The 56,529-nt window shown below is 65.1% G+C and carries 51 protein-coding genes, 2 pseudogenes and 1 riboswitch (1 of these 54 only partly in view); of the genes and pseudogenes, 21 read left to right on the forward strand and 32 right to left on the reverse strand.

All coding sequences use genetic code 11. The features are described 5' to 3' along the window. Window positions 1-514: 514 nt before the first annotated feature. Window positions 515-645, forward strand: a riboswitch (FMN riboswitch). A gap of 71 nt (window positions 646-716) precedes the next feature. Next, a complete protein-coding gene (locus IEX41_RS17960) occupies window positions 717-1,190 on the forward strand; it encodes a 6,7-dimethyl-8-ribityllumazine synthase (RefSeq protein ID WP_188791704.1) in 474 nt (157 codons plus the stop codon). Between the two features lie 1,059 nt (window positions 1,191-2,249). Next, window positions 2,250-3,914 (forward strand): BCCT family transporter, encoded by a 1,665-nt coding sequence (locus tag IEX41_RS17965; RefSeq protein WP_188791705.1) that lies wholly within the window; start codon window positions 2,250-2,252, stop codon window positions 3,912-3,914. Here IEX41_RS17965 and IEX41_RS21950 read toward each other — a convergent pair. Together IEX41_RS21950 and IEX41_RS21955 are read right to left on the reverse strand one after the other, a co-directional pair. After that, window positions 3,845-4,141 (reverse strand): hypothetical protein, encoded by a 297-nt coding sequence (locus IEX41_RS21950; RefSeq protein WP_373285661.1) that lies wholly within the window; start codon window positions 4,139-4,141, stop codon window positions 3,845-3,847. The two genes, IEX41_RS17965 and IEX41_RS21950, sit on opposite strands and share 70 nt — an antisense overlap. 5 nt (window positions 4,142-4,146) lie before the next feature. Beyond that, window positions 4,147-4,438, reverse strand: a pseudogene (locus IEX41_RS21955) (thiamine pyrophosphate-binding protein); the annotation flags it as partial. A gap of 146 nt (window positions 4,439-4,584) precedes the next feature. Between IEX41_RS21955 and IEX41_RS17980 the strand changes: the two are divergent. The 4 genes from IEX41_RS17980 (at window position 4,585) to fba (ending at window position 7,977) form a co-directional block, all read left to right on the forward strand. Next, the gene (locus tag IEX41_RS17980) at window positions 4,585-5,349 is read left to right on the forward strand and encodes a triose-phosphate isomerase (RefSeq protein ID WP_188791707.1); all 765 of its coding nucleotides are present in this window, start codon (window positions 4,585-4,587) and stop codon (window positions 5,347-5,349) included. A 15-nt stretch (window positions 5,350-5,364) separates the two neighbouring features. Beyond that, window positions 5,365-5,826: a D-erythrulose-4-phosphate isomerase gene (derI, locus tag IEX41_RS17985; RefSeq protein ID WP_188791708.1), complete on the forward strand. Its 462-nt coding sequence runs from the start codon at window positions 5,365-5,367 to the stop codon at window positions 5,824-5,826. Window positions 5,827-5,970: 144 nt separating this feature from the next. Beyond that, a complete protein-coding gene (locus IEX41_RS17990; protein WP_188791709.1) occupies window positions 5,971-6,939 on the forward strand; it encodes a class 1 fructose-bisphosphatase in 969 nt (322 codons plus the stop codon). Window positions 6,940-6,942: 3 nt separating this feature from the next. Continuing rightward, window positions 6,943-7,977 (forward strand): class II fructose-bisphosphate aldolase, encoded by a 1,035-nt coding sequence (gene fba, locus IEX41_RS17995; protein ID WP_188791710.1) that lies wholly within the window; start codon window positions 6,943-6,945, stop codon window positions 7,975-7,977. A gap of 200 nt (window positions 7,978-8,177) precedes the next feature. On the opposite strand, the gene IEX41_RS18000 is transcribed toward fba, so the two are convergent. From IEX41_RS18000 to IEX41_RS18035, 8 genes are all read right to left on the reverse strand, one after another. Beyond that, window positions 8,178-8,345, reverse strand: a complete 168-nt coding sequence (locus tag IEX41_RS18000) for a hypothetical protein (RefSeq protein ID WP_188791711.1) — start codon at window positions 8,343-8,345, stop codon at window positions 8,178-8,180. A gap of 504 nt (window positions 8,346-8,849) precedes the next feature. Continuing rightward, the gene (locus IEX41_RS18005; protein WP_188791712.1) at window positions 8,850-9,464 is read right to left on the reverse strand and encodes a glutathione S-transferase family protein; all 615 of its coding nucleotides are present in this window, start codon (window positions 9,462-9,464) and stop codon (window positions 8,850-8,852) included. Between the two features lie 317 nt (window positions 9,465-9,781). Beyond that, window positions 9,782-9,961 carry a Txe/YoeB family addiction module toxin gene (locus tag IEX41_RS18010; RefSeq protein ID WP_308421518.1) on the reverse strand — a complete coding sequence of 60 codons (180 nt, stop codon included), beginning with the start codon at window positions 9,959-9,961 and terminating at the stop codon, window positions 9,782-9,784. 43 nt (window positions 9,962-10,004) lie between these two features. Then, window positions 10,005-10,238, reverse strand: a complete 234-nt coding sequence (locus tag IEX41_RS18015; protein WP_229673350.1) for a type II toxin-antitoxin system Phd/YefM family antitoxin — start codon at window positions 10,236-10,238, stop codon at window positions 10,005-10,007. Between the two features lie 128 nt (window positions 10,239-10,366). Continuing rightward, window positions 10,367-11,317 carry a D-ribose ABC transporter substrate-binding protein gene (locus IEX41_RS18020; RefSeq protein WP_188791713.1) on the reverse strand — a complete coding sequence of 317 codons (951 nt, stop codon included), beginning with the start codon at window positions 11,315-11,317 and terminating at the stop codon, window positions 10,367-10,369. 99 nt (window positions 11,318-11,416) lie between these two features. Continuing rightward, window positions 11,417-12,451: an ABC transporter permease gene (locus IEX41_RS18025; protein ID WP_188791714.1), complete on the reverse strand. Its 1,035-nt coding sequence runs from the start codon at window positions 12,449-12,451 to the stop codon at window positions 11,417-11,419. 11 nt (window positions 12,452-12,462) lie between these two features. Further along, the gene (locus IEX41_RS18030; protein WP_188791715.1) at window positions 12,463-14,001 is read right to left on the reverse strand and encodes a sugar ABC transporter ATP-binding protein; all 1,539 of its coding nucleotides are present in this window, start codon (window positions 13,999-14,001) and stop codon (window positions 12,463-12,465) included. Further along, window positions 13,998-14,639: a DUF2291 family protein gene (locus tag IEX41_RS18035; protein WP_188791716.1), complete on the reverse strand. Its 642-nt coding sequence runs from the start codon at window positions 14,637-14,639 to the stop codon at window positions 13,998-14,000. The genes IEX41_RS18030 and IEX41_RS18035 overlap by 4 nt, the downstream gene beginning before the upstream one ends. A 475-nt stretch (window positions 14,640-15,114) precedes the next feature. Between IEX41_RS18035 and IEX41_RS18040 the strand changes: the two genes are divergently transcribed. The 5 genes from IEX41_RS18040 to IEX41_RS18060 all read left to right on the forward strand — a co-directional run bounded on the left by IEX41_RS18040 (window position 15,115) and on the right by IEX41_RS18060 (window position 20,956). Then, a complete protein-coding gene (locus IEX41_RS18040) occupies window positions 15,115-16,710 on the forward strand; it encodes an FGGY-family carbohydrate kinase (protein WP_188791717.1) in 1,596 nt (531 codons plus the stop codon). A gap of 1 nt (window position 16,711) precedes the next feature. After that, window positions 16,712-18,217, forward strand: coding sequence for a glycerol-3-phosphate dehydrogenase (locus IEX41_RS18045; protein WP_188791718.1), 1,506 nt, complete (start codon window positions 16,712-16,714; stop codon window positions 18,215-18,217). A 1-nt stretch (window position 18,218) separates the two neighbouring features. Then, window positions 18,219-19,151 (forward strand): TIM barrel protein, encoded by a 933-nt coding sequence (locus IEX41_RS18050; protein WP_188791719.1) that lies wholly within the window; start codon window positions 18,219-18,221, stop codon window positions 19,149-19,151. Between the two features lie 89 nt (window positions 19,152-19,240). Then, window positions 19,241-20,176 carry a sugar-binding transcriptional regulator gene (locus IEX41_RS18055; RefSeq protein ID WP_188791720.1) on the forward strand — a complete coding sequence of 312 codons (936 nt, stop codon included), beginning with the start codon at window positions 19,241-19,243 and terminating at the stop codon, window positions 20,174-20,176. Between the two features lie 15 nt (window positions 20,177-20,191). Further along, on the forward strand, window positions 20,192-20,956 hold the full coding sequence (locus tag IEX41_RS18060; protein WP_188791721.1) for a DeoR/GlpR family DNA-binding transcription regulator: 765 nt from the start codon (window positions 20,192-20,194) through the stop codon (window positions 20,954-20,956). Between the two features lie 83 nt (window positions 20,957-21,039). Here the strand turns inward: IEX41_RS18060 and repC are convergent, their stop codons facing one another. The 3 genes from repC to repA all read right to left on the reverse strand — a co-directional run bounded on the left by repC (window position 21,040) and on the right by repA (window position 24,818). After that, complete coding sequence (repC, locus tag IEX41_RS18065) at window positions 21,040-22,422, reverse strand: plasmid replication protein RepC (RefSeq protein WP_277874190.1); 1,383 nt, start codon at window positions 22,420-22,422, stop codon at window positions 21,040-21,042. A 177-nt stretch (window positions 22,423-22,599) separates the two neighbouring features. Then, complete coding sequence (gene repB / locus IEX41_RS18070) at window positions 22,600-23,616, reverse strand: plasmid partitioning protein RepB (RefSeq protein ID WP_188791723.1); 1,017 nt, start codon at window positions 23,614-23,616, stop codon at window positions 22,600-22,602. Next, window positions 23,613-24,818, reverse strand: a complete 1,206-nt coding sequence (gene repA, locus IEX41_RS18075; RefSeq protein ID WP_188791724.1) for a plasmid partitioning protein RepA — start codon at window positions 24,816-24,818, stop codon at window positions 23,613-23,615. Before repA ends, repB begins: the two co-directional genes overlap by 4 nt. A gap of 266 nt (window positions 24,819-25,084) precedes the next feature. Between repA and IEX41_RS18080 the strand changes: the two genes are divergently transcribed. After that, complete coding sequence (locus IEX41_RS18080) at window positions 25,085-26,074, forward strand: LysR substrate-binding domain-containing protein (RefSeq protein WP_188791725.1); 990 nt, start codon at window positions 25,085-25,087, stop codon at window positions 26,072-26,074. 216 nt (window positions 26,075-26,290) lie between these two features. Here the strand turns inward: IEX41_RS18080 and IEX41_RS18085 are convergent, their stop codons facing one another. From IEX41_RS18085 to IEX41_RS18100, 4 genes are all read right to left on the reverse strand, one after another. Then, window positions 26,291-27,547 (reverse strand): TRAP transporter large permease, encoded by a 1,257-nt coding sequence (locus tag IEX41_RS18085; RefSeq protein ID WP_188791726.1) that lies wholly within the window; start codon window positions 27,545-27,547, stop codon window positions 26,291-26,293. Window positions 27,548-27,563: 16 nt separating this feature from the next. Then, the gene (locus IEX41_RS18090; RefSeq protein WP_188791727.1) at window positions 27,564-28,127 is read right to left on the reverse strand and encodes a TRAP transporter small permease; all 564 of its coding nucleotides are present in this window, start codon (window positions 28,125-28,127) and stop codon (window positions 27,564-27,566) included. After that, complete coding sequence (locus tag IEX41_RS18095) at window positions 28,124-29,095, reverse strand: TRAP transporter substrate-binding protein (RefSeq protein ID WP_188791728.1); 972 nt, start codon at window positions 29,093-29,095, stop codon at window positions 28,124-28,126. Before IEX41_RS18095 ends, IEX41_RS18090 begins: the two co-directional genes overlap by 4 nt. Before the next feature lie 150 nt (window positions 29,096-29,245). Next, entirely contained in the window at window positions 29,246-30,001 is a 756-nt protein-coding gene (locus tag IEX41_RS18100) for an SDR family NAD(P)-dependent oxidoreductase (RefSeq protein WP_188791729.1), read from the reverse strand. Between the two features lie 400 nt (window positions 30,002-30,401). Here IEX41_RS18100 and IEX41_RS18105 point away from each other — a divergent pair, with 400 nt between their 5' ends. The 4 genes from IEX41_RS18105 to IEX41_RS18120 all read left to right on the forward strand — a co-directional run bounded on the left by IEX41_RS18105 (window position 30,402) and on the right by IEX41_RS18120 (window position 35,027). Beyond that, window positions 30,402-31,214 carry a sugar phosphate isomerase/epimerase family protein gene (locus IEX41_RS18105; protein ID WP_188791730.1) on the forward strand — a complete coding sequence of 271 codons (813 nt, stop codon included), beginning with the start codon at window positions 30,402-30,404 and terminating at the stop codon, window positions 31,212-31,214. A 14-nt stretch (window positions 31,215-31,228) separates the two neighbouring features. Further along, window positions 31,229-32,971, forward strand: a complete 1,743-nt coding sequence (dhaL, locus tag IEX41_RS18110; RefSeq protein WP_188791731.1) for a dihydroxyacetone kinase subunit DhaL — start codon at window positions 31,229-31,231, stop codon at window positions 32,969-32,971. Window positions 32,972-33,144: 173 nt separating this feature from the next. Beyond that, a complete protein-coding gene (locus tag IEX41_RS18115) occupies window positions 33,145-33,996 on the forward strand; it encodes a transketolase (RefSeq protein ID WP_188791732.1) in 852 nt (283 codons plus the stop codon). After that, window positions 33,993-35,027 (forward strand): transketolase family protein, encoded by a 1,035-nt coding sequence (locus IEX41_RS18120; protein WP_188791733.1) that lies wholly within the window; start codon window positions 33,993-33,995, stop codon window positions 35,025-35,027. The genes IEX41_RS18115 and IEX41_RS18120 overlap by 4 nt, the downstream gene beginning before the upstream one ends. A gap of 4 nt (window positions 35,028-35,031) precedes the next feature. Here the strand turns inward: IEX41_RS18120 and IEX41_RS18125 are convergent, their stop codons facing one another. The 5 genes from IEX41_RS18125 to IEX41_RS18145 all read right to left on the reverse strand — a co-directional run bounded on the left by IEX41_RS18125 (window position 35,032) and on the right by IEX41_RS18145 (window position 40,948). Beyond that, complete coding sequence (locus IEX41_RS18125; protein ID WP_188791734.1) at window positions 35,032-36,006, reverse strand: LysR substrate-binding domain-containing protein; 975 nt, start codon at window positions 36,004-36,006, stop codon at window positions 35,032-35,034. Between the two features lie 198 nt (window positions 36,007-36,204). After that, entirely contained in the window at window positions 36,205-37,158 is a 954-nt protein-coding gene (locus IEX41_RS18130) for a hypothetical protein (protein ID WP_188791735.1), read from the reverse strand. Between the two features lie 12 nt (window positions 37,159-37,170). After that, entirely contained in the window at window positions 37,171-38,829 is a 1,659-nt protein-coding gene (locus tag IEX41_RS18135) for an ABC transporter permease (RefSeq protein ID WP_188791736.1), read from the reverse strand. Continuing rightward, on the reverse strand, window positions 38,826-39,887 hold the full coding sequence (locus IEX41_RS18140; protein WP_188791737.1) for an ABC transporter ATP-binding protein: 1,062 nt from the start codon (window positions 39,885-39,887) through the stop codon (window positions 38,826-38,828). The genes IEX41_RS18135 and IEX41_RS18140 overlap by 4 nt, the downstream gene beginning before the upstream one ends. Window positions 39,888-39,964: 77 nt before the next feature. Further along, complete coding sequence (locus IEX41_RS18145) at window positions 39,965-40,948, reverse strand: extracellular solute-binding protein (protein ID WP_188791738.1); 984 nt, start codon at window positions 40,946-40,948, stop codon at window positions 39,965-39,967. 173 nt (window positions 40,949-41,121) lie between these two features. On the opposite strand from IEX41_RS18145, the gene IEX41_RS18150 reads away from it, so the two are divergent. Continuing rightward, window positions 41,122-42,258, forward strand: coding sequence for an ROK family transcriptional regulator (locus IEX41_RS18150; RefSeq protein WP_188791739.1), 1,137 nt, complete (start codon window positions 41,122-41,124; stop codon window positions 42,256-42,258). Here the strand turns inward: IEX41_RS18150 and IEX41_RS18155 are convergent. Genes IEX41_RS18155 through IEX41_RS18175 form a run of 5 tightly spaced genes read right to left on the reverse strand, consistent with a single transcriptional unit; the run spans window position 42,255 to window position 47,517 of the window. Next, on the reverse strand, window positions 42,255-43,337 hold the full coding sequence (locus tag IEX41_RS18155) for an N-acetylglucosamine-6-phosphate deacetylase (protein WP_188791740.1): 1,083 nt from the start codon (window positions 43,335-43,337) through the stop codon (window positions 42,255-42,257). The two genes, IEX41_RS18150 and IEX41_RS18155, sit on opposite strands and share 4 nt — an antisense overlap. Further along, entirely contained in the window at window positions 43,334-44,608 is a 1,275-nt protein-coding gene (locus IEX41_RS18160; RefSeq protein ID WP_188791741.1) for a class II D-tagatose-bisphosphate aldolase non-catalytic subunit, read from the reverse strand. Before IEX41_RS18160 ends, IEX41_RS18155 begins: the two co-directional genes overlap by 4 nt. Further along, complete coding sequence (locus tag IEX41_RS18165; RefSeq protein WP_188791742.1) at window positions 44,605-45,516, reverse strand: ROK family protein; 912 nt, start codon at window positions 45,514-45,516, stop codon at window positions 44,605-44,607. The genes IEX41_RS18160 and IEX41_RS18165 overlap by 4 nt, the downstream gene beginning before the upstream one ends. Next, entirely contained in the window at window positions 45,513-46,595 is a 1,083-nt protein-coding gene (locus tag IEX41_RS18170) for an SIS domain-containing protein (protein WP_188791743.1), read from the reverse strand. The genes IEX41_RS18165 and IEX41_RS18170 overlap by 4 nt, the downstream gene beginning before the upstream one ends. 58 nt (window positions 46,596-46,653) lie before the next feature. Then, window positions 46,654-47,517: a DeoR/GlpR family DNA-binding transcription regulator gene (locus IEX41_RS18175; protein ID WP_188791744.1), complete on the reverse strand. Its 864-nt coding sequence runs from the start codon at window positions 47,515-47,517 to the stop codon at window positions 46,654-46,656. A gap of 106 nt (window positions 47,518-47,623) precedes the next feature. On the opposite strand from IEX41_RS18175, the gene nagB reads away from it, so the two are divergent. Continuing rightward, on the forward strand, window positions 47,624-48,409 hold the full coding sequence (nagB, locus tag IEX41_RS18180; RefSeq protein WP_188791745.1) for a glucosamine-6-phosphate deaminase: 786 nt from the start codon (window positions 47,624-47,626) through the stop codon (window positions 48,407-48,409). 160 nt (window positions 48,410-48,569) lie between these two features. Here nagB and IEX41_RS18185 read toward each other — a convergent pair whose 3' ends face one another. Then, window positions 48,570-48,785 (reverse strand): hypothetical protein, encoded by a 216-nt coding sequence (locus IEX41_RS18185; RefSeq protein ID WP_188791746.1) that lies wholly within the window; start codon window positions 48,783-48,785, stop codon window positions 48,570-48,572. On the opposite strand from IEX41_RS18185, the gene IEX41_RS18190 reads away from it, so the two are divergent. From IEX41_RS18190 to IEX41_RS18200, 3 genes are all read left to right on the forward strand, one after another. Further along, window positions 48,784-49,755, forward strand: coding sequence for an ABC transporter substrate-binding protein (locus IEX41_RS18190; RefSeq protein WP_188791747.1), 972 nt, complete (start codon window positions 48,784-48,786; stop codon window positions 49,753-49,755). The two genes, IEX41_RS18185 and IEX41_RS18190, sit on opposite strands and share 2 nt — an antisense overlap. An 86-nt stretch (window positions 49,756-49,841) precedes the next feature. Then, on the forward strand, window positions 49,842-50,873 hold the full coding sequence (locus IEX41_RS18195) for an ABC transporter permease (protein ID WP_188791748.1): 1,032 nt from the start codon (window positions 49,842-49,844) through the stop codon (window positions 50,871-50,873). Between the two features lie 11 nt (window positions 50,874-50,884). Continuing rightward, on the forward strand, window positions 50,885-51,925 hold the full coding sequence (locus tag IEX41_RS18200) for a quaternary amine ABC transporter ATP-binding protein (protein WP_188791749.1): 1,041 nt from the start codon (window positions 50,885-50,887) through the stop codon (window positions 51,923-51,925). Between the two features lie 32 nt (window positions 51,926-51,957). On the opposite strand, the gene IEX41_RS18205 is transcribed toward IEX41_RS18200, so the two are convergent. The 4 genes and pseudogenes from IEX41_RS18205 to IEX41_RS18215 all read right to left on the reverse strand — a co-directional run. Further along, window positions 51,958-53,739 (reverse strand): SLC13 family permease, encoded by a 1,782-nt coding sequence (locus tag IEX41_RS18205; RefSeq protein WP_188791750.1) that lies wholly within the window; start codon window positions 53,737-53,739, stop codon window positions 51,958-51,960. 327 nt (window positions 53,740-54,066) lie between these two features. Beyond that, window positions 54,067-54,185: pseudogene (locus tag IEX41_RS21960) on the reverse strand (IS5/IS1182 family transposase); the annotation flags it as partial. A gap of 397 nt (window positions 54,186-54,582) precedes the next feature. Beyond that, a complete protein-coding gene (locus tag IEX41_RS18210; RefSeq protein ID WP_188791751.1) occupies window positions 54,583-56,118 on the reverse strand; it encodes a tripartite tricarboxylate transporter permease in 1,536 nt (511 codons plus the stop codon). Between the two features lie 9 nt (window positions 56,119-56,127). Then, on the reverse strand, window positions 56,128-56,529 hold the 3' portion of the coding sequence (locus IEX41_RS18215; protein ID WP_188791752.1) for a tripartite tricarboxylate transporter TctB family protein. Its footprint extends 30 nt past the window's final position; only the last 402 of its 432 coding nucleotides appear in the window; its start codon lies beyond the right edge, outside the window — the gene reads right to left on this strand; the stop codon is at window positions 56,128-56,130.

Below are 56,529 nucleotides of genomic sequence, written 5' to 3' on the forward strand. Positions count from 1 at the left end.
ACAATGCTAACCTTCTCCATGGACGCTTCCTCCTCGTAGCGAATTTCGACACCGCTACCTTGGCACAGCGATGCCGTGAGGGGGCGTCCACACCATCAAGAGGGGAACAACAGGTTCAGTGGCTGCCCGGAGATCGTGGCTCAAATACCGACTGGTTCAGGGAAGCCTCGCGAGACAAGAAGATATGCCCATGCAACCCGGGCCGAACGAGACGGAAAACGCCCATACGGTACGCCAGGCACAGCCCCGGACGCCGCAACCGGATCGAGATCATGTTCAGCGCGCTCATGGACTGGAGCAGAGTTGCGACCCGTTCTGACCGCGGCCCACAAACCTGCTTGCCAGCAATCACACTCATCGAGAGCGTAACCTTCTGGCTTTGAGCGAGAATAAGGCATGATCATAAGTCACTAAACTAAATGAACATTTCCCATATGCACATACATAACCTCAAGGCTGCACAACCGCACCGAACGGTTTTGCTTGCGGGACGGGCCATGGCTCTTATAACTGGGGCTGTTCTCAGGGCGGGGTGAAATTCCCCACCGGCGGTGATAGCCCGCGAGCGCCTTCCGCAAGGAAGGGTCAAGCAGATCCGGTGGAACTCCGGGGCCGACGGTTAAAGTCCGGATGGAAGAGACGCACCGTGCCACCGGCCGTCCGGGGGTGCGTGGCGAAAGCTCTGGGACCTTTTGTTGCAAACGGAGGGTTCCGAAATGACCGACCACAAAAACACCCGCATCGCCTTCATCCGTGCCCGCTGGCACGCCGACATCGTCGACCGCGCCTACGACGGCTTCATCGCCGAGGCGGACAACCTGCTGCCGGGTGCCACCACCGACGCCTACGATGTTCCCGGCGCCTTCGAGATGCCGCTGCTGGCCAAACGGCTTGCCGCCACGGGCCGCTATGACGCCGTTGTCGCCTGCGCCTTCGTCGTGGATGGTGGCATCTACCGCCATGATTTCGTCGCCGCCGCCGTGGTCGATGGTCTGATGGAAGCGCAGATGACCACCGATGTTCCGGTGTTCTCGGTCTCGCTGACGCCGCACCACTACCAGGAGACCGAAGTGCACAACGCCTTCTTCTCCGAACATTTTGTCAAGAAGGGCGCCGAGGCCGCGAACGCCGTCAAGGGCGTGCTCGAGATCGCCATGCCCAAAGCTGAGCTTTCGGTGGTCAACGGCTGATCGCCCTGCCCTGACACGTTGAAGGGGCCGGGATGCTGCGCGTATCCCGGCCCCTTTTCGTTGATCGTGCCAAGATCCAGCGCGCAGCCCGCCTGGCGGCGCAAATCCGGGAGGTTGCCCCGCCAGTTGCATTCCTGCCCTCGGAAGGTGAACGAAGTCTCGTAGCCGGCGACAGCGACGTATATGCGGTTTTCCAGATTGCAGACCTTCTGGTGCAGGGCACGCCGGGCGTCACGGTTGTGATCGCCCCGCAGGGCCAGCGCGATGGCGATGTCACAGGCGTTGAACACCATGTCCGACAGGTATTCGAAGGTGGCGCAGGTCCATTCAAGCACATGGCGGCTGAGGACCGCGGCGGGGCTCGTGGCAAGGACGATGCCCGCCAGAAGCCCCCGTTGAGAGTGCTGCAGCGCGCCCGCGTCCACCCAGCGGGCAAAGGCGCCCCAGAAGATCAGCGCCATTATCAGCCCGAACAGTGCCAGCCTCAGGCGCATCGCGATGGCACGGCGCAGGCCCGGGTGCGGCTCGTGGCGGCGCATGTCGAGGCCTGGATACTGGATGGGCGCAAGCTCGTAAGCCGCGAAGGTCAGCATCCCCCCGATGCTCACGGTGATCGCGACGGTCAGGGCAGCGCCCGAGTTCGGCCAGATCAGCCACGCCCCAAGGGGGATCCCGCGAAAACAAGGGCGCAGACCCCATAAAGCAGTATTCTATACGTTTTTCTCGAGACCTGGATGTTGCGCCAGTCCCGCAGGGTTTGCCAGTTCATCGAACCTGTCCTCGTCTGCGCCTGAGCGGCCATGAGACCTGCCGATCCAGGCAGGAATTTGGAGTGCTGCGGACATTTTTCGGACGCACGATCGGCATATCCAACGCGCTAAACGGGTATGTGCAGCGGGCGGCGAAACCGGTTTCGCCCCCCGCCTGCTTCAGGGACCCGATCGCGCCCATTTCTGCAAAGTCGCGATCTGCAACTGTCAAAGCGTCCGGGCCGCCCTAACTCCGGCTCAATCCCCAAAGAATCGAAGAACCGGGGCAATCAAAGAGATAGGGACGGTTATGCATGACAAGATGCCGCAGACGCGGCTATTCATATTCCCGAAGGTGCACAGGACGGTCTTTCTCGTCTCGTCGCTGCTGATCATCGGGTTCATCATCTTCGGGGCGTTCTTCAGCGAAACCGCCGGCGACCTGTTCACCGGGATCCAGACATGGTTCGCGGACACGCTGGGCTGGGCGCTCATCATCGAGGTAAACCTGTTCCTGATTGCAACCGTCTACCTGGCCTTCGGACCCTTCGCGGACATCCGGCTGGGCCGGATGAACGACAAGCCCGCCTATGATCTGTTCTCGTGGACGGCTATGCTGTTCTCAGCGGGGATCGGGATCGGGCTGATCTACTGGGGCGTGGCAGAGCCACTCTACCACTATTTCGCACCGCCCATCGGCGAGGCCGAAACCGCCGAGGCGGCGCGGCAGGCGATGGTCATCTCGTTCATGCACTGGGGCTTTCAGGCCTGGGCACTCTACGCCGTGATCGCGCTGGCGCTGGCCTATTTCCACTTCCGCAAGGGGCTGCCCCTGACCGTCCGCTCGGCGCTTTATCCGCTGCTGGGGGAAAAGATCTACGGGCCTTGGGGCAGTGCTGTCGATATTCTGGCCGTGTTCGGCACCATGTTCGGCATTGTCACCTCGCTGGGGCTTGGGGCAATGCAGATCAACTCCGGGCTGGGCGAAGTGTTTGGGATCGAGCAATCGACCCTGACGCAAATCATCATCATCGCCTGCATCACCGCCGTGGCGACATTGTCGGTGGTGGCGGGACTTGATGGCGGCATCAAGCGGCTCTCGAACCTCAACATCGGTCTGAGCATGCTGTTCCTGCTGTTCATCCTGATCGCGGGGCCGACGGTCTACATCTTTGATCTCTTCGTGCAGAGCTACGGCGATTACGTGGCGCAGCTGGTGTCCTGGGCCTTCTGGACCGAAGCCTGGCAGCCTGACGGCAGCTGGCAAAACAGCTGGACCATCTTCTATTGGGCGTGGTGGATTTCCTGGTCCCCGTTCGTGGGTGTCTTCGTGGCGCGGATTTCCAAAGGCCGGACGATCCGGGAGTTCGTGCTGGGCGTGATGCTGCTGCCGACCTCGATCATGTTCTTCTGGTTCTGCGCCTTCGGGGGCACGGCGCTCAAGATCTCGCTGGATGGCGACCGGTCGCTGGTGGAGGCAACGCAGAACTCCTACGGCGACGCGATGTTTGCGCTGCTCGACCAGTTCCCGGGATCGACGCTGATGTCGGGCTTTGCCGTGGTGCTGATCGTGCTGTGGTTCGTGACCTCGTCGGATTCGGGGTCCTTCGTGATCGACATGCTGACTGCGGGTGGCGATGCGGATCCGCCCAAGGTGCAGCGCATCTTCTGGGCCATCACCGAGGGCGCCGTGGCGTCGGTGCTGCTGCTGGCAGGCGGGCTGAACGCGCTGCAGGCGGCGGCTGTGGTCGCGGGCTTCCCCTTCGCGGTGGTGTGCTTCTTCATCCTGATCGGGCTGTTCAAAGCGCTCAGGTGGGACACGCTGATGGTCTACCGCCACAACCAGCGCTATCGCAGCGACGAGGAGGCGGACCATGCCATGCCGTCAGAGCTGCCGGGGGATCTCTACGGGGCTGAACCGACACCGCCTCCGGGAGTCTCTCCAGCGGCATCGCCGACGAAGCCGGCGGAATGAGTGGTGCGGGCCGGAGGGAGACCTCCGGCCCGTTCGCCTTTCGGTGACGAAGGAGGGGGGTGTAGAACGACGTCCCACACCTCAAGGGTTTCCACCAAGCCGGTCGGGTGGAAGACAGTTAGGTTCAGGATCACACGCAGCGAGGCAAGGTGTGCGACCGGTCGGTGAATGGTGCCGGAACCGCCAGGGCCGATGCTGTCCTCGCTCATCGCGTAGGTGACACCCACGCGCTTTGGCGGAAATTGCGGACCTGCTCGACGGTCATCTCCTCGTAACCCGTGAGATGCAGAAGACCTTAAGGCAGCATCGCGGCGTGGCCGCTCGACAGGATGAACCGGTCACGGTCGGGCCGGTCGGTATTGGCGGCGCCGGACTCGAGGTGCTTTGCGAACAGCACCGTTGCCCCGTCGACCGTGCCCATGCGAGCCTCGGGCTGGCTGATGATCGGTGCCCTAAGTCAGTTGGCAAGGGCGTAATGCGGGGACGATTGCAGCCTTGGCCGCGCTTAGGGTCTGGTCGCGCATACGAGGCCTCTGATTTTGTCTGGCGCTAACACACAACATCACAAACTAACACACAAAAATAACACTATAACACATATTGTGTTGCATTTTGTGGATGTAACGTTAAATACATTGGCGAAAGACACGCACTTCTGAAGGGGGAATCCATGCCCAAGGCCTGGATCGGCACGAGCTGGAAAATGAACAAGACGCTGGCCGAAGGGCTGGAGTGGGCGAACGGCCTTGCCGCAGCAGACCTGTCAGACAGCATACAGAGCTTCGTCATCCCGCCCTTCACCGCCACCCGGCAGGTGAAGGAGGCGCTGTCGGATGCGCCCGTCCTCGTAGGGGCGCAGAACATGCACTGGGCCGACAAGGGCGCCTGGACCGGCGAAATCTCGGCCCCGATGCTGGTGGATTGCGGTCTCGACATCGTGGAATTGGGACATTCGGAACGCCGCGCGCATTTCGGCGAAACCGATGAGACCGTCGGCCTCAAGACTGAAAGCGCGGTGCGTCACGGACTCATCCCGCTGATCTGCATCGGCGAGACGCTGGAAGATCGTGAAAGCGGCCGTGCCGCCGAGGTGCTGGAACGCGAGGTGCGCGGTGCTCTGTCGAAGCTCGAAGGCGATCAGAAGAACGCCGAGATCTGGCTGGCCTACGAGCCGGTCTGGGCCATCGGCGAGAACGGCATCCCCGCCACCTCCGATTACGCGGATGCGCGGCAGGCCGAGATCATCGCCGTGGCCGAGGACGTGCTGGGCCGCCGCATCCCCTGCCTCTATGGCGGGTCGGTGAACCCCGGCAATTGCGAAGAGCTCATCGCCTGCCCACATATCGACGGCCTGTTCATCGGCCGCTCGGCGTGGGATGTGGCAGGCTACCTTGATATTCTCGCGCGCTGCCACGCAGTGCTCGAACAGAACTGAACGGAGGATTTCCCCATGAAAATCGCAATCGCAGGTGACAGCGCGGGTGAACCGCTTGCCAAGGTCCTGGCCGAGTACCTGAGCCAGAACGCCAACTACGAGGTGTCCGACATCTCGCGCGTGGATGCCGAACTCGACCCCTTCTACGCCAACTTGTCCGACCGCGTCGCGTCGCAGGTGCTGGATGGCACCTATGACAAGGCAATCCTGTGCTGCGGAACCGGCATCGGCGTGTGCCTTGCGGCCAACAAGGTCCCCGGCATCCGTGCCGCGCAGACCCACGACACCTATTCCGCCGGCAAGGCCGCGACCTCGAACAACGCGCATATCATCACCATGGGTGCGCGGGTGATCGGCGGCGAGCTGGCCAAGGACATCGCGGATGCGTTCCTCACCTCGTCGTTCGATCCGAACGGCAAGTCGGCAGGCAACGTGAACGCCATCGACGAGGTTGACGCCAAGTACAACAAGGCGTGATGCCTTCGGCCCGGCGTCTTCCGGCGCCGGGCCACTCCCCTGCCCTGCCGGGGTTCGGGCCGCCCCTGCGGGGGCACCTCATTCTCCACCTCTTCATTCTGCCCCTCCAAGGGCACGTCATTTCGCCCCCGAGGTATTCCCCACATGCTGACGCTTCCCGGCGACCGTCTTCCGACGGCCGAGATCCTGCCTGCCTGCCTTCCCGAAGACGGGCTGGGCCGCATCATCAACGCTCTTGCCCATGCCATGCCCGCCATCGCCGCGCGGCTTGCGGCGGGCAAGCTCATGGGCGATCCGGCGGCGCTGGTGGGCAACAACGAAAGCGGTGATGCGCAAAAGGCGCTGGACGTCGGCGCGCATGACCACGTGACTGCCGAGCTGCGCGGCTGCGGCGTGCGCTTCATGCTGTCCGAAGAGGCCGAAGAGGTCGAGGTCCTCGACCCGAACGGCAGCTTTGACATTGCCATCGACCCCATCGACGGCTCCGGTTCCATCGGGATCGGCGCGCCTTTGGGGATGCTTTTCGTGATCTATCCCACGGGCCCGAAGGATTTGGCCCGTCCAGGGTCCGAGGCCGCCGCCTCGGGCTATGCCTCCTTCGGGCACAGCCTTGATTTCGGCTATGTCATCAAGGGCGCAGGGGTGAACCTCTTTACCTTCGACGGACAGGATTTCCGCATCACCAACCGCGATGTGAAGATCAAACCCACCACCTCGACCATCGCCTACAACGCTTCCAACGAACGCCACTGGGCACCGGGGCTCAAGCAATGGGCCGCGGATTTGCGCGCCGGGTCCGATGGCCCGAGGGGCCGCGATTTCAACATGCGCTGGCTGGCTGCCGCCGTGGGCGAACTGCACCGCATTCTGCTCAAGGGCGGCGCGTTCCTTTACCCCGCCGACAGCCGCCCCGGCTACGAGGGCGGCCGCCTGCGCCTTGCCTACGAGGCCGTGCCGATGGCCATGCTCATCGAGGCCGCCGGGGGCAAGGCGACCGACGGCATCAACCGCATTCTCGACCTCGTGCCGAGCACCCCGCACCAGAACATCGCCCTGGTCTTCGGCGCCTCGGAAGAGGTCGAGACCGTCGCCCGCCACCTTTCGGAGACCTGACCCATGGCCCGCATCACCCTTCGCCAGCTTCTCGACCATGCCGCCGAGAACAGCTACGCGGTTCCCGCCTTCAACATCTCGAACATGGAGATGGGCCTTGCCATCATGACCGCCGCCCGCGAAGCCAATGCGCCGGTGATCCTTGCCGCCTCGCGCGGGGCGCGGTCCTACGCCGGGGATCTGCTGCTGGCGCGGCTGATCGACGGGCTGGTGGAAACCTTCCCCGAGGTGCCGGTCTGCATGCATCTCGACCATGGCAACAACCTTGCCACCTGCGCCACGGCAATCCAGAACGGCTTTACCTCCGTGATGATGGACGGCTCGCTCAAGGCCGACGGCAAGACCCCCGCCGAGTACGCCTACAACATGGACATCACGGCCCGCGTGACCGAGATGGCCCATGCCTGCGGTGTCTCCGTCGAGGGCGAGCTTGGGGTCCTGGGATCGCTCGAGACCGGCATGGGCGACCAGGAAGACGGCCACGGCGCCACCGAGAAGCTGTCCGAAGAGCAGCTTCTGACCGATCCCGCCGAGGCCGAGCAGTTCGTCAAGGACACCGGCGTCGATGCGCTGGCCGTGGCCATGGGCACGTCGCACGGCGCCTACAAGTTCACCCGCCAACCCGACGGCGACATCCTTGCGATGACCGTCATCGAAGAGATCAACCGACGCCTGCCGAACACGCATCTGGTGATGCATGGCTCGTCGAGCGTCCCCGAGGATCTGCAGCAGATCATCAACAGCTACGGCGGCGACATCCGCCCCACCTGGGGCGTGCCGGTGGAAGAGATCCAGCGCGGTATCCGGTCGGGCGTGCGCAAGGTCAACATCGACACCGACAACCGCATGGCGATGACCGCCGGCGTGCGCCGGGTGCTGTCCGAGACCCCCGGCGAGTTCGATCCGCGCAAGTACCTGAAAGAGGGCTCGAAGCTGATGAAAGAGCTGTGCGTGGCGCGGTTCGAGGCCTTCGGCACGGCAGGAAATGCGGACAAGATCATGCCCCTGCCGCTCGAAGCGATGGCGGCGAAGTACTGAACGCCTCCGGCGGGCGTATTTTTAAAGAGAAGAGAAAAGGGGGGCGCGATCCGGTGGGGCACGCCCCCCCTTGTCATTTTAAGCACGGTTTTTCGGGGCGCGAGCAGCTCGGTCTGGTCGCCGCTCGTGATCGCTGCGCCGGTCTGTCGGGCCGGTCTGTAGGGCCGGTCTGTCGAGGGCCGCGCCCGGGACATGCCTGCTCAGGCGCGCGGCAGGCGGGTGCTCTGTCGCCCATGTTCGTCGAGCGTCGCGGGCTGAGGCCACGCAACAAGGGCGGCGCGGCGGGCGGGCCAGTCGGCGCGCAGGATCAAGAACCAGGCGATGTGGCGCTGGTGCCCCTTGCCCACGGCAGTGCAGAGTTGCGCCACGTCCCCTCCTGGGTGAAGCCGAGGGTCTCGGCGGCGCGTTAAGGGCGGGAGTTCTGGGCGTGGCAGCGCCGGATAGCCCGCTCGTAGGCCAGCCAATCCAGTGCCCCGCATATCAGCTGGACGTTCGCCTCACGCCTAGCGGCGCTGCGTCGAAGGGGGACAAACCAGAAGCTGCCCATCTCGACGCTGCCGCCCCGCCGGTAGATGGCGCACAGGGACAGCCCCGCGCGCAGGTGCTTGCCTGCGTCCACGGCCCGGAAGGGCTGGCCGGATCAGGCGGGAAGGCCTTGGCGCAGCAGTCGCAGCGCCCCGAGCTGCGCGAAGGGGCCGTGGCGCAGGCAGTCGAAGCTGTCAGGCGCGGCGCTGGCAGTGGGCCAGAGCGCAGCGGTCTGGCTGTCGCTCTGACGGCAGGATCGTGCAATGGCGAGCCTGTTTTGGTCCGTGGTTAGGCCCGTGGTTAGGCATGGTCCAATGGATGCGCGGTTGGCGTGCCAAGATCACGGGTCATTGCGCAAAAAAGACTTCAGGCGCTTTCATCCCGGGCAAGACGCGCATCCGGTCCGCCCAATGGGCCATGACGTCCGAGGGGGCGACGCCTGCGTCGTCCAGCCATTGGACATAGCCCCACACGGCGCAATCTCCGATCCCCGGGGCGCGTCCGTGCAGGAAGGGTTCATCGCCGATCAGCCGGTCGAAATTGGCGCGATCCACCTCGTAGCGCGCCATCAGCCAAGCCACCACATCACCGGACAGCCCCGCCGAGCCGCTGCGTCGCGCTTCCTTAAGTTGCGGCAGGCACATGCCGATGCGGTTGGCTTCCCACATCAGGATCTCACGGCCGCGCCGGAGCCCCTCGGGCGTGTCTCCGCCCAGCAGGGCAAAGCGCTGTGCCAGTTCCATAAGGATTGCGCCGGACTGGAACACCGCCGCGCCATCCAGCAACAGCACCGGCACTTCGGCGAAGGGGCTGACCTTGAGGAATGTGGCAAGGCGGGTTTCGGGGGCGGCCCAAATGTCGATGACGGTGGTCGCATGGGGCAGGTCCGCAAGCGACAGGGCGAGCGCCACTTTGCAGGCGTGGCCGCTGTCGGGGTGGCCGTAGAGGTGCAGGTCAGGCATGGGACGTCTCCGCGCATTTCGACAGACCGTCTCGCGCTTGCACGCGCCGGTCAAGCTGTAGCCGCTGCGCACGAGGGTTAAGCTCCAGCCCCTGAACGCGGGGAAGCACGATACGCGTTTCCTGGCAGGATCACTGCAGATGCGCAACGGCAGAGCGCACCAGTGCTTCAAAGTTCAGGCAGGCGAGAGCAGGTCCAGTTCTGGGGCCAAGGATGCCCCGGTCGGGGACGCGCCCCCTTTCTATCCCCCGGGAGCCTTGCCGGAAGGAAGGGCGCCCTTCCCTCGGGCCATCCATGACAAGCGCGGGCCTAGGGGTGCTAACGGCATTGCGCGATTTCAAGCTGTTGGGTCGGCCCCTCCCCCTGCTCGCGATAGACCAGCCGGTGCTCGGCGGTGATGCGGCGAGGCCAGAAGCCGGACAGATTGCCCTTGAGCGGTTCGGGCTTGCCTGTGCCTTCGTAAGGGTGGCGCAGGCATTCCTCGATCAGACGGCTCAGCCGCTTGAACTGCTGACGGTCCTTTTCCTGCCAGTAGCGGTGATCAGCCCACCCGCGGTTCTAGAACACCGGTTTCACTGTCGAGGTCCACTTCGATGCCGCCATCGGCATCCAGTTCGGCAACCGCATCGCGCAGCCGGGCGGCGTTCTTCGGCGAGGACAGCAGGTGCAGCATGGTCTGGATCTCATCCCATTCCTCCTGCGCGACCATCGCCACGCCTTCACAGCCAGTGCGCGGGATTACCAGTTCCTCGCGATCCTCGACGACCTTGTCCATCGCCTTGGCCAGCCGTTGCGGGCCTCGGTATAGGTCATGACCTTCATGGCAAGCTTCACCCGCGTGATCGCTTCAACAGAAAAGGGGGGCCGTGATGGCCCCCCTTCCCTTTGCCGGTTCGCACCAGATCAGGAGGACGTGTCCAGAACGAACGGGCCGGTGTAGTTGTCGACGTTGGAGCTGTCGATCAGCAGGCAGTCGAAGAGCTGCTTTTCCTCGGCCACGGCCAGCTCGCCATTCTTGATGAAGTGGTCTGCCTGGCGGACGGCTTCTTCGGCGAAGACGGCGACCGGCTGCAGGACGGTATAGCTCAGTTCGCCTGCGCGCACCGCGTCCACCGCATCGGGAGAGCCGTCAAAGCCGCCGACGATCTTGCCCTCGAGCGCGCCGGCCTCTTTTAGGGCGGCGATGGCCCCCAGCGCCATTTCGTCATTGCCCGAGATCACGCCCGAGATGTCGGGGTTGGCCTGCAGCATGGACTGCATCTTGGAGTACCCTTGGGTGCGGTCCCAGTTGGCCACTTCCTGTGCCTTCTTCTCGAGATCGGGGTACTGGCTCAGCACGGTTTCGAAGCCGTTCGACCGGGTCTGGGCGTTGTTGTCCGACGGCGCGCCGAAGAGTTCCACGTAGGTACCTTCGCCGCCGATGGCCTCGACCCATGCCATGGCGCCAAGCGCCGCGCCCTGGGCGTTGTTCGACACCAGCTGCGCCTTGGCGAGACCGGCTTCGTTGATCTCGGCGTTGACGAGGAAGACCGGAATGCCCGCGTCCACGGCCTTGCGCACCGCGCCGACCGAACCGTCCGCGTTGGCCGGGTCGAGGATGATGGCGACCGCTTCGTTGGTGATCGCGGTGTCGATGAGGTTGCTTTCGGTGTTGGTGTCACCGGTGTGCGCCGACACGTTCGCGGTGTAGCCCAGTTCCTCGGCGGTGGCCTTGGCGACTTCGCCTTCGGTGAACCAGTAGGGGTTCGACGGATCGTTGACGATGATCGAGATCAGGCCGTCCGCCATGGCGGCATTGGCCATGAGCGGGAATGCGGCGACGGATGCGAGGATCAGGCGACGGGTGAGTTTCATGGTGAAGTTCCTCCCAATTGGGTTTGGTATGTGCCGGAGAGGCTCCGGCGAGGGTTCGGGTGCGGGGTCTCCCTGCCCCGCATCCGCGAATTTCTGGTCTCAGCGGCCCTTGGAGCCGTACTGCAGGCTGTTGAGCAGCACCGCGAGCACGATCACCGCGCCGGTGAAGACGGTCTGCCAGTAGGCCGAGACGCCGATGATCACGAGCCCGTCCGACAGAAAGCCGATGACGAAGGCCCCCAGCATGGTGCCGCGCACGTTGCCGCGTCCACCGGTCAGGGCCGCGCCGCCGATCACCACCGCCGCGATGGCGGTCAGTTCATAGGTGGTGCCTGCGGTGGGCCCGGCGGAGGTCAGCTGCGAGCTCAGGACCAGCCCGGCGATGGCGGCGCAGATGCCCGACAGCACGTAGACCGAGATCTTGACGCTGCGGGTCGGCACACCGGACAGCTCGGCTGCACGTTCATTGCCGCCCGAGGCATATAGCCAGCGGCCAAAGGCGGTGCGGGCCAGCACGAGGCCGATCACCAGCGCCACGATGGCCAGCACGATGACCCCGATGGGCACGCCGCCGATGCGGTTGAAACCCAGCCAGTCAAAGCCGGTGTTCCCCAGCGCATCGGAGCCGCCGAGGTTGTTGTACGTCAGGCCATTGGTCATCAGCAGCGCCACGCCGCGCGCCACGTAGAGCATGCCCAGGGTGGCGACGAAGGCCGGCACCTTGAAGAAGGCGATGAGCACGCCGTTGATCGCGCCCACGAAGGCCCCGAGGCAGATGGTCAGCACCACCACCGCCCAGACCGGCGGATAAAGAATGATGCCCGCGCTGGGGATCTCGACCCCCTGCATCAGGTAGCCCGCGATGACCCCCGACAGGCCCAGCGTGGACCCGACGGACAGGTCGATCCCCCCGTTGAGGATAACCAGCAGCATGCCGATGGCCAGCAGGCCGAAGATCGCCACGTGGCTGGACATGATCAGGAAGTTGCCGACCGAGAAATAGACCGGCGACAGGATGGAAAAGACGATGATGATCGCGACGAGCGCGAAGAAGGCGCGGCCTTCCAGAAGGATCTTGCCGATGTTCATGTTCACTCCACCGCCTGCGGGTTTGCTTGTCGAAATATCCGCCATGACGGCCTCCCTTAATGCACGGCTTCGCCAGAGGCGGCCATGATCTGTTCTTTGGTTGCGGTATGGTCGAACTCGGCCGAGATCCTGCCCCGGTGCATCACGATGATACGGTGCGCCACGCTCAGGCACTCACCGACCTCGGAGGTCGAATAAAGCACCGCCAAACCACGGTTTTTCGCGGTTTCGGCCAGCAGCTTGAACACCTCGGCCTTGGCGCCGATGTCGATGCCGCGCGACGGCTCGTCCAACAAGATGACCTCGGGCTGGGTGGCCAACATCTTGCCGATGACAACCTTCTGCTGGTTGCCCCCCGACAGGGACCCGATCATCGCGGCCCCTCCGTCGGTCTTGACGGTGACTTCGCGGATCGAGTCGTCGACCACCTTCGCCTCGGCCTTGCGCGAGGTGAAAAGCCCCCTGGTGAATGCCCCGATGGACGCCAGCGACAGGTTCTGACCCACGGTCATGGTCTGCACGAGGCCGTCCTTCTGGCGATCCTCGGGCACCAGCACGAGGCCTGCGTTGATGCGTTCCGCGATCGACAGGCCGGAAATGTCCTGCCCGTGCAATTTCACCGCGCCGCCGGTGGATTTCAGACGCCCCGCGGCGGTCTCCATCATCTCGGTGCGGCCCGCGCCCATGAGGCCGTAGATGCAGACGATCTCGCCCGCCTTTACCTCGAGGCTGAGATGATCCACCACGAGGCCATGCCCCGACGGGTCCGGCACGCAGAGGTTTTCCACGCTGAAGGCCGGCGCGCCCATCTCGGAGGCAGGGGGAGAGCCAAGGTCGAAGTTCTCGCCCACCATGTTGCGCACGATCCACTCGAGGTCGATCTCGGCGCGGGGGGCATAGGCAGTCATTTCGCCGTCGCGCAGCACGACGGCGTGGTCGGTGATCTCCAGCGCCTCTTCGAGGTGGTGCGAGATGTAGACGATGCTCACGCCCTTGGCCTTGAGATCGCGGATCACCTTGAACAGCACCTCCACCTCGGAGGCGGACAGGGCGGACGTCGGCTCGTCCATGATCAGGATGCGCGATTTCGCCTGCAGCGCGCGGGCGATCTCGACGATCTGCTGCTGACCAAGGCGCAGCTCTTCGAGCGGGGTAAGCGGGTCGATGTCCTCTTCCAGCTCCAGCATCAGCTCGCGGGTGACGCGCTCTTCCTCGGCGAAGTTGACCCCGCGCGCGGTGCGGATTTCCCGCCCCATGAAGATGTTGTCCCGCACGTTCATATTCGGGGCCAGCGCAAGCTCCTGGTGGATGATCGACACGCCGCGCGCCAGCGCGTCATTGGCACCGTGGAAGGTCACCGGCTCGCCATCGAGGATGATCTCGCCATGGGTGGGCGTCACGATGCCCGACAGGATCTTCATCAGGGTCGACTTGCCAGCGCCGTTCTCGCCAAAGAGCGTCGTGACCTGACCGCGATGGATGTCGAAGTTGACGCCCTTGAGCGCCTTCACCGCACCGTAATGCTTGGCCACATCGCGGGCCTTCATCACGACCTCGCCGGTGGTCCCGGTGGAAATGGCCTGATGCACGGTCATTGCACCTGCACCTCGACCGGGGTGACCAGCCACATCTTGGGATTGATGAGCTTGAAGGCCCCGGTGACGGTAATGGTCTTGCCGGTCAGATCGCTGGTGTCGATGGGGTCGAGCACCTCGGCCTTCATGGCGCGGTTGATGCCCGATCCGGCGTCCTGGTATTCGATCTGGTTCTTGAATTCGCCGAAGGCGATGTCGCCCGGCGCATCGCGCAGGTCGGTGCCGTTGATGGCGGGGCCGGTCTGGACGCGGATGCGCACGTCCTCGGCGCCCTCCACCGCGACATCGTAGATGCCGCTCTTGCCCTCGCCCACGGTGCCGGTGAAGGTCACAGGGATCACGGGCATCATGCCGCCGGTGCCGTATTCCTCGGAGGCGGCAGCCTTGTCCTCGGTCAGCTCGGTATAAAGCGTCGCCGCATCGGGGGCGCGGGCCTTGATGTCATCGCGGATGCGGGGGAACTCTTCGGCACCGAAGGTATCGGGCGAAAACGCCGCGACGCGGGCATCCTGTTCGGACCCGATGGTCACCACGGTGGTGTCGATGGCGATGGCAGCCAGAACGGCGATCACGGCAGCGCCGATGACAAGCCCACGCTTGCCGACGCGCGGTTTCATGGAAATATCGGTGGCACTCATGGCCTGTCGCTCCTCCCGTCGGGCCCGCTTGGGCCGGTTGTCCTGTCAGGGGAAGATGCGCGCCCGCGGATGCCCTTGTTGGGGGCATGACGCGGGTGTCCCGCGTGCCGGCCTGTGCCCTGCCCCCGCGTGGGGACCAAAGGCGATCTCCTCCCTCATGCGATCATCACCGGAATGCGCCCGATTCTGACCACGCCGATCCGCAACACCCTGGCTTGCCTGCCTTTTCCTCCGGAAGACTGGCCAGGTGCTTCGGTTCGTGCTCATCACCATAACTGAAATTTTTTACGTGGGAAGTAAAAAATTACACTCGACATGGAGCGGGCCTCGGATATGCTGGCACGGCTTTCACGGGGGATCCCTCGTGGAATCGGCCACACCGGCAGGAGGAGCCGGGGCCTCGATACAGAAGGGAGGAGTCGCATGGCACACGCGCCCTGCGCAGACGACCTGACGCATGCCTTGGGGGCGCGTCATGTCTGATCGCGACATCATCATCGGAATCGACGCCGGAACCTCGGTCATCAAGGCCGTGGCCTTCAGCACCGATGGCCGCCAGCTTGGCGCCTCGGCGGTCAAGAACCGCTACACCAGCGGTGCGGGCGGCGCTGTCACCCAGAACATGGACGACACCTGGGCCGACTGCGCGACTGCGCTGCGCGGTCTTGGGGACAAGATCGACGGGCTCGCCGGGCGCACCGCCGCGCTGGCGGTGACCGCTCAGGGCGACGGCACCTGGCTTGCCGGTGCCGGGGATCGCCCGGTCGGGGATGCCTGGCTCTGGCTTGATGCCCGCGCCGCCGGGACCACCGCCCAGCTTGCGGCGCAAGGGTCCGATGCAGCGCGGTTTACCGCCACGGGCACCGCGCTCAACACCTGCCAGATGGGCGCACAGATGGCCCATATGCACCATCACCACCCCGAGCTTCTGGACCGGGCCGAGGTGGCGCTGCATTGCAAGGACTGGCTTTACCTCAACCTCACCGGGGTCCGGGCCACCGACCCCTCCGAGGCCAGCTTTACCTTCGGCGACTTCCGCAAGCGGCAGTATTCCAATCTCGTGATTGAGGCGCTTGGCCTCACCTCCCGGCGCCACCTGCTGCCGCAAATCATCGACGGCACGCAAACCACCCACCCCCTGAGCGCTGCCGCCGCCGAGGCCACCGGCCTTCTGCCGGGCACCCCGGTGTCGCTGGGCTACGTGGACATGGTGATGACTGCGCTAGGGGCCGGAGTGCATACGGGCACAAAAGGCGCGGCCTGCTCCACCATTGGCTCAACTGGCGTTCACATGCGCGCCGTGCGCGATGACGAAGTGCAGCTCAACGGCCGTTCGGGTTATGTCATCTGCCTGCCCGACGACCGCATGGTCACGCAGGTGCAGACCAACATGGCCGCCACGCTCAACATCGACTGGGCGCTGCGCATGGCCGCCGACCTCATGAGCGAAACCGGCCACCCCCATGATTACGCCGACCTCGTGGCGCGGATCGACGGCTGGCTTGAGCGCTCCGAGCCGGGCGCGCTGCTGTATCAGCCCTACGTCTCCGAGGCGGGCGAACGTGGTCCCATGGTGAACCCCAACGCGCGCGCAGGCTTCATCGGGCTGCACGCCGGGCACCGCTTCCCGGACATGATCCGCGCGGTGGTCGAGGGGCTGGGGATGGCCGCCCGCGATTGCTATGCCGCCATGGGCGACATGCCGCGCGAGCTGCGGCTCACCGGCGGGGCCGCCCGGTCGGGCGCGCTGCGCGGCATCCTTGCCGCCACCACCGGCGCGCCGGTGCGCGTGTCGGCCCGCGAAGAGGCGGGCGCGGCGGGCTGCGCCATGATGGCCGCCGTCGCCATCGGCGCCTATCCCGACATGAAATCCTGCGTGGCCGAATGGGTCACGCCCCTGCTGGGTGCCCCCGAGGCCCCCTCCCCTGCCCTGCAACACACCTACGAGGCGCTGTATCCCGCCTATGCCGAGGCCCGCGAGGCCCTGACCCCGGTCTGGGACCGGCTGGCCGGGACCCGCGCCCCCCACACCACACAAGACGCGCCGAAACAGGCGACCGGAGGATCCTGACATGACCACCCAAGAGCTGGACCTGTTCGTCATCGGAGGCGGCATCAACGGCGCAGGCTTTGCCCGCGACGCCGCCGGGCGTGGCCTCAAGGTGGCGCTTTGTGAAAAGGACGATCTTGCGCAGGGCACCTCGTCGCGGTCGGGCAAGCTGGTCCATGGCGGGCTGCGCTATCTTGAGTATTACGAATTCCGCCTCGTGCGCGAAGCGCTGATCGAACGCGAAGTGCTCATGAACGCCGCCCCCCACATCATCTGGCCGCTGCGCTTCGTGCTGCCCCACAGCCCGCAGGACCGGCCCGCGTGGCTCGTGCGGCTGGGGCTCTTCCTCTACGACCACCTCGGGGGGCGCAGGAAGCTACCCGGCACCCGCACGCTCAACCTGCACCGCGACCCCGAGGGCGCACCTTTGCTCGACCAGTACAAGCGCGGGTTCGAATACTCCGACTGCTGGGTTGACGATGCCCGGCTGGTGACGCTCAACGCGCTTGATGCGGCACGCAAGGGCGCCACCGTGCTCACCCGCTCCCCCGCCATCACCGCGCGGCGCGAGGACGGCAAATGGCACGTCACCACGCAGAACACCCTCACCGGGGAAAAGCGCGAGTTCGTGGCGAAATGTCTGGTGAATGCCGCAGGGCCGTGGGTCACTGATGTGCTCACCCGCGTGGCCGGTGCCAATTCGACCCGCAACGTGCGCCTTGTGAAGGGCAGCCACATCATCGTGCCGAAATTCTGGGAAGGTCCGCACAGCTACCTCGTCCAGAACAAGGACAAGCGGGTGATCTTCATCAACGCCTACGAAGGCGACAAGGCCCTGATCGGCACCACCGACATTGCCCATGACGGCCGGGCCGAGGACGTGAAGATCGACGATACCGAAATCCAGTACCTGCTGGATTGCGTCAACCGCTACTTCAAGGAACAGCTGACCCGCGACGACATCGTCGAGACCTTCTCGGGCGTGCGCCCGCTCTTCGACGATGGCCAGGGCAACCCCTCGGCAGTGACCCGCGATTACGTCTTCGACCTTGATGAGACCGGCGCGCCGCTGCTCAACATCTTCGGCGGCAAGATCACCACCTTCCGCGAACTGGCAGAACGCGGGATGCACAAGATCCAGCACCTGTTCCCGAAAATGGGCCCGGACTGGACCGAAACCGCCACCCTCCCCGGCGGCGACATGGAAAACGCCGACTATGACCTGTTCCGCAACACGATGAAGACGGAATTTCCCTTCATGAACAGGGGTTTGCGGGAATACTACGGGCGCCGGTACGGCACCCTCACCCGCGATCTGGCCGCTGGTGCCACCTCGCTCGAGGGGCTGGGGCGTCATTTCGGCGGCAATCTCTACGAGGCCGAGGTGAACTGGCTCGTGACCCACGAATGGGCGCAGACCGCCGAGGATATCCTGTGGCGCCGCACCAAGCATCGCCTCCACATGACCGAGGCACAGACCGCCGCCTTCACCGACTGGTTCAACACCCACAAGGCCGAGGCCGCCTGACATGGGTCTGACGCTTTCGCTCAACACCAACCCTCTGGTGAACCGCTTTGCCGATCCCGGCGACCTGATCACCACGGTCGCCCGCGATCTGCGCATCCGGGATCTTCAGCTCACCCATGAGTTCGTGAACCCTAGCTGGCCCGCCCCGGTGATCCGCCGCATGACCCGCCAGATGGGCGCGGCGCTGGACCGCACCGGCGTGCGCGTCACCTCGGGCATGACCGGACCCTACGGGCGGCTCAACCACTTCGGCCACCCGGACCGCGACGTGCGCCGCTATTATGTCGACTGGTTCAAGACCTTCGCCGACATCACCGCCGACCTTGGCGGCACCTCCGTGGGCACCCAGTTCGCCATCCTCACCTACGCCGAACAGGACGACCCGGGCCGGCGCGAGGAGATGATCAAGATCGCCATCGACGCATGGGCCGAGGTGGCAGAGCACGGCAAGGCGGCGGGCCTCGATTACGTCTTCTGGGAACCCATGAGCATCGCCCGCGAGTTTGGCGAAACCATTGCAGAATGCATGGCGCTTCAGGACCGGCTGACCGCGGCGAACATGGCGATTCCCATGTGGATGATGGCCGACATCGACCACGGCGACGTGACCTCGGACAACCCCGACGATTACGACCCCTACGCCTGGGCGCGGGCGGTGCCGAAGGTGTCTCCGATCATCCACATCAAGCAAAGCCTCATGGACAAGGGCGGCCACCGCCCCTTCACCGCCGAGTTCAACGCCAAGGGCAAGATCCATCCCGAACCGCTGCTGGCGGCCCTAGCGGACGGCGGCGCGCAGGATAACGAGATCTGCCTCGAGCTGTCCTTTAAGGAGCGCGAGCCCAACGACCGCGAGGTGATCCCCCAGATCGCCGAAAGCGTCGCTTTCTGGGCGCCGCACATCTACACCGGGGCGGACGACCTGAAGGTCTGACCGCCCCCGCGCGGGGCGGGTCTTCCCCCTGCCCCGCGCCCGGCTTATGAGAGCCGGACCCTGGTACAGCCCCTGCCCTGGATCTTCTCATGAACGACAGCGACGAACCTCTCGCCATCCGCGCCGCCTGGCTGCATTACGTCGGCGGACTGACACAGGCCAAGGTGGCCAAGCGGCTCGGCATCCCGTCGGTCAAGGCCCACCGGCTGATCGCCCGCGCCGTGGCCGAGGGCTACGTCAAGGTGTCCATCGAAGGCGACATTGTCGAATGCGTCGAGCTCGAGGCGCAGCTGTGCGACAAGTTCGGCCTGAGCCATTGCGAGGTCGCGCCCGACCTCGGCGAAGATGGCCTCCCCCTGCGGACGCTCGCCCTTGCCGGCGCGGCCTATCTCAAGCGCCAGTTCTGCTCGGGCGAACAATCCGTGATAGCCCTCGGCCATGGCCGCACGCTGGCCGAGATCACCCGCCAGCTGCCGCGCATGGACGCATCGGGCCTGCGCTTCGTCTCGCTGTTGGGCGGGCTCACCCGGAATTTCTCGGCCAACCCCCATGACGTGATGCACCGCCTTGCGGAAAAGACCGGCGCGCGGGCGTATGTCATGCCGGTGCCGTTCTTCGCCAACACCGTCGAGGACCGCGAGGTGCTTCTGGCACAGCGCGGCGTGGACGAGGTGTTTCGCATGGCGCAGGCCGCCCCACTCAAGATCGTTGGCATCGGCACCGCCACAGCAGACGCGCAGCTTGTGTCCTCGGGGATGATCGAGCCCGCCGAGATCGAGGCCATTTCCCGCGCTGGTGCCCGTGGCGAGATGCTCGGCGACTTCTTCGATGCCTCCGGGGCTGTCGTGGAAACCACGCTTTCTGCCAGAACGCTCGCGGTGGGCTACGATCCCGACCGCGATGAGGATATCGTGGCCATCGCGGGCGGGCCGGACAAGGTCGACGCGATCCGGGCGGTTCTTCGCTCGGGCCGCGTGGCAGGGTTTATAACCGATGAACGGACCGCGCGCAGCCTGCTTGGCTGATCGGAGAGGCGCGCGATGAAACGAGACGACCGCAGACAGCGGATCCTGGACGCACTGGTGCGTGACGGGGCGGTGCAACTGGATGCCATGGCCGAGGAATTCGGCGTATCCCGCATGACGATCCACCGCGATCTCGACGATCTGGAAACCGAAGGTCTGCTGCGCAAGATCCGCGGCGGCGCTACGATCGAGCCGGGCAGCCAGTTCGAAAGCGACTTCCGTTTCCGCCACCTTCAGGGCCAAGATCTGAAACAGCGCATGGCCCGCGCGGCGCTTTCGCTGGTAGAGCCGGGCATGACGGTCATGGTCAACGATGGATCCACCGCAACGGTTCTCGGCGCCATGCTGACCGAGAAGCGCCCCCTGACCGTCATCACCAACAATGACGCCGTGATGGAGGCGTTGAAGGCCGAACCTGGCATCACCATCATCGCTCTCGGCGGCAGGTTCTCGACAAAGTACAACGCCTGGGTCGGCCGCGTGACAGAAGCGGCCCTGGGCGGGCTCCGCGCGGACATCGCCTTTGTTTCCACACCGGCTGCAGGGGATGGCCACGTCTACCACATGGACGACGACATCACCCGAGTGAAGCGCCGCATGCTGGACGGAGCGGCGCGCAAGGTTCTGCTGATCAACCATCTCCGGTTCGGTCACACGGCGCTTCATGTTCTGGCCCCCCTCGCCGAGTTCGAGGCGGTGGTAACCGACGCGTCCCCATCCGCTGCTGTCTGTACCGAGATCGAGGCCGCTGGTGCCCGGCTTATCGTGGCGGCGGATTGACTGCGGGAGCTGTTCACAGCTGTGAACAACGCACACGTCACAGCTGTGAACTTCCTCGCTCCGGCATTAGCTCACCCGGCCACTTACCTCCGCCTCGTCAACGCGTGTAGCATTGGAAGGCACGAAAACTGCCCCTCTGTGGCCTTCTTCGCAAGTTTTCTGAGGTAGGCACCCGGAGAGCGGATCTCGGATAGCCGTTCCATCATCGCAGCGAGCACCGCAGCAGCCTGTGTCTGGCCCATGGATCGCACCGCGTCCTGCCAGCCTTCGCGGGAAATTCCGGTCATGGGGTAAAGGGTTTCGGCGAACCCCACGAGATCGCGCCAACTACGAATTGGGGACTGGCTGAAACTCTGGATCTCGGGACATGCGTCGAGGATCAGTGCCAGGGGGACAGGCGCTGTCTTGCTTTGTTTCGGCGTGAGATGGTCCTGCGAGGTGTCGCCGTGGGTCTGCGGTTCTCGCAGGCTGCTTGCGCCTTGTCCGTCAGAGACTCTTTGAGTATTTGCTCTCTCGCAGTTCAGCAAGCTTCCAGCCGACACTGACGGTCCCCGCTCATGGGGTGGTGCAGGTTTTGCACCTACAGCCTTAACGTCCTTCGTCAGAGGCGTGACGGTACCTTCATTTTCTCTCAAGCAATCCTCGGAGCCATCCGTTTGCGAAGGTTCGGCCGACATTGGCTGCTGTTCAGATTCTTGAGAGTCTTTTATTGAACTCTGATGGTGCTGCTCATTCCGGGCGTCACAGCTGCTCGTTTCTTCTGCATCATCGAGGGTCAGAAGGGTGTTTGCCACGGTGAGCATCCTCGCCAGATCATCCCGCATCTCCTGTAACTCTGCCTCGTCAAGCTTCCGCCGCAGAGCGCGGGCGGTGAGGCGGGCGAGGTCGTCGGAGGCAGTCCAGTGAGCTTCTGCATCAGGGCAGGTTTCAAGACCGAAGGCGGCCAGTGCAGCAAGGTCGCGGCGCATGAGCATGACCGTCTCGCGCAAGGCTGCCAGCCGGGCATCGCGGGCGCGGATGCGGTCCGCGGCGGCCTCGAATTCCGGCAGTCTGTGGGCGAGGGGGGAGAGGTCGAAACCATAGGCCATACGCGCATCCCCGAGCCGCTTCACGTAGCGCTTGCCGTTCGGGCTGTCGCGGCGGATCACCACGCCCGCTTCAACCAGCGCCGCAAGATGCCGACGCATGGTCGAGGACGGCATGCCCATCAGCCTCTCGCAAATTGTCCGGTTGGACGGGTGCACGACGCAGCCGCCGGACAGCTCGCCCTTGGGATGGAAGCTCAGCAAGGCCTGCAGCACCGCGAGATCCCGGTCCGAGAGGCCATAGGCCTCGCGCGCGGCGGTGAGGGTGCGCAGGGCATGCCATTTGTCCACGGCGGGGCAGGGGGCATCCGCAGCCCCGGCCCGCGCCATCAGGCCAGCCGTTACCGGCCGCCCGAAAGGCGTTATCGGTCGATACTCCATTTCATTGCAAAAAGGACAAGAAAATCCCGTCCTGCGAATCGCTTTGGACTTGCAGGGGACGCTTTTGACCGCTAGCTTGAGAGTGCGAAAAACAAGTCTGGGTCTCGTGAAGCACCGTCTTTGCGGGACCTTTTCTTTTCCTCTTCCTGCCTCCTCTTGTTGCCTGTCTGCTCTGGTTCAGTCTTCGGAGCCTTGGCCGCTTTGTGCGGTCCAGCGGGCATGAAGCTCTTCTATGACATCCTGCGCCTCGGCCTCGAGCCAGTCGGCAAAGCCAGGCTCCGAGAGATCGAGGGCGAGGCCCTTGCCGGTGCGGCGCACCGATCCGGCGGTGCGCCCCGCAACGGTCAGCACGCGCTTGCCGGTGGTCCTGGCCTTGCTGCCCTTCGGGGCAGGGGAGGCGGCGGCCTTACGGCCCAGCACCTTCATCACCGCCTCGAACGCGGCGACGGAGACATCCTCGGGGACCGGCTCGTCCTTCACCAGCGCCACCTCAGCATCGGCGTGCGCGCGTTCGGCAACGCCGATCAGCTCGGCCCGTTCGGCTCCGGTGTCGTCCAGCGCGCGTGACATGGCTTCCCAGCGGGGGCGGCCAATGCCGTGAGCTGCGCCGATCGCCTCGATCAGGTCTCGACCGATGCTGCCGGCGATGCCGATTGCCATGGAAACCGATGAGCGGGTCACGGTCAAAACCTCGGCGACACGCGCTTGCGATCCGAAGCCGCTTTCCACAAGCTCCTGAGCGAACAGGGCTTTTTCGATATACGACAAATCACGCCGCGCCATGTTCTCGGAAATCTGCGCCTGCACGGCGGCGCTGTCGTCAAGCGTGGCGACTAGCGCGCGCACCTTGGTGACACTTTCCGACAGGCGGATCGCCTCGAGCCGGCGGCGGCCGTAGACCAGAAGATAGCGGCCTTCCTCCGACGGGTGACGACGCACGAGGATCGGCACGGTCTGGCCGTTCTGCTCGATGGCATGTTGCAGGTCGATCACGTCGCGCGGGTCAAGCCGGTCGCCGATGCGGTCGTCCTCGATGGTGTCGGGATCAAGCTCCCAGACGTGGTGCCTGTCCACCGCGTCGCGGGCCGAGCGCAGGGCCCGGTTGGTGTTCATCATCGACGGCGCCGCGTTGCCGGAGCCGGCGGCGGCAAGGCTGTCGAGCATCGACAGGCGTTTCTTGCGGCTATCGCTCATGTGCGCCCCCAAGTTTTCTGGATCAGCTCGGCGATCTCGTCGTTGACCGCGTTCAGGCTTTCGACCGCGCGATCATAGGTCGCACGGGTGAAGGCGGACCGTTCCACCTCGTAGAGGGTCTGTTTCGTCAGGCCAGCGTCCGAGATCGCGGTGGATTTCAGCATCGGCGCGTTCAGCACCTTGTCGCCGTACATGGTGCGCAGAAAGGCGGTGATCCGGTTCTGCGGCGCGTCGGTGGATTCGTACCGGGTGAGCAGGTAGCGCATCCAGTCGTGGGACATGTCGGCGCCGGATTCCGCGATCACGTCCATGAGGTCCGCGGTCATGCGCAGGAACTGCGACATGGACATGACGTCGAGCATTTCGGGGTGAATGGTCACCAGAACCCCGGTGGCCGCGGACAGCGCCGACATGGTCAGGAAGCCCAGCTGTGGCGGGCAGTCGATCACTACCACGTCGTAGTCGTCATCCACCTGGGCCAGCGCCTCGCGCACCCGGAAGAAGAACAGACCCGCATTGCCCTGCGCCAGCGCGCGGGGGGTGTCGTGTTCGAATTCCATGAGTTCGAGGTTGCCGGGGATGAGGTCGAGGCCGGGAATGTAGGTCTTGCGGATCACCGAGGCGATCGGCGCGGGATCGTCGTAGCGAATGGCGTCATAGAGCGTGCCGCCGTCGGTCAGATCGTATTCCGGCTGCACCCCGTGCAGCGCGGTGAGCGAGGCCTGCGGGTCGAGGTCGATGGCCAGCACCCGGTAGCCGCGCAGGGCAAGCCGCTGGGCAAGATGGGCCGAGGTGGTGGTCTTGCCCGAACCGCCCTTGAAGTTCATCACGCCGATGATCTGCATCGGATCGTCATAGCCGCCATCCGGGGACTTGCGCCGCCCGGGCAGGTAGTCGCCGGGCTTACGGGCGGTTTTCTCCAGCAGGTGGCGCAGGTCGTGAATGTCCTGCACGGAATAGTGCCGGCGGTTGCCGGGAGTGACCTGGGGCTTCGGGCCCTTGCCGTCGAGGTGCAGCTTGCGCAGGTAGCTGTCGTTGACGCCCAGAAGTTGCGCGGCCTCGCCGGAGGTGAAGGTGCGCATGGTCTTGTCGGCATTGGGGGGGAAGAGACTCTCGCCCTGTGCATGGAGCTGGTTCGCAAGCAGCTCGGAATGCTCGCGGATCACGGCATTAAGGTCTTCGCGCTGGAAGAGATCATCCATTGTCTTGTCCTGCTCCCGCGCGTGATCCGCACGTGTTGTGGTTTGCCCTTGCGCGGCCCCTTGCGCCTGTCCATCCTTGGCCCGATATCGATGCGGCCCCCGTCAGGCCCTGAGGGAGCGACTCGGGTGCGCAAATCGTGCTCACGGAATTTGGCGTTTGTTGCCTCTTTTCCGTGACTATTGTCGGAATCGCCCGGCCCATGCAAGAGTTTTCCACAATTTCCGTTGGATGGTCGGCAGGGGAGGGGGGAAGGAATGGGCGAGCGATGCTCAAGGATCTGAATCTCAATGCCATGAACCATTTCGAGGCGGTGGCCCGGCTGGGCGGTATCTCGAAGGCGGCGGAAGAGCTGGGGGTGTCGCCGTCGGCGGTCAGCCAGCAGATCCGGCAGTTCGAACAGCAGTTCGGGGTGCGTCTGTTCCGGCGGGAAAAGCGCAAGCTGACGCTGACGGACGATGGCGAGCGGTTGTTCCAGACCACGACGCAGGCGTTCCGCATGATGCGCGACGTGCGGCAGGCCATCCAGCGCCAGCGCGAGGCGCGGCATTTTATCCTGAGGGTGTCGCCGTCCTTCGCGGTGCGCTTCCTGTCGCCGCGGCTCAAGGGCTTTCTCGACGAGCAGCCCAATTGGCAGGTTCGCATCGACGCCGCCCCCGATTTCTCGGATTTCGAGACCGAGGTGGTGGACCTTGACCTGCGCTATGGCGAGGGCGGCTGGTCGGGCCTGCACCAGGAGGCGGTGGTGCATGACATGGTATTTCCCATGTGCTCGCCCGCTTACCTTGAGGAGCTCAGGTCCAAGTCCGACGATCCCATCGGGCAGCTGCGGCACGCGCAGCTGATCGATTCCGTCAAGACGCATTACCGCTGGGATTTCTGGCTGGCCAAATACGGTGTCATGGGCGAGCGCATGGTCTATCCGTTGCGGTTCGACCGCTCGTCCATGGCGCTCCAGCTGGCCGCTGACGGGGCGGGGGTGGTGCTCGAAAGCTCGACCCTTGCGCTGAACGAGCTGGAAAGCGGGGCGCTGGTGCCGCTGTCGACCGCCTTCGATGCGATCCGGTTCCCGGCCTACTGGCTGGTCTGCCCGTCGCGGCATACCTCGCGGCGGATCGTGCGGCTGTTTTCGGACTGGATACGCGAGGCTGGGCGCGAGCATGACGCGCGCGCGGCGGCGCTCATGGGCAAGCTGGGGCTGCGCATCGACAACCAGCAGGGCCGGCTTCTTCCCGGTGAGGAATTCTCGCGCGATTGATCTGCGGCAGGGCAGGGGGCTCTTCCGCCGGGAACGGCGTGTGCAGGGTTGCGGGGGAGGTTCGCCGCCAAGGACCGCGCTTTCCCGGCCGGAGCCTGACACTGGCCCAGCTCTGGCGTGACCCTGTCTGCCGAAAAAGCAATACCCCGGCTCGGTGGGCGAGCCGGGGTATTTTTGCGTCCGCACTGGGAGGAGGAGAAAGCGGACGCAGATCCCTCAGTAGATCGTCAGGAACGGCACATAGGATATGAGCAGCAAGACGACGATCGAGACCATGTAGAAGGGCAGCAGCGAGCGCACAACCGACCCGATGCCGACATTGGCGATGGCCGCGGATATGAACAATGTCGTGCCCACAGGCGGCGTGTAGAGACCCACCGCGAGGTTCACCACCATCATCAGGCCAAGTTGCACGAGGTCGAGCCCGATGGCGTTGGCGATGGTCACGAACAGAGGGCCCAGCAGCAGCACGGCGGCTGGAAGGTCGAGGAACGTGCCCACGATGATCATCACGATGTTCAGCGCCAGGATCACCATCCACGGGTCCGACAGCGTTTCGGTCACCCAGATGGCGAGGTTCTGCGGCGTGCGTTCCGCCGTCAGCACCCACTGGATCGCCGACGAGGCCATGATGATGATCAGCACCGCGCCGGTCATGACGCCAGTATCGATCATGGCGCGCCAGATGTCCTTGAAAGACAGGTCGCGGTAGATCACGCCGGACACGATCAGCGCGTAGGCCACGGCCATCACCGACACCTCGGTTGGGGTCGCGATGCCAAAGCGCAGGGTGCCGATGACGAAGACCGGCATCAGCAGCGCGGGGATCGCGTGCAGCAGCTTGCCCTTGTAGGCGCGGAAGCCGCCCGGCAGTTCGGCGGTGGGCAGGTCGAGACGGCGGGCCACCCACCACACGGCGGTGAACATGCCGACGCCCAGCATGATGCCCGGCAGGATGCCCGCGACGAACAGGTCGATGATCGAGGTGTTCGAGATCAGGCCGTAGAGGATAAGTGGGATCGAGGGCGGGATCAGTACTGACACGGTGGAGGACGAGGCGTTCACCGCGGCGGCGAAACCGCCCGGGTAGCCCTCTTTCTTCTGCACCGGGATCAGCGCGTTGCCGAGTGCCGAGGCGTCTGCCACGGCCGAACCGGACACGCCGCCGAACATCACAGAACCGATGATCGACACCTGCGCGAGGCCACCCTTGAAGCGGCCCACCAGCAGCTTCGCGATGTCCACGAGGTGTTCACCGAAGCGCCCCGACATCATCAGGCTGCCCGCGAGGATGAAAAACGGGATCGCCAGCATCGGGAAGCTCTGGGTCGGCGAGTAAAGCCGCTGGGCGATCACCGCCATCGGCTTGCCTTCCATCCACAGTGCAAATGCGGTGGCGCCCAGCATGGCGTGAGCCACGGGCACCGACGCCAGCAGCAGCACCGGGAAGAGGATGATCAGGAGCTTGACCATGGGGACAGGCCTTTCTTCAGCTGAAGCTTTGCTGTGCGGGATCCACGGGCGTGTCCTTGTCGGGCGCAACGAGGGTGCGCACCAGCTCGATCACGGCCATGATCGTCATCGTGCCGAAGGCGTAATACAGGCTGATGTAACCGTAGTACTGGGACACGGGAATTTCCGACAGGCGCTGGAATTGCGAGGCGCGGATGATGGGTCCGCTGGTCATCAGGATGCTTACCGAGATCACGATGATCGAGAGCGATACCAGAATCACGAAAAGCCGGCGCAGGCCGGCGGGGAAGATCGACACCAGTGCATCGACAGAGATGTGCCATCCGCGCACCGAGGCCACGGCGATACCGCCCGCCACGAGCCAGGGAAAGGACAGCAGGTTGATCTCGTAGGCCCATGCGATGCCGCTCGAGAACACGTAGCGCAGGAACACGTTCACCAGCAGAGTGACGAAGGTGAAAGCCAGCGTCGCCACGATGATCAGCATGCCCGACCATTCGACCACCTTCTCGACATAGCCGAGCGGCGTCAGGAGGGAGCGGCCGAAGCCGCTCCCGTTGTTCTGCCCGTGGGAGGTCACTGGGTGGCCTCGCGGAGCGCACCGATGAACTCGCCGTACTGGCCTTCGTACTCTTCGATGACCCCGGCGGTGGCGTCGATGAAGGCCTGACGGTCCTCAACCTCGGCGAAGGTGGCACCTTCGTTCTCCATGGTTTCACGCAGGGACTTGGACTGGCTCAGCGACAGACCGCGCTGGTACCAGCCGGCGTCTTTCGCGGCGGACTGGATGCACTCCTGAGTGTCTTCGTCGAGGCCCGACCACCACACCATCGACGCCACGACGGGGGTCGATTCGTACTTGTGCCCGGTGAGGGTGATGTACGGGGTGATCTCGTGAAGCTTCGCCGAGTAGATGTTGGTCAGCGGGTTTTCCTGACCGTCGAACACGCCGGACTGCAGCGAGGTCGGCAGTTCCGACCATGCCAGCGGCGCGGGCGCGGCGCCGAGTGCCTCGAACGCTGCGATGGTGGTTTCGTCCGACGGGGTACGGATCTTCATGCCCTCGAGATCGGCCGGGGTCGGCACGTTCTTGTTGAGGTGCGAGACGTGACGGATGCCGTTGTCCCAGAAGGTCAGGATCTTGAGACCAGCCTGCTGCGCCTTCTCGTCGAGCATGTCACCGACTTCGCCGTCCAGCACGCGCCACACGGTGGGCAGGTCTTCGAACAGGAAGGGCAGGCCGAGCATGCCGGCTTCGGGCACGATCTGGGCCAGCGGACCCTGGCTGTTTGCCGACATCTCGATGACGCCGCCGGCGACCGAGGTCAGCATTTCCACGTCATTGCCCATGGTCGCCGAGGGGGCGACGCTGACGGTGACTTCACCGCCGGTGCAGGCCGGGACGAGATCCGCGAACATTTCGGCAGCGGCGTAGCGCGGGTTGCCCGGGTTCGCACCGTGGGCAAAGGTCACTTCCTGCGCGAAAGCCGGTGCGGCCACGGTCAGGGCGGTCGCGGCAAGAAGCGCGCGGGTCATGGTGGTCTTCATGGTCTCTCTCCCTTGAGTCAGGTCGGCCTGGCGGCCGGGGTGCCGGTGGTTCCGGCGTCTCGCCGGCCCGTCTTGGGAAAGGCCGGAGATGCGGTGGCCTTTTCCCGAGGGCAACCCGGGAAAAGGCATGTATCACTAGAGGCTGACGTCTTAGTGAATGAGCGAGCCGCCGTTCACGTCGACCTCGGTGCCGGTGCAGTAGCTCGACAGGTCGGAGGCGAGGAACAGGGCGCAGCCTGCGACGTCGTCGGCGGTGCCTGCGCGGCCCATCGGGATGCCCGCGAGCACGGATGCCTTCATCTCGTCGGTCAGCTTGCCGGCGGTGATGTCGGTGGCGATGAAGCCGGGGCAGATCGCGTTGACGCGCACGCCGTCGGGTGCCAGTTCGCGGGCCATCGCCTTCGTCAGGCCCAGAACGCCGGCCTTGGCCGCGGAGTAGTGCGGGCCGCCGAAGATGCCGCCGCCGCGCTGAGCGGAGACCGACGACAGGTTGACCACGGAGCCGGTTTGTTTTTCGCGCCAGTGCGGGATCAGGGCCTGGGTCATGTAGAGGGTGCCGCGCAGGTTGACGTCGGTCACGGCGTCGTAGTTCTCGGGCATGATCTCCATGATCTTCAGCGGCTGGGTAATGCCGGCGTTGTTCACGAGGATGTCCACGGCGCCCCACTTGGCGACGAGCTCTTCGGCAACCGCGAAGCAGTTGTCCTTGTCGGTGACGTTGCAGGCAAGGCCGACGTGGCCTTCACCGGGCAGATCGTCTGCAGCGGCCTGCGCCTGTGCGGCGTCGAGGTCGAGGATCGCAACGGTTGCGCCGTGCTCGGCGAACATCTTGGCCGTGGCCTTGCCGAGGCCGCGCGGGCTGGCCGCGCCGGTGACGATTGCGAATTTGCCGCTGAGAAGTCCCATGGTCTCCATCTTCCTTTGCTTCGCGGCGGGCATCTCCCGCCGCCGGGTGTTTTGGCCCGCAGGGCGCTGCGCGCCGGGCGGACACTGGTGTTCTGTTGTCGGGGAAAGCGCAGGGGGCAGGCATCGCTCGGTGCCGATTGCGCCCGGCCCGCTGATCCCTGTCTCGTGCATCTCCTCCCGCCCCGGCCCTCCTCGGCCGCGATTTGGGAGTACATCGCAAATGAACGCCATGATGCACAATGAACCTATCTTAAATTACTGTGTAGTAATACTTCACATACCTCGCCCTGCTTTCGGTGTCCTCGGGCGTTTGTGTCCGCTAGATCTTCGGGTCATTCGCGCCCGGGGCCCTGAGCGGCCCGCCCGGCGCCGACTGATCTGATTTCTCAGGGAGGAAAGCATGAAACTCGGACTGGGCAGTTACGCCTATCGCTGGTCTATCGGCATCAAGGACCAGGTTCCGGCCAAACCGTTGAACGCCTTCGATATTCTTGACCGTGCCGAGGCGCTTGGCCTCGAGGTCGTACAGTACGCGGACAACATGCCGCTGGACCGCTACAGCGAAGAGGACCACCACAAGCTGTACGAGACCGCGCAGGCCAAGGGCCTTACGCTCGAGCTGGGCACGCAGTGCTTCGACGCGGACGAGGTCGACCGGTACATCGAAATCGGCAAGCGCCTGCACTCGAAGATCATGCGTGTCGCGCTGGACGAGGCCGATGGCCACATCCCGACCGCCGAGCTCGCCGAACAGCTGCGTCCGCGCGTCGACAAGGCCCGCGCCGCCGGCATGAAGATCGCAATCGAGAACCACTTCAACTACCCCAGCCCCCGCATGGTCGAGCTGCTGGACATCGTGAACGACGACCATCTGGGCGTCTGCCTCGACGTGGCGAACTCGATCTGTGCGAACGAGTGGCCGGAAGAGACCATCAAGCTGCTGGCGCCCTACACCATCAACCTGCACCTCAAGGACTACGAGATCACGCCGGACAAGTACGGCGTCGGTTTCCGCATCCACGGCGTGCCGCTGGGCACGGGGCGCGCGCCGATCCAGTGGACCCTCGACCAGCTGGCCCATTGCCCGGCCGACATGAGCGTCATCCTTGAGCACTGGCTGATGATCGAAGGCGGCACGCTTGACGATGCCGTCGCCAAGGAACAGCCTTGGATCGAGAAGACCGTGGCGAACGCCAAGGGCTTCGTGAAATAATCAGGGGGGACAACATGACCGACGACATCCGCACCAAGAAACTCATCAACGCGCCCGAGGACATCATCCCCGAGGCGATCGAGGGCATGCTGCTGGCACACCCCGACATGCTGAAGGTCGAAGGTGCCACAAAGCGCGCCATCGTGGCCAAGGACGGCCCCCGTGACGGCAAGGTCGGCGTGGTGGTCGGCGGTGGCTCGGGACACGAGCCCGCCTTTGCCGGCTACGTGGGCCGCGGCCTTGCGGACGCGGCGGCAGTGGGCAACGTCTTCGCCTCGCCCTCGCCCGAGCACATCATGGATGCCGCCCGCGCCGTCGACGGCGGTGCCGGGATCATGTTCCTTTACGGCAACTACACCGGCGACGTGCTGAACTTCGACATGGCCGCCGAGGAGTGCCAGGGCATGGGCATTCCGGCCTGTTCCTTCGGTGTGACCGACGATGTCGCCTCGGCCCCCAAAGGCCGCGAAGGCGAGCGCCGGGGCATCGCGGGCGACTTCTTCGTCTTCAAGATCGCCGGGGCCGCCGCCGAGGCGGGCCGCGATCTGGACGGCGTGATCGCCGCCACCAAGAAGGCCAACGACAACACCCGGTCTATGGGCGTGGCCCTCAGCGCCTGTTCGCTGCCGCAGACCGGCAAGCCGAACTTCGATATTGGTCATGACGAGATCGAGATCGGCATGGGCCTGCACGGCGAGCCGGGCATGCGGCGTGGCAAGCTGGCCACCGCCGACGAGGTGACCACCGAGCTTATGGCGGGCATCCTTGGTGACATGGAGCTGGGCAGCGGCGACGAAGTGGCGGTTCTGGTCAACGGCCTTGGCGCCACCGGCCCTCTCGAGCTTTACCTGCTGCATCGCCGCGCTGCCAAGATCCTCGCCGAGAAGGGCGTGAAGATCCATTACAGCTGGGTCGGTGAATACTGCACTTCGCTGGAGATGGCAGGCGCGTCGATCACCCTGCTGAAGCTGGACGACGACCTCAAGACCCTGCTCGACATGCCCTGCAAGACCCCGGCGCTGACCGTTGCCGGCGATCTCAAGCCCGCGGGCACCCTGACCAAGCGCGACCACGCCTCCGCCGCCGCTGGCGCCGAGGTGGACCTCGACAGCCTTGCCAAGGACGGTCCCATCACCCCGGATCTGTTCCGCAAGATGGCGCTGAACATGGCCGATGCGATCCGGGAGAACCGTGACTGGCTGTCGGAACTCGACGGCGTGATCGGTGATGGGGATCACGGCGTGACCATGGACATCGGCTGGACCGCGGTGCGCAAGGAACTCGCCGCGCATGACGACAAGACCGTGACGCAGATCTCCGAGCGCATGGCCAAGGCCTTCCTCGATGCGGTGGGCGCGTCCTCGGGCCCGCTTTACGCCTCGGCCTTCCGCAAGGCGGGCGCACAGGTGTCGGACCGCCTGAACCTCGACGCGGCGGCGGTCGTGGCATGGATCGAGGGCATCTGCCTTGGCATCCAGTCGCGCGGCGGTGCGCAGGTCGGCGACAAGACCATGATCGACGCGTGGGTTCCAGCCGTGGCCAAGGCCAAGGAAGCGTTGCAATCGGGCGGCGACGTGGTGGCCTGTCTCGAGGCGGCAGTCATCGGCGCGAAGAACGGCCGGGATTACACTGCCGAGATCGAAAGCCGCCGGGGCCGGTCTGCCAAGCTGGGCGAGCGCTCGCTCGGTCACATGGACCCGGGCGCGGCGTCGGCTCATGTCATGCTGGTTGCCATGACGGGGGCCGCCAAGGCCTGAGGTCTTTTGCTACGATGATCGCTGCGGCCGGCCCTTCGGGGTCGGCCGTTCGTGTTTGCGGGGCAGGGGTATGGTTAAGGTGACCTAAACATCTTTTGCGAAAACGGGTGATTTTCCCGAGGGCCCACGCTGCTAGATAGACCGGGAAAACCACCATCGAAGGAGGAGGCAAGATGACCGACGCACCGCAACACGCGGGGACCAACATGTCGCTGGAGCTTCGCGCCTGGAACATCCGCCGCAAGGCGCTGCTCATGGGCGAAGTGCAGGGGCAGGGCTACATCGGGCAGGCGCTTGGCGTCGCCGACGTGCTGGCGACCTCGTATTTTCACGCCATGACCTACCGCCCCGAGGATCCCGAATGGGAAGGGCGCGACCGCTTTTACCTTTCCATCGGGCACTACGCCATCGCGCTTTACGCAGCGCTGATGGAGGCAGGCATCCTGCCCGAAGAGGAACTGCCCACCTACGGCATGGACGACAGCCGCATGCCAATGTCGGGCATGGCCTCTTACACGCCGGGGATGGAGATCACCGGCGGATCGCTCGGGCATGGCCTCGGCATCGCTGTAGGCGCGGCCATGGGGCTCAAGCGCAAGGGCTCGGGCAGCTTCGTCTACAACCTGATGTCCGATGGCGAGCTGGGCGAGGGCTCGACCTGGGAGGCGGTGATGTCTGCCGTTCAGTGGAAGCTGGACAACCTCATCTGCATCGTCGACTTCAACAACCAGCAGGCGGACGGCCCGTCGCGCGACGCGCTTGCGGTCGGCCCCGAGGCCCCCAAGTGGGAGGCCTTCGGCTGGCACGCGCAGGAGGTGGACGGCAACGACCTCGCCGCCGTCGTCGCGGCCTTCGACACCGCCCGCAACCTGACCGAGCCTAAGCCGCGCGTCATCATCTGCAACACCAAGATGTGCAAGGGCGTCGATTTCCTCGAGGCACGGGAGTCCAATCACTTCGTGCGGGTCGAGGCCGATGAATGGTCCAAGGCGCTGGCGAAACTCGAAGAGGGGAAACCGCAATGACCACCGATTCCATGTCCCGCAAGTACGAGCCTCGCAAAGTGCCCACCGGCGAGAAGGTCGCGACCTCGGCGATGATCGCGTCGCTGGCGGCGGAAGGCTATGACGCCACCCCCGCCCCCTTCGGCCACGCGCTGGTCGAGGCGGCCAAGACCGACGACCGCATCGTGGGCTTGTCGGCGGATCTGTCGAAATACACCGACCTGCACATCTTTGCCAACGAGATGCCGGACCGCTTCTACCAGATGGGCATGGCGGAACAGCTGCTGATGTCCGCCGCCGCCGGCATGGCACGAGAGGGCTTCATCCCCTTCGCCACCACCTACGCGGTATTCGCCGCGCGCCGGGCCTATGACTTCATCGCCATGGCGATTGCCGAGGAAAACCTCCCCGTCAAGATCGCCTGCGCCCTGCCGGGCCTGACCACGGGCTACGGTCCCTCTCATCAGGCGACCGAGGATCTGGCGATCTTCCGCGGCCTGCCAAACATGGTGCTGATCGACCCCTGCGATGCCTGCGACGTGGCGGGCATGGTGCCCGATATGATCGCCCATGACGGCCCGGTCTATGCCCGCCTGCTGCGCGGCAAGGTGCCGTCGGTGCTGACCCGCCACAAGCCGGACTACCGGTTCAAGCTGGGCAAGGCGCAGATGATCCGCGAGGGCCGCGACGTGCTGGTGATCTCGTCGGGGATCATGACCATGCGCGCGCTGGATGCGGCGGAAAAGCTTGCCGCCGACAATGTCGATGTGGGCGTTCTGCACGTGCCGACCATCAAGCCGCTCGACGCCGCGGCGATCATCGACGAAGCCTCGAAGGGCAGCCGCCTCGTGGTCACCGCCGAGAACCACAGCTTGCACGGCGGGCTTGGCGAGGCGGTGGCAACCACGCTGCTGCGTCAGGGGGTGACCCCGACCTTCCGGATGATCGGCCTGCCTGACGCCTTCCTCGAGGCGGGCGCCCTGCCGACCCTGCACGACATGTACGGCCTGTCGGTCGACAAGGTGGCCGAGCAGATCAAGGGCTGGCTCTGAGGCCCTAACCCCGGAGCAGACCCTGCGGCCGGGCATCGGGCGCGGCAAAGGAACAGTCGCGCCCGAGCAGCTCCCGCGCCCGTGCCTCATGGGCGCGCGCCTCGGGGGCGATCCACTCATGGAAGCGCTTCACGATGCGCCGGTTGAAATGCTGTGGCGGGGCGACCAGCCAGTAGGCCGGGAAGGCGATCACCGGGCATTGCGGCAGCATCGGCACCAGCTCCCCGCTCTCGATCTCGTCAAGGCAGAGCACCGCACTGTCGAGCGCGACGCCCCCACCGCGCCGGGCCATCTCGATGGCCATGGACGAGCGGTCGAAGCGGAAGGATTGCCCGAGGCCCGCCACCACCAGCCCGTTCGACGCCAGCCAGCTGTCCCAGCGGTAGAACGCCTTCACGCTGTCGATGAGCCGCGCCCGCCCGAGCATCTCCTCGGGTCCCTCGGCCTCGTCCCGCAGCCGTTCGAGATATGCGGGGCTGCACAGCGGCAGCACGAAATCATGCATGAGGCATTCGGCGGTCAGGCCCGGCCAGCCGCCGCCCCCGTAGCGCAGGTCAAGATCCACCGCTTCGGTCTCAAAGGCCGAGAAATCCGGCGTGGCGTCGATGCGGATGTTCCACTCCGGCGCGGTCTCGGCGAAATCGGCGATGCGTGGCCCCAGCCAGCGCACCCCGAAACTGGGGCTGGTGCGCAGGGTGAGCGCTCGCATCTCGCGCCCCCGCGCGATGGAGCTGCGGGCATTGCGCAAAGCCGCAAAGGCTTGCCCCGTGGTCTGGAACAGCCGGTCGCCGTCCAGGGTCAGGATCAGGCGCCGTTTCTCGCGCCGGAACAGTTTGACCCCGAACTGCTCTTCGAGCGCCCGGATCTGCTGGCTCACCGCGGACGCGCTGACCCCCAGCTCGTCCGCCGCGCGGGTGACGGTGCCCAGCCGGGCCACGGCCTCGAAATACTCGGTCGCCTTTAGGTTCAGATCACGCATGGCCAAGCCATAACGCCCCCGCCCCGCAAGCGGAACGGGCAAACATAGCGCCCGCCCCTTCTTCTCTTCATAAAATTCGCCCGCCGGAGGCGTCCTGCCCTTACCATCCATGACGGGAGGCAGGGCAGTAGGCGCCGGACGGACGCTGCGTTCAGGCGTAACAGCCGATCAGGGACGTCCGGCCCATGGGCCATACGCTCAGAGCGCGTGCAGGCACAGCACCGTGCGGTCATCCGAGAACTCGGCGCTGGACGATCCCTTGACCTCGGGGAAGGCGTGGATCTTGTGGGGATCCTCCGCCTCGATCTCGTCGAACCGCGTTTCCCAGTCGGTCACATGCGTGCCATTGGGCAGGCCGTAATAGCCGTCCGAGAAGATCTCGAGCGAGTGGCAGGTCGTCACCACCATGTCGGTGATCCCGAAACCCCTTGGCGGATGCGCATTGATCGAGGCAAAGCCGAACGGGTGTCCTTCGACATTGGCAAAGCGCGGCTGCACCCGAATGCCCCCTTTCAGGAACCAGCCGATATCGCCGGCATGGTCGCCGAGCGTGGGCGCGAACCGCGCCTCCACCCCGGCCAGAACCGACGCCGCCTCAGTGTCGGACAGCACCCCGTCCGCCACTGCGGCATCGAGGCCCTGGAAGCTGGTCTGACGGCACAGGGCCTCGAGCGAATCCGTGTCCGCAACCCGAGGCTGAAGGATCGCCCGCACCGCGATGCGGGCGGCGGCGCTCACGTCGTCGATCAGCTTGTCGTTCTGGTAAAGTGCATCTCCGTCGACCCGGATGCCGCTGTCCCCGATCAGCACCAGCCGCATGCCCGCCGCCACCGGGATCGCCGCGGCAAGGGTGGTCGAGGGCGGATGCACCGCCCCCACGCGCGTCGCCGCCTCGGCCACGGCGCCGGAGAGCGCCTCGCCGATGCGCGCGGTGCTGACCTCTGGCCCCTCGGCCTGAAGCAGCCGCACCAGCGCCTGCCCCGCGGTCCGGGCCGCGAGGCGGCCCGAGCTTTCGCCCTCGTAGACCCCGCCAAGCGGGTCGGTGGCCCCGTCAAGCACCGCCCAGACAAGGCCCGGCACCACGATGGCGATGTCATCACCGGGCTTGTCCTGCTCGCGCCGCTTGCAGCGCGAGAAAAGTTCCATCTGCATCTCCCGCGCTCCTTACACAAAGTTCGCTTCGCGATCTTCCGACAGGCGGAAGACAAGGAAGACACAAAGCCCGGTGGACACGGTCAGCACCGTGGACAGCGCCGCCGCCACGCCGAATTCACCATCGACCACCGACAGGTAGATCTTGACCGGCATGGTCACCGTGCTCGAGGTGTAGACGATGAGCGTGGACGACAATTCGTTGATCGCGGTGATGAAGCTCATGAGCGATCCCACGATGATCCCCGGCATGATGAGCGGCACGGTCACCTTGAGGAAGGTCTTGGCGGGTGACGATCCCAGCGCGATCGCGGCTTCCTCGATCGACGGTTTCACCTGTCGCAGCACCGAGGAGGTCGAGCGCACGCCGTAGGGCAGGCGGCGGATGAAGACGATCAGAACGATCATCGTCGCGGTGCCCACGAGGTTGTACCAGCCCGAGTTGAAGGTGGTGACGAAGCCGATGGCCATGACCACCCCCGGCACGAGGTAGGGCACCATCAGGATCAGATCGAGCGCCCCCGAGATGAAGCTTTCCCGCCGCACCACGATGAAGCTCAGCAGCGACGACACCACTGCGATCAGCGCCACGGCGCAGAGCGCGAAGATGAACGAGTTGGCGATGGCATCCGGTGCCTCGGACCAAATCCGGCGGTAGCTGTCGAGGCCAAAGCCACCCGAGAACACCGGCCCGTTGGTGGCAATGAACGAGGTCCAGATCACCACGAAGGCGGGGATCATCCCGGCGAGCGCGATGGCGTATGTGACGCCATGCACCAGCACGGACTTGCCCCCCGACACCGGCGCCTTGACCTGCTTGTGAGTCATCGACGACGCGTAGCGGCGTTTCGCCAGCACCCGGCGCTGGATCAGCAGGGCCAGCATCGAGATGGCGATCATCACCATCGAGATGGTCACCGCCATGGTCGGCTTGCCGCCCATTTCCGAGGTGTATTGCGAATAGGCGATGGTCGAGAGCGTCCGCACCCCGCGCCCGATGATGGCGGGCGTGCCGAAATCGGCGATGGACAGCACGAAAGAGATGATCGCCCCGGTGGACACCGCCGGGAACACCAGCGGCAGCGTCACCTTGCGGAACCGGCCCCAGGCGGTGCAGCCAAGGTTTTCCGCCGCGTCCTCGAGGCTCTTGTTGATGCCGTTGAGCGCGTTTTCCGTCATGAGGTAAATGAACGGGAAGAACTTCAGCGCGAAGACGAGGATGATCCCCCTCATGCCGTAGATCGAGGGCATGTCGATGCCGATGGCCTCCAGCGCGTTGGTGATCGCGCCGTTGTTGCCCAGCAGCATGATCCACGCATAGGCCCCGATGAAGGGCGGCGAGACCAGCGCCAGCACGGCCATGGTCGATATGATCGACCGGCCCCGCACCTGGAAGCGCGACATGCAGAAGGCCAGCGGCACGCCCAGAAGGCAGGCCCCCAGCATCCCGGCAAAGCCTACGATCAGCGTGTTGCCAAGAGCGGTCAGGTAATAGCGGCGGGTAAAGATCTGGACATAGTTCTCAAGCGTGAACTGCCCGGTGTCGCCATCCTCGAAGCTGATGACGAAGACCGACAGGATCGGCCAGAACAGCAGCACGGCCAGCATCACGCAGGCGGCCACCATGATCCATGTCCAGAAGGATGGAAGCGAGAGGCGCGGCAGGGTCATGCGAGCCTCCGGCCCGTTACGTCCGCCTCGAAGACCTGCGCCTTGGCCGGATCGAAGCAGAGCTGCGCCGCGCTGCCGTGGGGCAGGGACAAAAGCGCCTCGTCCGGCTCGCAGATCGCCTGCACCTCTTGGCCGTCGGACAGGTGCAACGCGACCGAGATCTCGCGCCCGGTAAAGGCGACCTGATCGACGGTGGCGGGCAGGCCCACCATTCCGTCGGGTACCGTACCGGTGACGATGGCAAGGTTCTCCGGCCGCAGCGCAAGCTCGGCGCCCTTGGCGGGGACATCGGCGGGCAGGGGAACGGTGACGCCCGCGACGGTGCCGTCCACGATGGGCAGGAAGTTGTTGGACCCCACGAAGGCCGCGACAAAGCGGTTGGCGGGGCGGTGGTAGATCTCCCACGGGGCGGCGGCCTGCTGGATGACGCCGCCGTACATGACACAGACCGTGTCGGACATGGCCAGCGCTTCTTCCTGATCGTGGGTCACGTAGACGGTGGTCATGTTCATGCTTTGCTGCACCGAGCGCAGTTCGCGGCGCAGATCGACGCGCAGCTTGGCATCAAGGTTCGACAGAGGCTCGTCCATCAGCAAAAGCGTCGGCTGCACCACCAGCGCGCGGGCAAGGCCGACGCGCTGCTGCTGGCCCCCCGAGAGGGCGTGGGGCATGCGCTCGGCGAAGGGCCGCAGCTGCACCTTGTCGAGGATCTCATCTACGCGCCGGGTGATTTCAGCCTTGGGGACCTTGCGTTCCTTCAGACCGAACGAGACGTTGTCGCGCACGCTAACATGCGGAAAGACGGCGTAATCCTGGAACACCATGCCGACGTTGCGCTTGTGCGCGGGCAGGCGACCGATGTCGGTGCCGTTCACCACGATTTCGCCGCTGTCATGGGCGTGAAAGCCCGCGATGGCGCGCAACAGGGTGGTCTTGCCACATCCCGACGGGCCAAGCAGCGTGAAAAAGTCCCCCGAGGGGATCTGGATGTTAATCTCGGAAAGCGCCAGCACAGAGCCATAGCTCTTCCGAACACTCTTCAGGTGCACGTCAGCCATTGTCAGGTCTTCTTGTCAGGGGAGGGGAGGAAGTGCGAAGCGGCCCGCCCGCGAGAGCTGCGGACGGGCCGGAGACCTCAAAGCAGGTCGAGCGACATGTCCTGCCACATGTCGATCAGGCGCTCGCGGTTTTCCGCGGCCCAGATCGAATCATACTTGCCCGCGGGCACCTCATCGAGCGGGATCAGCGTGTCCTTGGCGTCCACATCGGTGCGGATGGGGCGGCGGCCGACCTCGGCCACCACGGCCTGCGCCTCGGGCGAGGCGATGAAGTCGATGAACGCCTTGCCCGCGTCCGGGTGTGGCGCATCGGCCATCAGTGCCATGGCGTCCGGGACGATGGCGGTGCCTTCCGAAGGATAGATGATCTCGACCGGGCCGCCGCCGTCACGGTAGCGCGACGCTGCGTCCTCGAGAGTGATGCCGATGGCCAGCTCGCCATCGTTGACGAAGCGCGGCACGGCGCCCGACGAGGATGAGATCACCATGTTGGACATGATGCCTTCGTAAAGCTCCCAGCCCGCCTCTTCGGTTTCGGCGTTCTGGATCACGGTGGCCAGCTGGATATAGGCCGAACCGGAGCGATCGGCCCCGGCGGAGGAGATCATGTCGTCGTATTCCGGCTTGGCCAGGTCCGCCCAGGATGTCGGCACCGGCAGATCGCCAAGCGCGTCCTTGTTGACCGCAAAGGCCATCACGACGGCGGTGAACGGCGTCCAGACGTCTGAGGTGCGGAACATGTCGTAGAACATGTCGGCATCGGCGGGGGAGTAGGGCGCGAAAAGCTCGGCGTTGAGGTCGAGGAGCGATCCGTCGACGCTCCAGATCACGTCGGCGGTCTGCTGGCCCTGCTCGGCGCGCAGGCGGTTCAGAAGCTCGCCAGAACCGGCTTTGACCAGTTCGACATCATGGCCGGTGGCCTCTTCGAACATGGGCAGCAGGTCGTCGATCATCTGCTGGGGCGCGGCGGAATAGACAACCACGGTCTCGGCCTGGGCCGCAAGGGTTCCGGCGGCGAGGGCCAGAGCGGAGGTGAGGCCAATCTTGGAAAGTACGGTCATGTTGATCCCTGTCGTTGGATGGGAGGGCCGGTTGTCCGGCCTCGGTGGATTTAGTTTCGTTATGTAAAATAAATATGTCAACCGTGCTGTGTCTCGGCTTGCAATCTTTTTGTTACATCATGAATATAAATACTGATGGTGCCGGTTTCTTTGGCGGACAGGAAGGACGGGACATGCTGGATCTGGGCTATAACGAGCGTCGCGCGCTCGAGATCATCCGCGCGGACGGGCCGATTTCCCGGGTCGAGCTGGGCCGCCGCCTTGGCGTGTCGGCCCCGACCATGACCCGCATGACCGCAACCCTGACCGATCAGGGACTGATCCGCGAGGCGCAGCCGATTGAGCCCCCCGAGGGGCGCGGGCGCGGCAAGCCGTCGTCGATGATCGACCTGGACGGAGATGGGCTGCATTCGGTCGGGGTGTTCTTCGATCCTGACGAGATGGCAGTCTGTGTCACTGATCTTCGCGGCAACATCCGCGCAGAGCGGCGGCACCGGCTGCAATCGCGCCAGTTCGACGACCTGATGAGGCTGGCATCCGGCACCGCCGAAGAGCTGCTGGCCGAGGCGGGCCTCGACCGTGAGCGGCTGGTGGGTTGCGGCATTTCCTTTCCGGGGCATTTCTCGGTGGATTCGGGGCGTCTGACGCGGATCCCGCAGTTTGCCGACTGGCGGGCAATCAACGCACCCGGCGATTTCGAGCCCTATTTCGACATGCCTGTGCATCACGAGAACGACGGCAAGGCCGCCGCGCTCAACGAGCTTTATTACGGCGTCGGCAAGCGGCGGGACAATTTCGTGCTGATCCTGCTGACCTATGGCATCGGGGGCGGCATCGTGCTGCGCCGGTCGCTCTATCGCGGGGCACACCGCAACGCGGCGGAATTTGGCGGTATCTTTCCGAAGTCCCAGCCGCGCCCTTCGGGGCAGGATCTGTGCGACCTTCTGAGTGCGGGCGGGGTCGAGGTGACGCGGCTTGTGGACATCGGAGCGCACCACCTTGATCATCCCATCGTGGAGCAATGGACCGAACGCGCCGCCGAGCAGCTGCGCCTGCTGGTGCTGATGCTGGCCCGTACCGTCGATCCCGGCGAGATCGTCTTTGGCGGCTCGCTGCCGCTCGCCTTGCAGGAGCGCATCCGAGAGCGGCTTCTGGCCGGAGAACTGGGCGAGGATTTCCTCGTGGAGGCGCCCGAAATCAGCGTCACGGGCATGTCGTCCATGATGCATCGCGGCGCGGCGACGATCCCGCTCTACCGGACGATGACGCCCGGCCATTACCCCGGCCGGGCGCTCAAGGGTTGGCGCTAGACGCGGGCGAGCGCCGCGTCGAGGCAAAGCAGTTCCTCGACCGGAGTGCCGACTTTCAGCGTGGGTCGCGGCAGGTTCATGGCGTCGTAGGGCACTATCGCGGCCATCTCGTAGGCCTCGTGCAGGGGCAGGCCGACGTGACCCACGCCGTTCCTGAGACAGGTCACCAGATCCACATGCGCCCCGGCAAGCGATCCGGCGGCATTGACCAGCGCGCCATCACGGACCTCGATCCGCTCGCCATAGAGTTCGAAATGGTCGGGGCCGCCGATGGTGCTCATGGCGTCGGAGACCATGAACATGCGCGCCTTTTCGGGCCGTGCCCGGCAGGCCAGTGCCACCATCGGCCAGGATACATGGTGCCCGTCCACGATGATGCCCGCATAGGCGTCCGAGTTGATCGCCGCCCCGAGGATGCCGGGATCGCGTGAGGTCATGGGCGGCATGGCATTGTAGAGGTGGGTGAAGCAGCTCACCCCCGCCTTCAGCCCCGCCTGCGCCTCGTCCGCCGTTGCGGCGGAGTGCCCGGCAGAGACGATGACGCCGATCCCGGCCAGCTCGGTGATCGACTCGGCGGGAACGCATTCCGGCGCGAGGGTCAGCATCACCGGGATGCCCGCCTCGCGCAGGCGGCGGGCGGCGTCCATGGTTTCCGGCTCGAAGGGCCGGATGAAGGCGGGGTTGTGGGTGCCCTTGCGCGCCACGTTGAGATGCGGCCCCTCAATGTGCAGCCCGAGGAACCCCGGCGTGCCCCATGCCTCCAGCGCCGCCTCGGTGGCCTGCGCCAGAAGCGCGGCCTCGGAGGTGATGAGCGTGGGCATCACCCATCCCGTGCCCCGCGCCCGCTGGGTGCCGACGATATGGGCGATGGTCTCGGCGGTGGGCGCGGAGTTCAGCATCACCCCGCCGCTGCCGTTGACCTGAAGATCGGTCAGCGCGGGCCCGGCAAGGCGGACGGGCGTGGCGACTTCCCCCCCAAAGGGCCGGATTGCGGTGATGGCGCTGCCATCGGTCTCGATGAGCATGTCGCTAACATAGCCGCCGTCGATCCATGCTTCGGCTGCGTGATACAGGGTCATGAGATCACCTCGAGATAGGGCGCGAGCGCCTGTTCGATGCGGGCATGGATCACCGCGCGGGACGGGGCAAGGCCTTGGTCCATCAGCCTTTGCGCCGCCGCGCGCCATCCGGCGTCGATGTATTGTGCCATGAGCGGCTCGGGGATCTCGGCATTGTCGATGCGGGCCTCGAGTGCGGCGACCGCCTCCTTCACCTCGGCATCGGCCCAGTAATAGCGGATGCGGTCGGCATAGCCGAAGTGGCGCAGCAGGTGCAGCCGCGCCTCATCGCCGTCGTAATGCGCCTTCCAGTATTTCGGCTGGGCGAGCATCTTCTGCTCCATCAGCTCCGAAAGCGGCGCACTGCCCGTGAGCCAGCCGTCGATGGCCGACAGCGCATAGACCGCCTCACGGTAGGCGAAGGTCAGCGCCGGGCCGACCTTGAGCACCGCGAAATGGCGCTGCCCGAGGGCCTTGAACACCTCGCCGTGCTGGTAGTCGGTGCTGTGGGCTTCGAAGCTGAACTGGTCGTGCCCGTCGAGCACGGGCGACAGCAGGTCGGGCTGGTCCATGTCGAAGCGGTCCACATGGGCGGGGGCGAACTCCAGCCCCGGCTGCACCACGAGGCCGCGCACGCGGGTCCAGGCGTCCTCAAGCCCCGCCTCGGCAAAGGCCTTGCGATGCGCCTCGAGCGTCGCGGCGGCGTTCTCGGGAGGGGTGGGCAGGATCGCCTCGTCCTCGCCCGCGCGGGCCCCGCCGGGGGGCGGCACCTCGGTTCCGACGATGTAGGACAGGGCAGAGCCGGGACCGGCGGCCTCTTCGCAGACCCGAGCCAGATCGGCGGCTCGGGCGGCGGCAAGCTGGTCGCCCGCGTGGGCAGGCTCACCGGCGCAGCCTTCGGAGCAGTCAAGGTGGATCTTGGTGAAGCCCGCCTCGACATAGGCGCGCATCATGTCTCTTGCGCGGGCCATGGCGTCTTCAGCGGGGAGGTCCTTCCACGCCTGCGGGCCAAGGTGATCGCCGCCGAAGATCAGCAGATCCTCGGGCGCGCCGACCTTTGCCGCGATGTCCCTGACCAGCGCGACGAAATCGGTGGGGGTCATGCCGGTGTAGCCGCCGAACTGGTTTACCTGGTTGCTCGTCGCCTCGACGATGAGCGGCACATTGCGCCGTGCCGCCTCGCGCAGGCTCGCGGCAAGCACGTCGGGATGGGCGGAACAGACGGAAGTGAAGGCAAAGCCGCTGCCCGCACGGTTGCGCGCGATGCCGTCTTCGAAGCTGAGGGAAGTCATTGTCGTCCTTTCGAAATCGCATGCAGGGCCGCGCCGCGCGCGCCCGAGCTGTCACCATGCTGCGCCAGCGCGATGACCGGCAGGCGCATGGCCCCGAGCCGCACCGCATCGAGCGCGGCGGTCAGCCGTTCGGTGATGCCCGGCATCTTCGACACGCCGCCGCCCAGCACGATGCAATCGGGGTCATGGGCCAGCTGGATGGCCAGCAGCAGCTCGCCCGCAAGGCTGGCCCAACGGTCCAGTACCGCCTCGGCCTGCGCGTCGCCTGCAAGGGTACGGGCGGAAAGATTGGCGGGCGGGATCGCCTCGCCCAGCATCTGCCCCGAGAGCCATTGCAGCCCCGGTCCGGCCAGCACCGTCTCGTAACAGCCGATCTTGCCGCAGCCGCAGCGGCGCAGCGGCAGATCGTCCACCGCGTGGGCCGGAAGCCCCATGTGCCCGATCTCGAGCGCCGAGCCATTGAGCCGGTGGGGCAGGGCACCGTCCAGCGCGTGGCCCGCGCCGATGCCGGTGCCCATGATGAGGCCGATCACCGACCCATGCCCCGCACCCGCGCCGGAGTGCGCCTCGGACAGGGCGAAGGCCTGGCAGTCGTTGAGCATCGGCACCTCGCGCTCCAGCGCCTGCGCTAGCGCGCCGGGAAGGTCGCGCCCGGTCACGGGGATGTTGGAGGCGAAGGCGCGGCCTGTCTGAGGGTCAATGAGGCCGGGCAGGCCGACGCCCACGGGCAGGGCGGCATCCCCTGCCTGCTCTTCGAGCCAGCGTACCTGCTCCGACAGCCCCGCAAGGAAGCTGTCGAAATCCCCGGTGGGTGTGGGGATGCGGCGCAAGTCCACGGTGTTCAGCGCAGCATCGAACAGCCGCGCCTCGATCTTCGTGCCGCCAAGGTCGATGCCGCCGCTGGTCATGATGCCAGCGGGTAGAGCGTCACGCCCGCCACTACGCGCGACAGATTGCCCTGCCCCTCGAACGGGTTGTCAATGTTGTAGCCAAGTTCGGCTGACCACAGCACGCCCCAGACCTGCGCCGCCAGCACATAGAGCACCGCGTCCCAGCGGGCATCGCCGGTGGCCTGTACGTCGACATCTGCGCCCCCACCGCCAAGGGTGATGACCTGCGCCTGCGGATACTGCGCGCGGATCTCGGTGGCGACGTCATTGTCATAGCGGGCTGTGTGGGCATCGGGGTGGATCATGCAGACCACGAGATCCGGCCCGGTGATGACCGATTTCGGCCCGTGGCGGAACCCGAGCGTGCCGTCCCAGCTGGTGACGGTCTGGCCTGCGGTCAGCTCGAGCACCTTCAGCGCCTGTTCCCGCGCCACGCCCTTGAGCGCGCCCGAGCCAAGGAAGATTGCCCGCGCGGGCCGCTTCGGGGCCATCTCCGCCAGCTCCGGCAACAGGGTCTGCGCGCGCTCCGCCAGCTTGGCCAGCTGCCCCGCCACGTCCGCATCATCCAGGCAGGCCAGCGCCGACAGCAGCATGGTGGTGAAGCTCGAGGTCATGGCGAAACCCGCGTCATGCGTGGCCTCGGGCAGAAGGATGACCTTTTGCGCCGCATACCCCGCCGGAGCGCGGGTTGCCAGCGCGCCGCCGGGATTGCAGGTGATGTTGAGCCGGCCCGCATTGGGGAAGGCCGCGTCCAGCAGATCGAGCGTGCCCACGGTTTCTGAGCTGTCGCCCGACCGCCCGAACTGCACCACGAGCAGCTTCGGGTCGTCGCGCAGGCAGTCGTGCGGGTTCGACACGATATCGGTGGTGGCCACGGCGCTGAGGCGCGGGTTCGCATTGCCGCCGGCGAAGGCCAGAACGTCGCCGATGAAGGCCGAGGTGCCGGCACCGGCGAGCATGATCTCGGTAAAGCCCTGGGTCTTGATCCATGCGGCAACCTCGGCGGCCTGCGTGGCCAGGGGCGCGGCCCAGTCGGCCCAGATGCCCGGCTGGGCGTGAACTTCGGACCAGGTGGCGCTGTGCTCGGGGGTGGTCATGTTGTCTCCTTGTCGGCCCGTGTGGCCGCGTCATTCGTTAGGGGGGCGGGTCGCCCCGTCAGGTCTGGCCGGCAATTTCGTCGGCGGGGGTGTCCTGCGCCGTGGTCAGGACACTCATCCCCCCAGCGCGTAATGCGGCAAGGGCAGGGTGGCCCTCGGGCAGGTTGGTCACCAGAAGATGGATCTGGTCTGGACGGGCGATGCGATGCAGGCTCGGGTGGCCGAACTTGTCACCGTCGGCCAGCACGATGAGCCGTTCGGAAGCCTCGACCATGCGGCGGTTGAGCTCGGCCTCGCCTTCGGAAAAGGTTGAGATGCCGAAGGCCGGGTCAATGCTGTCGGCGCCCAGGATGCACAGGTCGAAATGCATCTCGGCCAGAGTGCGCTCGGCGATGCGGCCTGACACCGAGGCGGTCTCCGCCCGGAGGCGTCCGCCGGGCAGCAGCACGTCATGTACCCCTTGCCGCAGCAGGATCTGCGCCACGTCGATGCCAGTGGTCATCACCGTGCGAGGGGCGAGGGCCTCCAGCGCCTCGGCCAGCGCCTCGACCGTGGAGCCGTTGTCGAGGATCAGCGATTGTGCCCCGTCCAGCGCGGGCAGCACGGCGCGGGCGATGGCCTGCTTTTCGGCGGTGTTGAGATGGCGGCGATCCTCGCGGCTGGGTTCCACCGACGCGCCGCCAAGGGCGATGGCCAGCGCAAGGTCGATGCGGAACTGCGCAAGGCCACTGTGGCCAAAAGTTTGGCAGAAGCGGATCAGCGTCGGCTCGGAGGTGCCGAGCGTGTCGCAAAGCTGACGTGACGACGACCGGATGAAACCTACCGGCTCGTCCAGCGCATGCTGGCAGATCTGTCGCAGCTTGGGCGACAGGCTTGGCAGCGCGCTCTGCATATCCTCGACAAGGGTTTCAGCTTTGCTCATCTAAAATCCACCGGCTTTCCTTTAGCTAACCAAAACTCTTGATTGCTTTCAACTAAAATATCGGGCAAGCCTTGCTTAACACGAACTGAAATTCGAGGTGCCCCTCATGCGGATCGTCATCAAGCCCAACGCCTCCGACGCAGCCGACACCTGCGCTGCCCTCATCGAGGCGGCGCTGCGCAAGACGCCGGACATGGCGCTTGGACTCGCCACGGGGGGAACGATGGAGCCGGTCTATGCGCGGCTGAGGGCGGCGCATGAGGCGGGCCTCAGCTTTGCGCGGTGCAGCAGCTTCAACCTTGATGAATATGTCGGGCTGGCGGGGGATCATCCGCAAAGCTACCGCCATTACATGCAGCAGCACCTGTTCGATCACGTCGACATCCGCCCCGAGGCGGCCCATCTTCCCGATGGGGCGGCCGCCGATCCAGTCGCGGCGGCGGCGCAATACGATGCGCTGATCGGGCGCTGCGGCCCCATCGGGCTGCAGCTTCTGGGGCTGGGGTCGAACGGGCATATCGGCTTCAACGAGCCATCGAGCTCGCTTGTCTCGCGCAGCCGGGTCAAGACGCTGACCCGCAAGACCGTCGAGGCCAACAGTCGCTTCTTCGGCCCGGACGAGACGCCGCCGCACCTGTCGATCACCATGGGCATCGGCACGATCATGGAGGCCTCGCGCATCGTTCTTCTGGCGACGGGGCGCGGCAAGGCGCAGGCGGCTGCGGCAATGATCGAAGGGCCGCTATCCGCCCATTGCCCGGCAAGCATCCTTCAGATGCACACGGACGCGACGGTCATCCTCGACGAGGAGGCCGCCGCCGACCTGGCCGAGCGGGACTATTACGACTGGGTCGAGCTTCAGCGCAGCCGGGTGCCGGGGCAGGCCGGTTAACCAGTAGGCGCCTCGCGTGCCCCGTCTAGAAGTGACCCGTCATGTCGGTTTTCGACAGGGCTCTGCCATCGCCGCGATGCGCCACACGTTAGGTCTACGTGGCACAGGCGGGACGTTTTGGCCCTCTTCGAAAATGACTTAGGCACGGCTTAAAACGCCCTCACTCGGCATCGCCGGGGTCCGGACGCGACGTCGCCTTGTGGGCGCATGATCCAAAAACGACATTTTCCGGTTCAAACTGGACATCGCGCATGTTAGCTACATCGCCGATGACCGACCGGATGAAGAATGGACGCGCTTCCAGAAGCGAATTGTCCCGCCTACACAAAGGCTTGACCCGTCCCACCGGTACCACTTCCCAAAAGGAGACATTCATGAAAACGCTTTTTGCCGGCGCAGCCCTTTCGCTGCTGGCCGCTCCCGCTTTCGCTCAGGATGACAGCTGCGGCGAGGTGTCGATCACCCAAATGAACTGGGCCTCCGCCTCGGTCGTGACCAATGTGGCAAGCTTCATCATGCAGCAGGGCTATGGATGTGAGGTCAGCATCGTGCCATCCGACACCGTGCCCGCGATCACTTCGGTTGCCGAAAACGGGGAACCTGACATCGTGACCGAGCTCTGGACCAACGCCACCGGCCAGGTCTACGAGCGCCTCAAGGAAGAAGGCCGGGTCGTGGAACTGGGCGCCGTGCTTGATCCGGGCGGTGTCGATGCCTGGTGGATCCCGGCCTACCTTGCGGAGGAACACCCCGAGCTGAAAACGATCGACGGCATCCTCGAAAACCCCGAGCTGGTCGGCAACCGCTTCCACAACTGCCCCGAGGGCTGGGGCTGCCGGGTGTTCAACGACAACCTGCTGCCGGCCTTTGGCGTCGAGGACGCGGGCATCGAGGTGTTCAACCACGGCTCGGGCGAGACGCTGGCAACCTCCATCGCCTCGGCCTTCGAGAACGAAGAGCCCTGGTTTGGCTACTACTGGGCGCCCACTGCTGTGATCGGCCGCTATGACATGGTTCAGGTCGACATGGGCGAGTACAACCAGGAGGCGCATGAAGCGTCGCAGAACCCTGAGGCCGAGAACGTCGGCCGCACGTCCTTCCCGCCCGCCCCGGTGTCCACGGCGGTGACCACTGACTTCGAGGACGAGCATCCCGAGTTGGTGGACTTCCTGTCCAAGATGACCTTCCCCAACGACGTGATGAACGCGACGCTGAGCTGGATGGATGACAACTCGGCCTCCGGCGAAGAGGGCGCGGTCTACTTCCTGACCAACAACAAGGACATTTGGTCTGCGTGGCTGGACGACAGCGCGACCGAGAACCTGTCGCAGCTGCTGGAGCAATAAGGCACGCCCGCCCTCGTGGCGCAGATCATCCACGGCCGCCCTGAAGCCTCAGGGCGGCCGTTTTCAATGAAGAGAAGGATTTTCCGATGGCCACCTACGATTGGCTTTTCGACAGCCTGGGCCTCCGAAACTGGTGCGATGGCGACGGCAGCGGCGGCGCGCCCATGTCCATGGCAGACCTCATGGGGCAGGCCGGCGCTGCGCCCGAGCGCAGCCTTTGGGACACGCCCTTTCCCTCCATGGATGCCCTGAACGACGCCTGCGCCAGTTTCCCGCAGGCCCGCGAACTGACGCGCGGGCTGGAACGCGGGTTCCTCGACATCAAGGACTCGCTGTCCGTGGTGCTCGACCCGCTGACGCAGCCGTTGTCCTGGGCCCTGAGCGGTGCGCTTTGGCTGTTCCAGGAAACCCCATGGTTCGTAATGATCCCGCTGCTGGCTGTGATCGTGGCAGTGATCAGCCGGTCGGTGAAGCTGACCGGGTTCATCCTGCTGGTGTTCGGCCTGCTGGCCTTCATCAACTACTATGATTACGCCATGCAGACGCTGGCCATCATCGCCGTCTGCGCGCTGATCGCGGTGATGTTCGGGGTGCCCATCGGTATTGCCATGTCTCGGTCGGACCGGCTGGAACGCACGATGATCCCGGTGCTAGACATGCTGCAGACGCTGCCGCCCTTCGTCTACCTGATCCCGCTGATCTTCCTGTTCTCGGTGACCGAACCGAAACTCTACGGTATCGCGGTGATCCTTTATGCCATTGTGCCAGTGGTGCGCCTGACCAACCTTGGCATCCGCATGGTCGACCCCGAGGTGATCGAGGCCGCCGACGCGTTCGGCATGACGAAACGGCAGAAGCTCTTTGGCGTGCAGATTCCGCTGGCGCTGCCCAACATCATGGCCGGTGTGAACCAGACCATTATGATGAGCCTTGCCATGGTGGTGATCGCCTCGATGGTGTCGGCGCCGGGCCTTGGCGTGCTCGTGCTGCGTGGCATCCGCAACCTGGAACTGGGTGTGGGCCTGGTGGCGGGCCTCGGGATCGTGCTGCTGGCGGTGGTGCTTGACCGCTCCACCAAGGCGGCGCTCGCGCGCGTCAACGCCGCACAAAAGCAGTGAGAGACGAAACGATGAGCGATCCGAAAATTTCCATACGCAATCTCTACAAGATCTTTGGCCGCGCCCCCCAGGAGGCGCTGGCCCAAGCCAGGGCGGGGATGCACAAGGCCGAGCTGCTGGAGACGTACAACCATGTCCTTGGCCTTCGCGACATCAACGTCGACATGCAGGAGGGCGAGATCACGGTGATCATGGGCCTCTCGGGGTCGGGAAAGTCGACCCTGATCCGGCACCTGAACCGGCTGATCGACCCCACCGATGGCGAGGTGATCGTCAACGGCGAGAACATCATGGACTACGGCGAGGCGCGCCTGCGCGAGCTTCGGCGCACCAACATGTCCATGGTGTTCCAGAAATTTGCCCTGCTGCCGCACCGCACCGTGCTGGAAAACGTCGCCACGCCGATGATCGTGACCGGCGCGCCCAAGGCCGCCTACGAGGCCGAGGCCACCAAGTGGCTCGACCGGGTGGGCCTTGAAGGGCAGGGCGGGCAATACCCGCACCAGCTGTCGGGCGGCATGCAGCAGCGCGTGGGCATCGCCCGTGCGCTGACCTCGAACTCCGACATCATGTTGATGGACGAGGCGTTCTCGGCGCTCGATCCGCTGATCCGGACGGACATGCAGGATCTGCTGCTGGAACTTCAGCGCGAGCTGCGCAAGACAATCGTCTTCATCACCCACGATCTCGACGAGGCGCTGAAACTGGCCGATCACCTGGTGATCCTGAAAGATGGCGAGGTCGTCCAGCAAGGCGAGCCGCAGGAGATCCTGATGAACCCGGGCGATCCCTACATCGTGGACTTTATCGCCGACATCAACCGCGCCCGCGTGCTGCGCGCACGCACGGTGATGACCAGGACCAACGATCCGGTGGAGGGCGACGCAGAGGTGCCCGCCACCGCGACCCTCGAAGAGGTGATTGCCAAAGGCGGCGGCAATGCGGACCTTACCTTCCGCGTTACGTCGAACGGCCGGCAGGTGGGAGTGCTGACCATGCGCTCGGTTCTGGCCGCGCTGGTGTCCACCAAGGAAACCGAGGCCGCCGCCTGATCAGGCCGCCACACGACAGGATGTGGCGGGGCTCAGCTGAAAAGCCAGAGGATCCCGCCACATGCCGTGACTGCGGTCACGAGGTTCATTGCCAGCCCGACCTTCAGGAAATCCGAGAACCGGTAATTGCCCGCGCCGTAGACCAGCGTGTTGGTCTGGTAGCCGATCGGCGTGGCAAAGCTTGCTGAGGCTCCGAACATCACCGCCATGGTCAGGGCCCGCGCATCGAGCCCGGTGCTGTCTGCCAGCCCGATGGCAATCGGGGTAAAGACCACGGCCACCGCGTTGTTGGTCACGGCCTCTGTCAGCAGTGAGGCCAGCAGGTAGATCGCCAGCAGCGCAAAATAGGGCGACAATTCCGCGACCCCCGGGGACAGCCAGCCAACCAGCAGATCGACCGCACCGGTGTTCTGCAGCCCGAGACCGATCACCAGCATGGAAAAGATCAGCACGAGGATGGCACCGTCCACGGCGCCCCAGGCTTCGTCCGCGTCCATGCAGCGCAGTACGAGGATCGCGGCAACCGCAAGGATGGACAGCGTCGCGATGTCGAGCACCCCGGAGGCCGCCAGCCCGACCACCGCACCCAGCGCCAACAGCACAAGCGGCGCGCGCCCCCGGCGAAAGGCGCGGCCCGTGGGCCGGCTCACCGAAACCAGCTGGGCCTCGTCCTCGAGGCTTTCGAAGGCACTGGGCGGCCCTTCGAGCAGCAGCTTGTCCGCCGGACGCAGCCGCACGCTGGCAAGATCCGGACCGGGGATGTGGTCATGCCGATGCGCGCCCAGCACCCTTACCCCAAAGCGCCGGCCCAGCGACATGCTGCCAAGGCTGCGCCCGAGGATCGGCTTGCGCGGCGAGACGATGACCTCGACGGTGACAAGCTCGGTGTCTGGCCGCTCGCCCCGGCGCAGGCCGATCTTCAGCGACGGATTGTCATGCATGGTCAGCAGTTCTGACGTGGGGGCCCGCAGGATAACCGTGTCGCCCGCCTCGAGGGTCTGCTCGGCCAGCGGGCTGGGCAGTGACCGGCCCTTGCGGCGCAGGCCGGTGACCCGGACGCCGCCGCGGTTGAACAGTGCGACATCCGCCAGACGCTTGCCCGCGTGGCTTTCGTCGACCAGCAGCGCCTCGGACAGGAAGTTGGTCTCGCCCAGCATCTGGTCCGGAGCGCTTGCCTCGCGGTCGGGCAGCAGCCAGCGACCGAGGATCGCGAGGGTGATCCCTCCGGCCAGCGCCACGAGCAGGCCCACGGGCGTGATCTCGAAGATGCGGAAAGGTTCGAGGCCCTGCCCGCGTGCCACGCCGTCGACCAGCAGGTTGGTCGATGTGCCGATCAGCGTGCAGGTGCCCCCGAGGATCGCAACATAGCTCAGCGGGATGAGCAGGCGTGTCGCCGACATGCCGAGCGCCGCCGCAAGCCGGATCATTACCGGGATCAGCACAAGCACAACCGGCGTGTTGTTGACGAACCCTGAGGCCACCAGTGTCACGCCGAGGATCACCGCCAGCGCGAGGCCGGGCCGTTCCTGCGCCTGTGCGATGACCATGTTCGACACCGCCTCGAGCACACCGGTCCTCACCAGCGCCCCTGAGATGACGAACATCGCGCCAATGGTCAGCGGCGCGGGGTTGGCGAACACCGCACGAAGCTCGACCGGGCTTACGAAGCCAAACGCGGTGAACACCGCCGCGAGGCCCGCCGCAGGCACCTCCGGCGGATAGAGTTCAAGCACGAAAAGGACAAACAACACGACGATCAGGGCAAGGGCGATGAAGGCGTCGTATTGGTGGATGAGGTCAACGATTTGGGTCATGCGCTGTACGCCTGTCATATCGGGTCAATGCCCGCCAGATCAATAGGTTGCGCGGGCGCGGCCTTTGGCAAGGCCCAGCCTGCGAGTTGCAATGCAAAGATGACTTGATGCCAGAATTGCGCGGCAAGGGTGCGACCGCCGAAGAAGACCCAGCGGGGGAGCATCCTTGCGGGGCTTTGTCAGGTTGCAGACCACCCGACCGCCGGACAGGGCAGGATCATGCTGACCTTTGCCAACTTCCAGCGTTCGATCTGGCCACGTTCATTGACGCTCAGTTGAGCATAAACTGCTCCCATGGCAGGCTTTCTCGATTAGGGTCAGCATTCACTACCAGTAAATGATGAGCGCCGCGAGGGCGGAGGCAGAGAAGAAGACCTTGGGGTGTCGGACATGGTGGGTCGCGACGCGCGTCCACCTTTGAGCCTGCCGTCCATGGCCTCGCATCGCTGCCCGGCAGGGCATCACGAAGTGATGTCCTGAAAGGGGACCATCACTGCTGTCTTGTCGCCGAGTTCCGCCGCCAGCCCAGCCATCAAATGCGTGAAGATGCCTGTCTCGCTCCACCGCCAATGGACGTTCGGTGAATGCGCCGCGGGTGGGGGCTTGCGATCGCTGTTGTGCTGCTCGGATGGCTTGCGTAGTCGCGGCGCAGCCCTGACGGATCTGTCCCGTAGTGCTTCCTTCCATTCCGGCGAATGGATCGCACCATCACACCATAGGATCGAACATCTAGGGCCTGATTGCGCAATGAACGCGCATGAGCGCTTTTCTCCCGTCATCGATAGGCGTCAATCGCCCGCCATTCGGAGGGTGGGTGTGGGCCCAAAGGCCCACACGAGTACGCTAGTCGCTCAATTCCTTTTCATACTCATCGTCCATTTTCTTGCGGAAGACACGTCCGAGGAAAATCGGCAGGATGAAGCCCACGATGGCCACCAGCCAGATACCGATCGAAAGCCAGGAATCCGCCAGCGTGAACCAGTCGCCGTTCGAGATCGAGACCGCCCTACGCAAGTTCGCTTCCATCGCATTCCCTAGCAATGTACCCAAGATGACCGGCACGAGGGGAACTTCCAGTTTGCGCAGCACCCACCCGAGTACACCAAAGGCGACCATGACCATGAGGTCAAAGCTTGAGCCGGAGATGCCATAGATGCCAACAAAGGAGATCATGGCAACCACAGGCATCAGGATGCGCGGTGGCACCAGCAGGACGCGGGTGAACAAGCCCACCATGGGGATGTTCAGGGCCAACAGCATGAAATTGCCAATAAAGAGTGCCGCGATCAGTCCCCAGACAACGTCGGGATTCTGTGTGAATAGAAGCGGCCCGGGTGTGATGTTGAGAGACAAAAGGACGGCGAGCAGAACAGCCGTTGTTCCAGAGCCTGGGACGCCGAGCGCAAGCATCGGAACCAGAGCGCCACCGGCTGCCGCGTTGTTGCCAGTTTCGGGTGCGGCCACGCCGCGAGGGTCGCCTTTACCAAAGGTGCCGTCGCGGTCGCAAATTCGTTTCTCCGATGAATAGGCGATGAAAGATCCGAGGCTTGCGCCGGCACCGGGCAGTACACCTGCAAGGAAGCCGAGGATCGTAGTGCGACCCATCGTCGGAATACAGGATTTGATCATCGACCAACTCGGGTAAAGCTTGCCGATTTCCATCTTCTTGCCGGTGTCGCCGTCTGCGTCCGTCGAGCGGTGCTCAAGAAACACAAAGACCTCGGACAGCGCAAACAGGCCCACGATCGCCACAAGAAAATCAATCCCGTCGTAGAGGTGCACCTCGCCGAAGGTGAAGCGTGTTACGCCAGTCTGGGCATCCACGCCGATCATGGCAAGTCCCAGGCCCAGTGCTGCAGCGAATGCCGCCTTGGCCTGGTTGGTCGACGCGATGCCGCCCAGCGTAGCGAAGGCAAGGGTGAACAGTGCAAAATACTCGGCTGGACCGAACAGGAGTGCGACCTTGACGAGTTGCGGCGCCAGGAGCACCAGCCCCCAGGTGGCAAAGAACGACCCGACGAAGGACGCGATGCCGGACAGGGCCAGTGCCTCACCCGCGCGGCCCTGTTGGGCCATCGGATACCCATCAAGGCAGGTCATCATCGCTGGCTCATCCCCGGGGATATTGAGGAGGATCGAGGAGATCCTGCCGCCGTACATGGCGCCGTAGTAAACCGCGGTTAGCAGGATCAGCGCGGGCGTCGCGCCAAGCCCGAGAGAGAAGGCAAGCGGGATCAGGATGGCGACCCCGTTCGATGGGCCGAGCCCGGGCAGTGCGCCCATAATCGTGCCGAGGAGGCAACCCATGAGGGCGAGTGAGAGATTCTGCCAGGTGAGTGCGACGGCAAACCCGTCTGCCAGCGAAGCTAGGGTGTCCATGGGTGCTCCTCAGAATCCGAAGGGGCCGGTGGCCAGCGACAGACCAAGAATGACGCGGAAGACGATATAGATGCCGACTGCCGTTGCGACGCCGACCACGACCGATTGCAATGGCCGCGTCCCGAGTCGCCACGTCAGATAGCCTGCGGCCAGCGTCGTGGAGATTATGAAGCCCAGTTCCGGCAGGACCTTGGCGTAGAGGAAGCACACCAGAACGGCGAAGCCGACCTCGGCCAGCCTGTTCAGCGGGGGCCAGAGGGGGGCGGGGTCCGGCCTGAACAGAAAGACCAGCGAGGCGGCACCAAGAACGGCTGCAATAATGAGCGGAAAGGCCTTGGGGCCCACCACATCGGTCATGAAGCTCTCCTGGATCAATGTCGTGCTCCAGGCAAAAAAGATGGCTAGAGTCAG

The sequence above is a fragment of the Salipiger pallidus genome, assembly GCF_014643635.1.
GTDB classification, from domain to species: domain Bacteria; phylum Pseudomonadota; class Alphaproteobacteria; order Rhodobacterales; family Rhodobacteraceae; genus Salipiger; species Salipiger pallidus.

Coding starts and splice junctions, on each gene's coding strand:
- IEX41_RS17960 (WP_188791704.1), top strand. CDS start 717: ATGACCGACCACAAAAACACCCGCATCGCCTTCATCCGTGCCCGCTGG.
- IEX41_RS17965 (WP_188791705.1), top strand. CDS start 2,250: ATGCATGACAAGATGCCGCAGACGCGGCTATTCATATTCCCGAAGGTG.
- IEX41_RS17980 (WP_188791707.1), top strand. CDS start 4,585: ATGCCCAAGGCCTGGATCGGCACGAGCTGGAAAATGAACAAGACGCTG.
- derI (WP_188791708.1), top strand. CDS start 5,365: ATGAAAATCGCAATCGCAGGTGACAGCGCGGGTGAACCGCTTGCCAAG.
- IEX41_RS17990 (WP_188791709.1), top strand. CDS start 5,971: ATGCTGACGCTTCCCGGCGACCGTCTTCCGACGGCCGAGATCCTGCCT.
- fba (WP_188791710.1), top strand. CDS start 6,943: ATGGCCCGCATCACCCTTCGCCAGCTTCTCGACCATGCCGCCGAGAAC.
- IEX41_RS18005 (WP_188791712.1), bottom strand. CDS start 9,464: ATGCCTGACCTGCACCTCTACGGCCACCCCGACAGCGGCCACGCCTGC.
- IEX41_RS18015 (WP_229673350.1), bottom strand. CDS start 10,238: ATGGACAAGGTCGTCGAGGATCGCGAGGAACTGGTAATCCCGCGCACT.
- IEX41_RS18020 (WP_188791713.1), bottom strand. CDS start 11,317: ATGAAACTCACCCGTCGCCTGATCCTCGCATCCGTCGCCGCATTCCCG.
- IEX41_RS18025 (WP_188791714.1), bottom strand. CDS start 12,451: ATGGCGGATATTTCGACAAGCAAACCCGCAGGCGGTGGAGTGAACATG.
- IEX41_RS18030 (WP_188791715.1), bottom strand. CDS start 14,001: ATGACCGTGCATCAGGCCATTTCCACCGGGACCACCGGCGAGGTCGTG.
- IEX41_RS18035 (WP_188791716.1), bottom strand. CDS start 14,639: ATGAGTGCCACCGATATTTCCATGAAACCGCGCGTCGGCAAGCGTGGG.
- IEX41_RS18040 (WP_188791717.1), top strand. CDS start 15,115: ATGTCTGATCGCGACATCATCATCGGAATCGACGCCGGAACCTCGGTC.
- IEX41_RS18045 (WP_188791718.1), top strand. CDS start 16,712: ATGACCACCCAAGAGCTGGACCTGTTCGTCATCGGAGGCGGCATCAAC.
- IEX41_RS18050 (WP_188791719.1), top strand. CDS start 18,219: ATGGGTCTGACGCTTTCGCTCAACACCAACCCTCTGGTGAACCGCTTT.
- IEX41_RS18055 (WP_188791720.1), top strand. CDS start 19,241: ATGAACGACAGCGACGAACCTCTCGCCATCCGCGCCGCCTGGCTGCAT.
- IEX41_RS18060 (WP_188791721.1), top strand. CDS start 20,192: ATGAAACGAGACGACCGCAGACAGCGGATCCTGGACGCACTGGTGCGT.
- repC (WP_277874190.1), bottom strand. CDS start 22,422: ATGGAGTATCGACCGATAACGCCTTTCGGGCGGCCGGTAACGGCTGGC.
- repB (WP_188791723.1), bottom strand. CDS start 23,616: ATGAGCGATAGCCGCAAGAAACGCCTGTCGATGCTCGACAGCCTTGCC.
- repA (WP_188791724.1), bottom strand. CDS start 24,818: ATGGATGATCTCTTCCAGCGCGAAGACCTTAATGCCGTGATCCGCGAG.
- IEX41_RS18080 (WP_188791725.1), top strand. CDS start 25,085: ATGCTCAAGGATCTGAATCTCAATGCCATGAACCATTTCGAGGCGGTG.
- IEX41_RS18085 (WP_188791726.1), bottom strand. CDS start 27,547: ATGGTCAAGCTCCTGATCATCCTCTTCCCGGTGCTGCTGCTGGCGTCG.
- IEX41_RS18095 (WP_188791728.1), bottom strand. CDS start 29,095: ATGAAGACCACCATGACCCGCGCGCTTCTTGCCGCGACCGCCCTGACC.
- IEX41_RS18100 (WP_188791729.1), bottom strand. CDS start 30,001: ATGGGACTTCTCAGCGGCAAATTCGCAATCGTCACCGGCGCGGCCAGC.
- IEX41_RS18105 (WP_188791730.1), top strand. CDS start 30,402: ATGAAACTCGGACTGGGCAGTTACGCCTATCGCTGGTCTATCGGCATC.
- dhaL (WP_188791731.1), top strand. CDS start 31,229: ATGACCGACGACATCCGCACCAAGAAACTCATCAACGCGCCCGAGGAC.
- IEX41_RS18115 (WP_188791732.1), top strand. CDS start 33,145: ATGACCGACGCACCGCAACACGCGGGGACCAACATGTCGCTGGAGCTT.
- IEX41_RS18120 (WP_188791733.1), top strand. CDS start 33,993: ATGACCACCGATTCCATGTCCCGCAAGTACGAGCCTCGCAAAGTGCCC.
- IEX41_RS18125 (WP_188791734.1), bottom strand. CDS start 36,006: ATGCGTGATCTGAACCTAAAGGCGACCGAGTATTTCGAGGCCGTGGCC.
- IEX41_RS18130 (WP_188791735.1), bottom strand. CDS start 37,158: ATGCAGATGGAACTTTTCTCGCGCTGCAAGCGGCGCGAGCAGGACAAG.
- IEX41_RS18135 (WP_188791736.1), bottom strand. CDS start 38,829: ATGACCCTGCCGCGCCTCTCGCTTCCATCCTTCTGGACATGGATCATG.
- IEX41_RS18140 (WP_188791737.1), bottom strand. CDS start 39,887: ATGGCTGACGTGCACCTGAAGAGTGTTCGGAAGAGCTATGGCTCTGTG.
- IEX41_RS18145 (WP_188791738.1), bottom strand. CDS start 40,948: ATGACCGTACTTTCCAAGATTGGCCTCACCTCCGCTCTGGCCCTCGCC.
- IEX41_RS18150 (WP_188791739.1), top strand. CDS start 41,122: ATGCTGGATCTGGGCTATAACGAGCGTCGCGCGCTCGAGATCATCCGC.
- IEX41_RS18155 (WP_188791740.1), bottom strand. CDS start 43,337: ATGACCCTGTATCACGCAGCCGAAGCATGGATCGACGGCGGCTATGTT.
- IEX41_RS18160 (WP_188791741.1), bottom strand. CDS start 44,608: ATGACTTCCCTCAGCTTCGAAGACGGCATCGCGCGCAACCGTGCGGGC.
- IEX41_RS18165 (WP_188791742.1), bottom strand. CDS start 45,516: ATGACCAGCGGCGGCATCGACCTTGGCGGCACGAAGATCGAGGCGCGG.
- IEX41_RS18170 (WP_188791743.1), bottom strand. CDS start 46,595: ATGACCACCCCCGAGCACAGCGCCACCTGGTCCGAAGTTCACGCCCAG.
- IEX41_RS18175 (WP_188791744.1), bottom strand. CDS start 47,517: ATGAGCAAAGCTGAAACCCTTGTCGAGGATATGCAGAGCGCGCTGCCA.
- nagB (WP_188791745.1), top strand. CDS start 47,624: ATGCGGATCGTCATCAAGCCCAACGCCTCCGACGCAGCCGACACCTGC.
- IEX41_RS18190 (WP_188791747.1), top strand. CDS start 48,784: ATGAAAACGCTTTTTGCCGGCGCAGCCCTTTCGCTGCTGGCCGCTCCC.
- IEX41_RS18185 (WP_188791746.1), bottom strand. CDS start 48,785: ATGAATGTCTCCTTTTGGGAAGTGGTACCGGTGGGACGGGTCAAGCCT.
- IEX41_RS18195 (WP_188791748.1), top strand. CDS start 49,842: ATGGCCACCTACGATTGGCTTTTCGACAGCCTGGGCCTCCGAAACTGG.
- IEX41_RS18200 (WP_188791749.1), top strand. CDS start 50,885: ATGAGCGATCCGAAAATTTCCATACGCAATCTCTACAAGATCTTTGGC.
- IEX41_RS18205 (WP_188791750.1), bottom strand. CDS start 53,739: ATGACCCAAATCGTTGACCTCATCCACCAATACGACGCCTTCATCGCC.
- IEX41_RS18210 (WP_188791751.1), bottom strand. CDS start 56,118: ATGGACACCCTAGCTTCGCTGGCAGACGGGTTTGCCGTCGCACTCACC.